This is a genomic window from Serratia sp. szju (genome assembly GCF_044594185.1).
Lineage (GTDB): Bacteria > Pseudomonadota > Gammaproteobacteria > Enterobacterales > Enterobacteriaceae > Serratia > Serratia bockelmannii.
Genome location: NZ_CP172576.1, coordinates 1941574 through 1998512, shown reverse-complemented (window position 1 = coordinate 1998512; position 56939 = coordinate 1941574). Strand labels below are relative to the sequence as shown.

The following is a 56939-nucleotide window of genomic DNA, read 5'->3' as shown; positions in this document are numbered from 1 at the left end:
CGACCAGCCGCGCCGCCGGGCGCGCATGCAGCCCGTGCGGGTTCTGCACCGTCCAGGTTACGCTTTTGCCCTGCGCCAGCGGCAAGGCCACGCTTTTCGCCGTCGGTGAAGCCTCACCCAGCTGTGCCTGCTTGGCCTGCAGCGCCCCCTGCGCCTCCGCCACCACCTGTTCCAGCGAAGCACCGGAGTTGGCGGCCACCACCGCCGCCAGGGTGCCTTCAACCAGCGGCGCCGCGCACAGCCGCACTTTGGCGGCCAGGTCCGGGTCCAGCAGATCGAGCGCGGTTTCGGCACTGAGCAGCGCGCTGCCCAGATCCATCAGCACCAGAACGCCGTCGCCGTCGGCGACCGCTTCGATCGCCTCCATCACTTTGACCGCGTCGGTACCGATCGGGTGCTGCTCGTCATCCACGCCCGCCGCCAGCGCCAGTTTGCAGCCGTCGCCGCGCATCATCTGCCGCGCCAACTGCTCAACGCCGCGCGCCAGCAACGCGCTGTGCGAAACCACCACGATATTAATCATCTCGCCTCCTGCTAACTGCCGGCGACCTCGGCCAGCGTTTTCATCATCAACATCACCGAAGTGGCGCCGGGATCCTGGTGGCCGATGCTACGCTCGCCCAGGTAACTGGCCCGCCCTTTACGCGCCTGCATGGTAATGGTGCTCTCCACCGCCCGCTCGGCGCTGTCGGCGGCGCGCTGCAGCGCCTCCGCCACGCTCAGGTTCTGCTGCGCGGCCTGGCCGAGGCTTTCCACCACCGGCCACCAGACGTCGCACATGGTCTTGTCGCCCGGCTCCGCCTTACCGCGCATCACCACGCCTTCCACCCCTTCCTGCATCACCTGATGCAGCTCCACCAGATCCAGGCTTTGCTTGGCGTTCGCCGCCTGCGCCGCGCGGATGAAGAAGGTGCCGAACAGCGGACCGCTGGCGCCGCCCACGCTCGACAGCAGCGTCATACCGGTGTTTTTCAGGATAAAGCCGATATCCTTGTCCGCCACCGACGGCAGCTTTTCCACCACCTTATTGAAACCGCGATTCATGTTCAGACCGTGGTCGGCATCGCCGATCTCGGTGTCCAGTTGGGTGAGAAAATCGCGTTCCCGGCTGAATACTTCGCCGCAACGCATCAGCCAATCGACGACCTGTTGTTTGGTCAACGCCATAATTCCTCCTCAGCAACCCCAACGCAGCGCAGGCGTTTTCACCGGCGCATCCCACAAGGACAACAGCTCGTCGTCCACGTTCAACAACGTGATGGACACACCCTGCATATCAAGCGAGGTGCAATAAGAACCCACCAGGTTGCGTTCGATAATGATGCCCGCCTCGGCGCAACGCTCCGCCAATCGATGGTAGACGCCATACAGCTCGGACAGCGGCGTGGCACCCAGGTTATTGACCAACGCGATCACCCGATCGCCGCGCGTCAGCGGCTGCTTGGTCTGCATCTCGTCGCGCCACTCGCCCTGCTGACGATCCCAGACGCGGATCGTGCGCTGATAGTGGCCGTGGTCGATCAACGTATGGAACATGTCGTCCACCGCCGCGTTGAGCGTGGTGAACGGGCGGCGCGCAATGCCCGGCTCGCCGTGAATGCCGACGCCGAACTCCATCTCGTTCTCCGCCAGGGTGAACGACGGTTTGCCGGCGGCGGGGACGGTACAGGCACCCAGCGCAATGCCGATCGAATGCCCGTGGTTGTTGATGCGATGCCCCAGCGTCACCACGCTGTCCAGATCGTCGCCGCGCGCCGCGGCGGCGCCCAGCAGTTTCTCCATCAGCACGGTGTTGGCCACCCCGCGTCGCCCGGCGGTGAACAGGCTGTCTTTGACCGCCACGTCGTCATCCACCAGCACCGTCGCCACCGCGACGCCGCTGTCGTGCAGCAGTTCGGTGGCGGTTTCGAAGTTGAGCACGTCGCCGGTGTAGTTCTTAATCAGCAGCAACACGCCGGCGCCGCCGTCGATCGCCTGACCGCACTCGTACATTTTATCCGGCGTCGGCGAGGTGAAAATCTCGCCCGGACAGGCACCGTCGAGCATCCCTTCGCCGACGAAACCGCAGTGCATCGGCTCGTGGCCGCTACCGCCGCCGGACAGGATCGCCACCTTGCCCGCCACCGGCGCGTCGGCGCGAGTCACGAACACCGGATCCGCGTGCACCAGCAGCTCGGGATGGGCCTCCGCCAGCCCCTGCAACTGCTCTTCCAACACCGACTCGACCTGATTAATCAGTTTTTTCACGATGGTTTCCTCTGTAAGCCCAGGGGCGCGGCGCACCGCGCCCCAACGGTATCAATGACGCTGCAGCCAGGCGGCGCCCAGCCTGTCCGCCGTCAGGATCGCCGCCTGCACGCCCGCAGGGGTGACCTTGAACGGCATGTTGTGAATGGTTTCGCCGGCGGCGCAACTGGCCTCGGCCACCGCCATCATCTTCGCCGTCGCGTCGCCGGTGACGCCCATCTGCGCCAGCGTGATCGGCAGGCCGATGTCATGGCAAAACGCCAACACGGTTTCAATCTGCGCCATCGGGCTGTTCTGCAATACCAGCTGCGCCAAGGTGCCGAACGCCACTTTTTCGCCGTGATACAGGTGGTGGCACTCTTCCAGCACGGTGAAACCGTTGTGAATGGCGTGCGCCGCCGCCAGCCCGCTACTCTCGAAGCCGATGCCGCTCAAATACGTATTGGCCTCAATGATGCGTTCCACCGCCTCCGTTACCACGCCGGCCTCGACCGCCAGCTTGGCCTTCACCCCTTCGGCCAGCAGCGTGTCATAGCACAGCCGCGCCAGACTGAGCGCCGCCAGCGTCGATTTGCCGCCGGCCATGCTGGTGGCCTGAGCGTCGAAGCAGGCCTGCGCCTCGAAATAGGTGGAAAGCGCGTCGCCCATGCCGGCCACCAGCAGGCGCACCGGCGCGTTGGCGATGATGGAACTGTCCATCACCACCATATCTGGGTTGCGCGGGTAGATCAGGTATTCGGCGAATTCGCCCTGTTCGGTGTAGAGAACCGACAGCGCGCTGGTCGGCGCATCGGTGGAAGCAATGGTGGGAATGAGCACCACCGGCAGCTGTTGGTAGTGGGCGACGGCCTTGGCGGTGTCGAGCGTCTTACCACCGCCGACGCCGATCACTCCGCGGCAACCGTGGGCCTGCAGCTCGCGGCCGAGCCGGTCTATCTCTTTGCGGCAGCACTCGCCGTTGAAGCGGGCCGCGTGATGTTTCACGCCGTGCTGCTGCAGGCTGCCCATTAGGGTGTCGCCCGCCAGCTGCATCACGAAGTCGTCGGCGATCACCAGGTAATGATCGGCGAGGGATTTGGCGTATTCGCCGACGACGGCTAGCGCATTGGCGCCCTGAATGTATTTACCTGGTGACTGGATGATTCTCAACATAACCGGATCCTTGTAGGGAGTTGGCGATGGTAACGTTCAGATATCAGGTGATGACGCGCCGACTTCGCCGTCGGCTTGTTGTTGTGCTTCGACTATGAGCGCCTGCCACCCGCCTGGCGAGCTTCGCGATTTTTGTTCCATTATGGAACATCATCATAGCGATAACGTTTCATGATGAAACGCCAACGCGCGTTTTTTCGCCGCGAAAGCGAACTGGCGCACACCCCAACGTATAACTGCGTAAAGAGTGGATACTACGGGCGTTTCAGCTTTAATTTTGACCATGTTTCCCCTATCCTTAGCGCCACTACTGGGAAAGGGCGAAAACAGCCCGCATGATGGGATTGATAACGATGAAACGGACAAAAAACATCAACCAAGAGACGTTCCGCAAATCCTGGCGCAGCTACCGTATCGCGCCCGTGGCTTTGGCGATCAGCGCCGTCTTTATGCTGGCCGGCTGCGAGAAGAGCGATGAAACGGTCTCCCTGTATCAGAATGCCGATGACTGTTCGCGCGCCAATCCTTCGATGAGCGAGCAGTGCACCACCTCCTACAACAACGCCCTGCAAGAAGCGGCGAAAACCGCGCCTAAATACGCCACCCGCGAAGACTGCGTCGCCGAGTTCGGCGAAGCGCAGTGCACCCAAGCGCCGGCACAGGCCGGCATGGCGGCGGAATCGCAAAGCAGCGGCAGCTTCTGGATGCCGCTGATGGCGGGCTACATGATGGGCCGCCTGATGGGCGGTTCCGGCTTCGCGCAACAGCCACTGTTCACTTCCAAGAACGCCGCCAGCCCGGCGAACGGCAAGTTTGTCGACGCCAGCGGCAAGAGCTACGGCCCGGCCACCGCCGGCGGCCGCACCATGACGGTGCCGAAAACCGCCATGGCGCCAAAGCCTGCGGTCACCAACACCGTGACCCGCGGTGGTTTCGGCGAGACCGTGGCCAAGCAGACCAGCATGCAGCGCAGCAGCGCCACTTCCAACTCCGGCTCTCGCAGCATGGGCGGTTGATGCATGAAACGTATTGCTATTACCGAGCGCCCGGACTGGCGTGAAAAAGCGACCGAGTTCGGTTTCCGTTTCCACACCATGTACGGCGAGCCGTACTGGTGTGAAGACGCCTATTACCAGTTCACGCTGGCGCAGATTGAAGAGATCGAAAACGCAACCGCCGAGCTGCACCAGATGTGCCTGCAGGTGGTGGAAAAGGTGGTCGGCAGCGATGAGCTGATGGCCAAGTTCTGCATTCCGAAACACACCTGGGAGTTCGTGCGCAGTTCCTGGCGCACCAACCAGCCGTCGCTGTATTCGCGTCTCGATCTGGCCTACGACGGCGTCAACCCGCCGAAGCTGCTGGAGAACAACGCCGATACGCCAACCTCGCTGTATGAGGCGGCCTTCTTCCAGTGGCTGTGGCTGGAAGACCAGATCAACGCCGGCAAGCTGGATCCGGAATCGGATCAGTACAACAGCCTGCAGGAGAAGCTGATCGAGCGTTTCGCCGAGCTGAAAGCGCATCACGGCTTCGGCCTGTTGCACCTGGCCTGCTGCCAGGACAGCGAAGAAGATCGCGGCACGGTGCAATATCTGCAGGACTGCGCGCAGGAAGCCGGTCTGCCGACCGAGTTCCTGTTCATGGAAGAGATTGGTCTTGGCGAGAAAGGTCAGTTCACCGATCTGCAGGATCAGGTGATCGGCAACCTGTTCAAGCTCTACCCGTGGGAATTCATGCTGCGCGAGATGTTCTCCACCAAGCTGGAAGACGCCGGCGTGCGTTGGCTGGAGCCGGCCTGGAAGAGCATCATCTCCAACAAGGCGCTGCTGCCGCTGCTGTGGGAAATGTTCCCTAACCACCCTAACCTGTTGCCGGCTTATTTCGCGCAAGACGATCATCCGCCGATGGATCATTACGTCACCAAACCGCTGTTCTCACGCGAAGGCGCCAATATTCAGATCGTCGAAAACGGTCAGGAAGTGGCGCGCGTCGATGGGCCATACGGCGAAGAAGGCATGATCGTGCAGCAGTTCCATCCGCTGCCGAAGTTCGAAGACAGCTACACGCTGATCGGCAGCTGGCTGGTGAACGATCAACCCTGCGGCATCGGCCTGCGCGAAGATCGCGAACTGATCACGCAGGATCTATCGCGCTTCTATCCGCACACCATCCTCGGCTGATCGCCCTGCTGAAGACAAAAACGCCAGTCTCTGACCGGCGTTTTTTCTTTACCCCACCTGCACCGACAGCATGCTCAGCGCCCCCATTTCGATACCGTCGATCGGCACGCTGATGGCCTCTTTTCCATCCCAGCCGCCGAGCACGTACAGCAACGGCAGATAGTGTTCCGGCGTCGGGTTTGACAACGCCGCGCCCTCATGGCGCATGAAATCCACCAGCGGGTGGTTGTCGCCCCGATAGCGCAGGTTATCCCGGACAAAGTTATTGAACGATTCCGCCCACGGGTAGGCGCTGGTATCGCCCTGCCATTTCACCATGCGCAGGTTGTGCACCACGTTGCCGCTGGCGACGATCATCACGCCCTCATCCCGCAGCGCCGCGAGTTTGCGGCCCAGCTCATAGTGGTAAGCCGCCGGCTGAGTGCCGTCGACGCTGAGCTGCACCACCGGGATATTGGCATTGGGATACATCTTGATCAATACGCCCCAGGTGCCGTGATCCAACCCCCACTCGCCGAGATCCGCCGTTACCGGCACCGGCGCCAGAATGTGCTGCAGCTGCGTGGCCAGCGCGGGAGAGCCCGGCGCCGGATAACGGGTATCAAACAGCGCCTGCGGGAACCCGCCGAAGTCGTGAATGGTTTTGGGTTTTTCCATCGCAGTGACCGCAGTGCCACGGGTATACCAATGCGCAGAAACCGCCACGATCGCCTTCGGCCGCGGCAATGACTCACCCAACGCACGCCATGCCCGGGTGTAACGGTTGTCTTCCAGCACGTTCATAGGGCTACCGTGGCCAAGAAACAGTGCCGGCATACGAGAGGTGTTCATAGTGGGATCCTCAGTTCAAATTGTGCTATGCCGCTACATTACGCGCTTTGACGCAGCAACACAGCCGGATAACCGTGATGAAGATATTCAATAAATTTGAAATAAAAGCCGGAAAAATAGACTGGCAAACAAAAAGTTAAAAAATGCATATTTTTCAAATAATTAATAATCAACGTGAATACCATGGCATTACTGCCACACAGATCTAATTTGTGAACAATTTATGTACTCTTTGTTAACGCGATCTATACACTCCTCCTTCAGTCGACAGGGTGTTGGCAGCCCGTCGGCGCTACGGGAATCACGTCTCACCAAGGAGGAATTCATGTTCAGACTCACACTGGCAACCCGCCTGGCGCTTTCCATGACCTTGTTCGCCACCGGGGCAGTCGCCGCCGGCGCGGTGGACAACGCGCCGCTGACGCAGCGCGAAGACCCTTACTTCCTTCAGGCGCAAGCCCAGCTGCAACAGCGGCTGAAGCAGACGCCAAACACCAACCGCGCCAAAAACGTCATTCTGGTGGTCGGTGACGGTATGGGATTTTCCACCGTGACCGCCGCCCGCATTTTTGAAGGGCAGCAGCGCGGCGTGGATGGCGAGTCCAACGTGCTGGCCTGGGAAGCCTTCCCCTATTTGGCGGCGGCCAAAACCTATTCCGCCGACGCCCAAATCACCGACTCCGCGCCCAGCGCGGTGGCAATGACCACCGGCGTCAAAACCATCAACGATCTGATGGGCCTCAACCATACGGCCACCCTCAACAATTGCGAGGATCAGCAAACCAAGGCCGTCACCACGCTCTGGGAGATGGCCGCAACGCTCGGCATGGCCACCGGCGCCGTGACAACCGCGACCATTACCCACGCCACGCCGGGCGCCACCTATGCCCATATCGCCAACCGCGACTGGGAGTCTGACGCCAAAATGCCGGCGGACGCCCTGGCCGCAGGCTGCCGCGACATCGCGCGCCAGCTGGTGGAAATGAAATACGGCAACGGCCTGAACGTGGCGATGGGCGGTGGGCGCGCCAACTTCCTGCCCGACAGCGTGAGCGATCCGGAATATCCCGGCAAAACAGGCGCCAGAAAGGATGGCCGCGACCTGACGCAGGCCTGGCTGCAGCGCTACGGCGAGCGTGGGCAATACGTATGGAATCAGGCACAGTTCGATAAAATCGAGCCGGGTAAGGTCGACCACCTGTTGGCCCTGTTCGAGCCATCACACATGAACTTCGAGCACGATCGACGGCAAGACGCGGCGGGAGAACCTTCACTGGCAGAGATGACCGGCAAGGCCATCGATATTCTGGCCAAGAACCCCGAAGGCTACCTGCTGCTGGTGGAGGGTGGACGCATCGATCACGGCAGCCACAACGGTAACGCCTACCGTACGCTGAGCGACGCGGTCGCCCTGAACGAGGCGGTGAAAACCATCGTCGGCAAGGTCAACCTGGACGAAACGCTGGTGATCGTGACCGGCGATCACAGCCACACGCTGACCATCGCCGGCTATGCCAAGCGCGGCAATCCTATCCTCGGCATTTCCGTCGGCGTCGACGATAAACCTCGGCTGGGCAGCGACGGCAAGCCCTACACCACCCTCGGTTTCGCCAACGGCCCCGGCGGCGCGATCCCGCTGACCAAGCGCCCGGCATTGACCATGGAGCAAACCACCGCGCCCGACTTTATTCAGCCGGCACTGGTGCCGCTGAAAAGCGAGACGCACGGCGGGGAAGATCTCGGCATCTACGCCATCGGCCCCTGGGCGCATCTGTTCCAGGGTACGGTTGAGGAGAACTACACCTTCCACGTGATGAATTACGCCAGCCGCATCGGCGAACGCCTGTCAAAGCGGTAGCCACAAAAAAAGCCGCGTTACGCGGCTTTTTTATCGTTGAAAGCGGCCGGCTATCAGCTGGCTTTTTTCTCGTGCGCCTGGCGGTAGGCCACCAGATCTTCGATGGTCAGCACTACCATGTCGTGCTGTTTGGCGAAGGTAATCACTTCCGGTGCATGCGCCATGCTGCCATCGTCGTTGGTCAGTTCACACAGCACGCCGGCAGGTTTGAAACCGGCCATGGAGACCAGATCGATGGTCGCTTCGGTGTGGCCGCGACGGCTCAGCACGCCGCCCGGCTGCGCACGCAGCGGGAACACGTGGCCCGGACGGTTCAGGTCGCTCGGCTTGGCGCTGTCTGCCACCGCCGCGCGGATGGTGGTCAGGCGATCGGAAGCGGAAACCCCGGTGGTCACGCCCTGCGCCGCTTCGATGGTCACGGTGAAGGCGGTCTGGAACTGGCTGGAGTTGTTGGTCACCATCATCGGCAGCTCAAGCTGCTGACGGCGTTCTTCGGTGATGCACAGGCACACGATACCGCTGCCGTGGCGAATGGTCAGCGCCATCTGCTCAACGGTCATGGTTTCCGCGGCGAAGATCATGTCACCTTCGTTTTCACGATTTTCATCATCGAGCACCATTACGCCGCGCCCGTTGCGCAGTGCGTCAATCGCGCGTTCAACGCGTTCTGTCGGCGTGCCGAAGTCTGAAAGTAGCGTCTGATTCATGGTAAAAAACCTCATTAAAAATTATGGATTACCAGAACCAGGGCGATCTTGAGGAGTAGCTAGCAATAGCTAAAAAAATAACGCAAGCGGGCGCATGCCCGGCAGATACCGTTACTCTCTCCCATCCGGACTATAACCGTCGGCCCCGGAATTACACCGGATCTGCTGACCTCTAACCGGCCTTTACAGGCTGGCTGAGCGCTCGCGGGCTTTCACCGTAGAAGGTGATTTACCGCCGGTGGGGACTTTCACCCCGCCCTGAGAATAAGCAAGATGACTATAACGCTAATGGATAGACAGGGCAATTGGCAAAAGCACAATTCGGCCACGCGCGGCGAATGCGCTTAATGGTGTTTATCCGGCGGGCAACTCGCATTACACTAAGCGGCAGCTATTAAACTCTGAAAGGGATACGCCATGATTGACCCGAAAAAAATCGAACAAATCGCACGCCAGGTTCATGAGTCCATGCCTAAAGGCGTTCGTGAATTCGGGGAAGACGTTGAGAAAAAAATCCGTCAGGTCCTGCAATCGCAGTTGACCCGCCTGGATTTGGTTAACCGCGAAGAGTTCGACGTGCAGACTCAGGTGCTGTTGCGCACCCGCGAGAAGCTGGCGCTGTTGGAACAGCGCATGGCCGAGCTGGAAAGCAAACTGAGCACGGCGCCGGCAGCCAAGCAGGAAGACGAATAATTTCCGCCAAGGGCGCGCACCTGTATGAACCGCGCGCCCTTGTTCTTTAGATTACCCGGCGTTAGCCGCGCCCGTCTTTAATCGCTTTGATGATGTTGGTGGTCGACAGGCCGTCTTCAAAGTTCAACACTTTGACATCGCCGCCGTTGGCCCACACTTCCGCACTGCCGGCAATCTCTTCCGGTTTGTAATCGCCGCCTTTCACCAGCAGATCCGGCAGAATGTCGGCGATCAAGCGCTGCGGCGTGTCCTCTTCGAACGGCACCACCCAATCCACCGCTTCCAGCGCGCCCAGTACAATCATGCGGTTCTCCAGCGCGTTGACCGGGCGTGTTTCCCCTTTCAGGCGCTTGGTCGACGCATCGCTGTTCACCGCCACGATCAGGCGATCGCCCAGCTTGCGGGCGTTGGCCAGATAAGAGACGTGGCCGGCATGCAAAATGTCGAAGATGCCGTTGGTCATCACCACTTTTTCGCCGCGCTGACGCGCCTGCGCGACGGCATGCTTCAACTGCGCTTCGGTCATCACGCCAAAACCGGTTTCGGCGCGGCCACGCACCGCGTTTTCCAGCTCGATCGGTGACACGGTGGAGGTACCGAGCTTGCCCACCACCACGCCGGCGGCAGCGTTGGCCAGGAAACAGGACTCTTCCAGCGAGTTACCGGCGGCCAGCGAGGCGGCCAGCACACCGATCACGGTGTCGCCGGCGCCGGTCACATCAAACACTTCCTGCGCCTGGGTCGGCAAGTGCAGCGGTTCAACGCCCGGCTGCAACAGCGTCATGCCGTGTTCTGAACGGGTAACCAGCAGCGCCGACAGCTCGAAATCCGCCACCAGCTTCATACCGCGTTCCACCAGTTCCGCTTCATCCTTGCAGTGGCCCACCACCGCTTCGAACTCGGACAGGTTCGGCGTCAGCAGCGTCGCGCCGCGATAGCGCTCGAAATCGGACCCTTTCGGATCGATCAGCACCGGCACCTTGGCGGCGCGCGCCAGTTGGATCATGCCCTGCACCTGGCTGAGCGCGCCCTTGGCGTAATCGGACAGCACCAGCGCGCCGATCTGCGGCAGCGCCTGCTGAATACGCTCCAGCATCGGCTGTGGATCAACGTTGGAGAAGCCTTCTTCGAAGTCGAGACGGATCAGTTGCTGGTTGCGGGACAGCACGCGCAGCTTGGTGATGGTCGGATGGGTCGGCACCGAGACGAAGTCGCAGCGCACGTTGACTTCATTCAGCTTGGCGCTCAGCGCCCGCGCCGCATCGTCGATGCCGGTCAGGCCCACCAGACGGGAAGTGGCGCCCAGCGAAGCGATGTTCATCGCCACGTTAGCCGCGCCGCCGGGACGCTCTTCGATGGTATCGACCTTGACCACCGGCACCGGGGCTTCCGGTGAAATGCGGCTGGTCGGCCCATACCAATAGCGATCCAACATGACGTCACCGACCACCAGCACACCGGCGCGGCGAAAATCAGGCAGCGTAACTTTCATCCGATAACTCCAAAAAAGAACAAAATTTTAGTGGCGCAGATATTACCACAGACCGCCGGAATACCCGCAAAAAGGTATTAATCCAGCCATTTGGCCCAGCTGGCGCGTACCTGTTCGCGCTCGGCGGCAAACAGCCCGCTGCCGACCTTGCCGGAATGTTCCTGCAGCGCCAGGTGGTGGATCTCGTCGCGCATGGTGACATAGGCCTGGGTCAGCGCGCGCGCTTCCTCTTCCGGCATGATGTCGTAATTGGCCATCAGCTCGAAGATGCGCACGTTGTCCGACCAACGCGTCAGGCGCGGTTCACCCGGCGCATAGCGTAAGACCAGATATTGGGCGATAAATTCGATGTCGGTTATGCCGCCCTCATCGGTTTTGATATCAAACAGATCGCGCTGCTTGCTGCCGAGATGGTTGCGCATCTTTTCGCGCATCTCGCGCACTTCGCGCTTCAGGGTCTGCGCATCGCGCGTTTTGCACAGGATCTCGCGCCGGATTGCGTCAAACTGCTGATGCAGCGCCGGATCACCATGCACGATGCGCGCACGCACCAGGGCCTGATGCTCCCAGGTCCAGGCTTCGTTTTGCTGGTAGTCGGCGAACGCTTCGACGGTGCTGACCAGCATCCCCGCCGCACCGGAAGGCCGCAGACGCGCGTCAACCTCATACAGAATGCCGGAGGAGGTGCGGGTGCTGAACAGATGCATCACCCGCTGTGCCAGCCGCAGGTAGAACTGACGGCCGTCGATGCAGCGATCGCCGTCGGTCATCACTTCCGGCGGGCAATCCAACAGGAACACCAGATCGAGGTCGGAACTGTACCCCAGCTCCCAACCGCCCAGCTTGCCGTAGCCGATCACCGCAAAGCCGCGCCCTTCGCGTTCCTGCAGATGGGTCGGCTGGCCGTAACGCGCCACCATGTCGCTCCAGGCCTGTTGCACCACCGCGTCGATGATCGCCTCCGCCAAATAAGTCAGGTGATCGCTCACTTTCATCACCGGCAGCGCGCCGGCGATATCCGCAGCGGCGATGCGCAGCTGCTGCGCCTGCTTGAACTGGCGCAGCGCCTCCAGCTTTTGCTCTTCGTCGTCTTCCGGCACCCGCAGCAGATACTGGCGCAGTTCGCTGCGGTAGGCGTCCAGCGCCACCGGCTGATACAGCGTGGCCGGATCCAGCAGCTCGTCCAGCAGCAGCGGGTAACGCGACAGCTGGTTGGCAACCATCGGCGACGCGGCGCACAGGCGGATCAGATGGCTGAGCGCCGCGTGGTACTCCACCAACAATTCGAGGTAGGTGGTGCGGGTGACGATGCTGAGCAGCAGCTGCGCCAGCCGCACCAGCGCGGTCGGCGCGTCCTGCCGCGGGCATACCTCCGCCAGCAGGCGCGGCATCAGCTGATCGAGCACGTCGCGGCCGCGCGGGCCGATGGTGCGCTTGTCGACGTCGTGACGAAAATCGGCGATGGTGCGCAGCATCTGTCGGCGCCCCTCTTCATCGAGGTGCGGCGTCAGCGGCGCCAGCTCGTTCTCCTCCAGCGCGTCCTGCCACAGGCTGTGGTAGTGCTGGTAATCGGGATCTTCGCCGACATCCGGGCTATCGTCGCCGATCAGGTCGTCGAACACCGCGCGCACCGCCTGCATGTGCGCGTCCAGCGCCGCCATCAGCGCCGGCCAATCCGCCAATCCCATACCGTAGGCCAACCGCGCCTGATCGAGTGCCTCCTGCGGCAGCGTCTGGGTTTGCTGATCGCCGATCGCCTGCAGCAAGTTCTCCAACCGCCGCAGGAACAGGTAGGCGGCGCTCAGCGCCCGTACCTGCTCGGCCTCCAGCAGCCCCAGCTCACCCACCGCCTGCAGCGTCGGCAGCAGCGAACGCCCCTGCAGCGCCGGCTCGCGGCCGCCGCGGATCAGCTGGAATACCTGGGTAATGAATTCGATTTCGCGAATGCCGCCGGCGCCCAGCTTGATGTTGTCCTTCAGGCCGCGACGCCGTACTTCACGGGCGATCATGCCCTTCATGTTGCGCAGCGACTGGATGACGCTGAAATCGATATAGCGGCGGAACACGAACGGCCGCAGGGTTTTGCGCAGCTCCTGGCTGTAGGCGTCTTCCGCCCCGCCCATCAGGCGCGCCTTCACCATCGCATAGCGCTCCCAGTCGCGCCCCTGCTCCTGATAATAATCTTCCAGCGCCGCGAAGCTCATCACCAACGGGCCGCTGTCGCCGAACGGCCGCAGCCGCATGTCGACGCGATAGACGAAGCCGTCGATGGTCTGTTGATCCAGCGCCTTGATCAGCCGCTGGCCGAGGCGGGTGAAGAACTGGGCATTGTCCAACTCGCGCCTTCCGCCCTGGGTCTGGCCGTTTTCCGGGTAGGCGAAGATCAGATCGATATCCGACGAGAAATTCAGCTCGCCGCCGCCCAGCTTGCCCATGCCGAGGATCAGCAGCGGCTGCGGTTCGCCAGCGGCGTTGCACGGCGTGCCCCACTCGCGGCAGCAGGTTTGGTACAGCCAGTCGCGTGCGCTGACGATCAGCGTCTCCGCCAGCCCGCTCAGCTGCAGCAGCGTTTCTTCGGTCGAACACAGCCCCTGCGCCTGCGCCCAGGCGATACGCACCAGCGTCTCGCGGCGAAACAGGCGCAGCGTGCGCATCAGCTGCGCTTCGTCGTGCACCTCTTCCAGCTCGTCCTGCAGCCAGGCGGCATAGTGTTGCCACTCGCCGGGCGCCGGCGGCTGCTCGCGCAGCGTCGCGAGCCAGGCCGGCTGGGCGAGCAGCGCGTCGCTGACGAAGTCGCTCGACGCCAGCACCCACTGCTCCTGCTCGCTAAAGGCGCTGTCCGCGCCGTGAACTTCCTGAAAACGCTGCACAACCTGCTGTGCCTGAGCCTGTAACGCGGCTGAAAGTGGCGACATAGTGTATGACCCGTTCTGCGGCCCACGGCTGGCGGGCCGACTGGATTAACGAAGCGCGCCGTTTAACCAGAATGGCGCATGCGATAAGGCCTGTTTGCGGCTGGCTTCATACCAGCCCTGGCGGCGCTCGCTCAGCGCCGCCTGCAACTCGCGCCAGGCGTCGATATAAGGCCCGGTCTGCTCGTCGGGGTAAGCGCCCGACAGCAGGATCAGCGCCGAAATCTGACGCGTCAGGCGCGGCAATTGTTCCTGATATTCATCTTCGTTCAGCGTACGGCTGAAGGCTTCTTTCAGCTCCGCGCCGCTGCGCCCCAGCATGATGTCGCTAAAGCGTTTGAAAGAACCGTCCAGCTTGGTCTGCCCTTTGGCATCGATAAACGGCCTCCAGGCGCCGCTCACCAGCCATGATGTGAGCGCCAACTTACATTGCAGGTAAGCTGTGCTGTAGCACAGAGTCTCTGGTTGCGCGGCTTTATCCGCCAACAATGGTTCGAGTTCGGTCAGACGGGCGCGCAGATCGGCGCTGGCCTTGCGCGGCACCAGGCCGCCGAAGATCACCAGCGCCTGGCGGATCGTGCCGACCGCTTCGATGACCGCCCCGCGCGCCTGCGCGTCGCCGCGCAGCCACAGCTCTTCATGGTACTGCCAGTGGTTCAGCGCCAGTTCGAAGGCGGCGATCATCCCCTGCTCCACGGTCGCCTTCGCCGCCGGCTTCAGCACCTGCAGCGAGCGCACCTCGCGCGGCGGATTGCCCTGCGCCAGGTGGTAACCACGCGCCGCCTTGCTCAGGCTGCCCTGACGCAGCCCATCGTGCGCCGCCAGCTCACCGGCCAATGCCAGCAGATCGGCGGTGTTGCCTTTCAGCAACTCCAGTTCTATCTCGCTCAGGGCTTCGCTGAGATCACCGGCGCGCACCTCACCCTGATCCAGGCCAATCTCTATCTCACTTTGGCCGTAAGTAACCACCCACTTCTCACGCACAAAATCGGTACGGAACAGCGGTTGCAACGCCTGCTGCAGCGCCGCGATATCGCAATCCTGCGGCCAGATGTCGGCAGGAAACTGCGCCAGCGCCAGCTGCGGTTCGGCGATGGCGACATTGTATTCCGGGCGCTGGTGCAGGCCGGCCACCACTTTACCGGCGGTTTTGATGGTCATCTCATAGCGATCGTCGAAACCGCGAATGCGCAGCCCCATGTCGTGACGGCGCAGGAAGTTGTCGGCCGTTTCGAAGTAAATGTTGGTCAGCTTTTGCGGCGCGGAATGCTGATGCGGCCAGGCGGCGAGCCAGTGTGGCAGAGCGGCCACCGCTTGCGGCGCGGCGATGAATTTCAGTTCAATTTCAACGGTCATAATTCTTTAACACCAATAAGTTACGCATTCGCGTCGGTTTCAGCGCGGCGCGCTCGGCCCGCCGTATGCTGCCCACTGACGCACAGTTGCCGTTATCTTACCGCGATTCCCGGCGCCTTAACCCTGCTAACTGTAGAAAAAACCTGTTACGTTATAAAACGCTGCGCAACTCACAGAATCAGCCACAGTAAGATAGTTCTCATTCCGGTTTTGGCGTTGCGTCGTCAGACTGAACCCTCTACTATCGTTCCATAAATTCACCCAGAAACGATGAACTAATGCAGAAATTACGCCTGATTTTCCTTGCCGCGCTGAGCTTCAGCATCACTTGGGCCGCACATGCCGAAGATAAACGCTATATCTCCGATGAGTTAAGCACTTACGTCCATAGCGGCCCAGGTAATCAGTACCGTATTGTCGGCACTCTGAACGCCGGTGAAGAAGTGACCCTGCTGAGCGTCAACGACAGCACCAATTACGGCCAGATCCGCGATCCCAAAGGCCGCACCACCTGGATCCCGCTCGATCAGCTCAGCCAGACGCCAAGCCTGCGCACCCGCGTGCCCGAGCTGGAACAGCAGGTGAAAACCCTGACCGACAAACTGGCCAACATCGATAACACCTGGAACCAGCGCACCTCGGAAATGCAGGAGAAAGTCGCGGGCAGCGACAGCACCATCAGCAGCCTGCAGAAGGAAAACCAGGATCTGAAAAACCAGCTGGTGGTCGCGCAGAAGAAGGTCAACGCCGTTAACCTGCAGCTCGACGACAAGCAGCGCACCATTATCCTGCAGTGGTTCATGTACGGCGGCGGCGTTGCTGGCGTCGGTTTGCTGTTGGGCCTGCTGTTGCCGCACCTGATCCCGCGCCGCAAGAACAACAATCGCTGGATGAACTGATCTCAGTATCGTTCAGTTTGAGTATGGGCGCCTGCGGGCGCCCTTTTCATTGGTGCCGACATCCCGCGGGCAATTCATGTAATCTGATAGACAGAGCCTTACACGATATTCAGGAGTCAACAGTGCAGATTTATCTGGTCGGCGGCGCCGTTCGCGACAGCCTGCTCAATATTCCGGTGGTCGATCATGATTGGGTGGTAGTGGGCGCCACGCCGGCAGAGCTGCTGGCATTGGGTTACCAACAGGTCGGCAAAGATTTCCCGGTGTTCCTCAACCCCGATTCTCATGAGGAATACGCGCTGGCGCGCACCGAGCGCAAATCCGGCCAAGGGTACACCGGTTTTACCTGCTATGCCGCGCCGGACGTCACGCTGGAGGAAGATCTGCTGCGGCGCGATCTGACCATCAACGCCATCGCCCGTTCCGCCGAAGGGGAGCTGATTGACCCTTACGGCGGCGTGGCCGATCTGCAGGCGCGCGTGCTGCGCCACGTTTCCGACGCGTTCGGCGAAGATCCGCTGCGAGTACTGCGCGTGGCGCGTTTCAATGCCCGCTTCGCCCACCTGGGTTTTCGCATCGCCGACGAAACGCTGGCCCTGATGCGCCAAATGGCGCACGGCGGTGAACTGGCTGCGCTGACCGCCGAACGCGTCTGGAAGGAAACCGAAAAGGCGCTGCAAAGCCAGAGCCCGCAGGTCTATTTTCAGGTGCTGCGCGATTGCGATGCGCTGGCGGTGCTGTTCCCGGAAATCGACGCGCTGTTCGGCGTGCCGGCCCCCGCCAAGTGGCACCCGGAGATCGACACCGGCGTGCACACGCTGATGGCGCTGGCGATTGCCGCCCGCCTCACGCCGGAGGTGGACGTGCGCTTCGCCACCCTGTGCCATGACCTCGGCAAAGGGTTGACGCCAAAAGAGTTCTGGCCGCATCACCACGGCCACGGCCCGGCGGGCGTACGGCTGGTCGAGGCGCTGTGCCAGCGGCTGCGGGTGCCTAACCCGGTGCGCGATCTGAGCAAGCTGGTGGCCGAGTACCATGATCTGATCCACACCGTGAACAAGCTGCGGCCGGAGACCCTATTGAAGCTGTTCGACGCCATCGACGTCTGGCGCAAGCCCCAGAGGCTGGAGCAGATGATCCTGACCAGCGAAGCGGACGCGCGCGGACGCACCGGCTTTGAGAAGAATCCCTATCCGCAGGGCGACTATCTGCGCCAGGCGTATCAGGTGGCGAACGCGGTATCGATTAAAGAGGTGGTAGCCAGCGGGCTGCAGGGCACCGCGATCCGCGACGAGCTCAAACGCCGCCGCCAGCAGGCGCTGGCCGAGTGGAAGCTCTCCCAAACGATTATCAACGATCAGGCATAAAAAAACCCCGCAGAGCGGGGTTTTTTCTTGGTATCGGGCTTACAGGAACACCATGTAAACCACGGCCGCCACGATAAAGCGGTAGATGGCGAACGGCACGAACGAGATGCGTTTGATCAGCGACAGGAAGGTCTTGATCGCAATCAGCGCCACCACGAAGGCAGTAACGAAGCCGACGGCGAACATCGGCAGATCGCCCCAGGTCAGGAAGTGCAGGCTCTTGTACAGATCCAGGCCGCTGGCGCCAATCATCATCGGCACCGCCAAAATGAAGGAGAACTCGGACGCCGCATAGCGGTTCACGCCCACCAGCATACCGCCGGCGATAGTGGAACCCGAACGGGAGAAGCCCGGCCACAGCGCCAGGCACTGGAAGCAGCCGATCATGAACGCCTGGCGGTAGGTGATGTCATCCAGCCCTTCCGCGCTCGGTTTCTTCGGCTTCAGCCATTCCGCCGCCAGCAGCAGCAGACCGCCGACCACCAACGCATACATCACGTTTTTCGGCGCGAACAGCGACTTGATGAAATCATGGAAGGCCAGGCCCAGCACCACCGCCGGGATCATCGCCAGCAGGATGTGCCCCAGCTTCAGCTGACCGCTGGTTTTACCCTCGTGCTCCACCGGCTTGCCGCCGAAATGGATGCCGATCAGGCCGAACAACCTGCGCCAGAACATCACGACGACGGCCAGGATCGACCCCAGCTGGATGATGACTTCAAAGGTTTTGGCTTTGTCGCCGGTAAAGCCCAGCCACTCGCCAACGATAATCATATGCCCGGTGGAAGACACCGGCAGAAATTCGGTTAACCCCTCGACAACCCCAAGAACAAACGCAATAAACAGTGAATGCATGTCAGCCATGTGCTTCGCTCACCCTATAAAATAACGGCTATCACATAAAAAAGCGGCAATGCTTAAAGACAATGCCGCTAAAACAATTCTCAGGATTAAGACCAGCTTAACGGTCTTTCGTTGCAAGCAGATGACATAAAATCATGCGGGACGAGTGCCGCGCTCAATGATCACGCCGACCCGATTGGCATGTGCTACAGCGCCCGGTTTGCTGACCTTAATACGGACCCACGGGGAATTGAAGCGTTGAAGCAAAATTTCAGATATTTCCTCCGCCACGCGTTCCACCAGGGCGAAGCGGTTCGACTCCACGTGTTGGATCACGGCATCGCTGACGTCGGCATAGCTCAGACAGTCAGTTACGTCGTCGCTGGCGGCGGCCGGCCGGTTATCCCAGCCCATTTCGATATCGAACACCAGCTTCTGACGAATGCCCTGTTCCCACTCATAAACGCCAATGGTGGTAATTACGGTAAGCTCTTCAATAAATACGATATCCATCACGTCATTCTCTGTTTTTGGCCTTGCCGGATACCACTTCCAGCGGAATGTGCGTATTATCCATAGATGTTGCGAGTAAAACGACCATTATTAAACGGAACCGCGTTATGAGTGCTACCGCGCTTGGCATGATTATCTTCGCGTATCTGTGCGGCTCGATTTCGAGCGCGATCCTGGTTTGCCGGATCGCCAGGCTGCCGGACCCGCGTGAGCATGGCTCAGGAAATCCCGGGGCGACCAACGTCCTGCGCATCGGCGGCCGGCTGGCGGCAGCGGCGGTGCTGGTGTTCGATATTCTGAAAGGGATGTTGCCGGTCTGGCTGGCCTACAAACTCGATGTACCGCCGCTGTACCTCGGCCTGACGGCGATCGCCGCCTGTCTGGGGCACATCTATCCGGTGTTCTTCCACTTCCGCGGCGGTAAAGGCGTGGCGACGGCGTTTGGCGCCATCGCGCCTATCGGCTGGGATCTGACCGGCCTGATGACCGGCACCTGGCTGTTGACGGTGCTGCTCAGCGGCTACTCTTCGCTCGGCGCCATCGTCAGCGCGCTTATCGCCCCGTTCTACGTCTGGTGGTTCAAACCGCAGTTCACCTTCCCGGTAGCGATGCTCTCCTGCCTGATCCTGATGCGGCATCACGACAATATCCAGCGCCTGTGGCGCGGCCAGGAAGGCAAGATTTGGGGCAAGTTCCGCAAGAAGAAAAACGACGCGGATGAGGATAACGGCGACCAGCCGAAAGACGAATAACAGAAGGGCCGGATTATCCGGCCCTTTGCTTTATACCGCAGGCAGTTCCGCCAGCGGCCAGCGCGGCCGCACCGACACGCTCAGCTCCGGGTTGGCGCCGCTCTTCAGCCGCACCATGCCGGCATAGGCGATCATCGCGCCGTTGTCGGTGCAAAATTCCGGGCGGGCATAGAACACTTCCCCGCCGCGTTTCTGCATCATCTCCGCCAGCTTGGCACGCAATGTGCGGTTGGCGCTCACGCCGCCGGCCATCACCAGGCGTTTGAAGCCGGTTTGCTCGAGGGCACGTTTGCATTTGATCGCCAGCGTATCCACCACCGCATCCTCGAAGGCGCGGGCGATGTCGGCACGCGTCTGATCGTCGTTGCCGTTGGAGCGAATGGTGTTGGCGGCGAAGGTTTTCAGGCCGGAGAAGCTGAAGTCCAGCCCCGGACGATCGGTCATCGGCCGCGGGAAGGTGAAACGCCCCGCCGTGCCCTGCTGCGCCATCTTCGACAGCATCGGCCCGCCGGGATAATCCAGGCCGAGCAGCTTGGCGGTTTTGTCGAACGCTTCGCCGGCGGCATCGTCGATCGACTCGCCCAGCTGTTCATATTCACCGATGCCGGTGACGCTGATCAGCTGAGTGTGGCCGCCGGAGACCAGCAGCGCGACGAACGGGAACGCCGGCGGGTTATCTTCCAGCATCGGCGCCAGCAGGTGGCCTTCCATGTGGTGCACCGGTACCGCCGGCACGTTCCAGGCGAACGCCAGCGCACGCCCGACGGTAGCGCCGACCAGCAGCGCGCCTACCAGGCCCGGCCCGGCGGTATAAGCCACGCCGTCGATATCGGCCGGGGTCAGGTTGGCCTCTTTCAGCGCCGCCTGAATCAGCGGCACGGTTTTGCGCACGTGATCGCGGGAGGCCAGTTCCGGCACCACGCCGCCGTAGTCGGCGTGCAGCTTCACCTGGCTGTATAATTGGTTGGCCAACAAACCGGTTTGATCGTCATACACTGCAATTCCGGTTTCATCGCAGGACGTTTCTATACCCAGTACTCGCATTACATTTCCCATCATTCACGTGCGGCCGCCAGTCTACCACATTCCGCCGCATTTACCGCCGATGCGGCGCATCTTGTCACCGGCTTGCGCCTATGTCGATGATTCATCCAGAAAATGCCCGAGCGATTAAACACGAGCATTTTTTTCTGATTAGTCTATAATCAGCGCCCGGTGCAAAATTGCGCACGTTGCGGCAGAGCGACGCGGGTTTCAATTTGCGGTGATGCTTTACAAAGCAGCATCCATTGGAGTAAAATTCCGCACCATTTTGAAAAGGCTGGCGCTTGGCCAGCAGCAAACCGAATTTTATTGAGGTGAGAGGCACATGCCGGTAATTAAAGTACGTGAAAACGAGCCATTTGACGTTGCTCTGCGTCGTTTCAAACGCTCTTGCGAAAAAGCGGGTGTTTTAGCTGAAGTTCGTCGTCGTGAGTTTTATGAAAAACCAACTACCGAACGTAAACGCGCTAAAGCTTCTGCTGTGAAACGTCACGCGAAGAAACTGGCTCGCGAAAACGCACGCCGCACTCGTCTGTATTAATTCTTCGGGGGCAACCCCACCGCGTGAATTTCTGATTTTCAAAATCGCGCAGACCGAGTAGTTGCATACGAAGGCCGTGCTTTCCGAAAGGAATGCGCGGCTTGTTCTCGTTTATAGGCTAATGAAGTAAGGGCTTATGGCTGGACGAATTCCGCGCGTATTTATCAATGACTTGCTGGCTCGCACCGACATCGTCGATTTGATCGACGCCCGAGTGAAGCTCAAGAAGCAAGGCAAGAACTACCACGCGTGCTGTCCGTTCCACCACGAAAAGACGCCTTCATTTACCGTTAATGGCGAAAAGCAGTTTTATCACTGTTTTGGGTGTGGTGCGCACGGCAACGCCGTCGACTTTTTGATGAATTACGACCGACTCGAGTTTGTCGAAACCATCGAAGAGCTGGCGACCATGCACGGGTTGGAAGTGCCTTACGAAGCGGGCACCGGGCCGACCCAGATCGAACGCCATCAGCGCCAGAGCCTATACCAACTGATGGAACAGCTCAGCGCGTTCTATCAACAGTCACTGCAGCAGTCCTCCGGGGCGCCGGCGCGCAGCTATTTGCAGCAGCGCGGATTAAGTGACGACGTTATTCGCCATTTCGCCATCGGCTTCGCGCCGGCGGGATGGGACAACGCCCTGAAGCGTTTCGGCCGCGACGCCGACTCGCGCCGCGCATTGAACGATGCCGGCATGCTGGTGACTAACGATCAGGGGCGTTCGTACGACCGTTTCCGCGAACGGGTGATGTTCCCCATCCGCGACAAGCGCGGACGCGTCATCGCCTTCGGCGGCCGCGTGCTGGGCGACGGCATGCCCAAGTACCTGAACTCGCCGGAAACCGAAGTTTTCCATAAGGGCCGCCAGCTGTATGGCCTGTATGAAGCACAGCAGAATCACCCTACCCTGCAGCGGCTGCTGGTGGTGGAAGGGTATATGGACGTGGTGGCGTTGGCGCAATTCGGCATCGATTATGCCGTCGCCTCGCTCGGAACCTCGACGACGGCTGAACACATTCAGCTGCTGTTCCGCGCCACCGACAACGTCGTCTGCTGTTACGACGGCGACCGCGCCGGCCGCGAAGCGGCCTGGCGGGCGCTGGAAACCGCGCTGCCGTACCTGAACGACGGGCGCCAGCTGCGGTTCATGTTTTTGCCCGATGGCGAAGACCCGGACACCCTGGTGCGCAAGGAAGGCAAAGAAGCCTTCGAACAGCGAATGGAGCAGGCGCAGCCGCTGTCCACTTTCCTGTTCGAAAGCCTGCTGCCGCAGGTGGATTTGAGCAGCCCGGACGGGCGCGCCAAGCTGAGCACGCTGGCGCTGCCGCTGATTACTCAGGTGCCGGGCGAAACGTTGCGCTTGTACCTGCGTCAGGAGCTCGGCAACAAGCTGGGGCTGCTGGACGACAGCCAGCTCGACAAGCTGATGCCCAAGCAGGCTGAAAATGCGAATCCTTATCAGGCGCCCCAGCTAAAACGCACAACCATGCGTATACTGATAGGGTTACTGGTGCAAAATCCGCAGTTGGCTACACTTATCCCTTCGCTGGAAGGGTTGGAGCAGACCAAACAGGCGGGATTGCCGCTGTTCGTCGAACTGGTGCAGACCTGTTTGGCGCAGCCGGGCCTGACAACCGGGCAATTGCTGGAGCTGTATCGCGACAACAAATTCAGCCAGCAGCTTGAAACCTTGGCGACCTGGAACCATATGATCGTTGAGGACATGGTCGAACAGACCTTTTTGGATACGTTGGCCAGCCTGTACGACTCGGTGCTCGAGCAACGGCTGGAAACGCTGATCGCGCAGGCCAGAACGCGCGGCCTGAGCCCGGAGGAACGTGAAGAAGTCCGTTCCCTCAACCAGGTTTTAGCGAAGAAAAACTGAATACCAAACGGCTTAAGTGCCGATAATTGCGAGGGCAGAGCCCTGCACAGTGCCGCCATAGTGGGCCGCGGCGATAACGAAAACGCCCCAAATGCTATTGTTGGCGGTTTCGCCGACCGACACCAACCTAAATACTCTGAAGTGTGGATACCGTCTTATGGAGCAAAACCCGCAGTCACAGCTGAAGCTACTTGTCACCCGTGGTAAGGAGCAAGGCTATCTGACCTATGCTGAGGTCAATGACCATCTGCCGGAAGATATCGTCGACTCCGATCAGATCGAAGACATCATCCAGATGATTAACGACATGGGCATCCAGGTGATGGAAGAAGCACCGGACGCCGATGACCTGCTGCTCGCCGAAAACTCGAACAGCACGGACGAAGATGCGGAAGAAGCCGCCGCACAGGTTCTGTCCAGCGTGGAATCCGAAATCGGCCGCACCACCGACCCGGTGCGCATGTACATGCGCGAAATGGGTACCGTCGAACTGCTGACGCGCGAAGGCGAAATCGACATCGCCAAGCGCATCGAAGACGGCATCAACCAGGTGCAGTGCTCGGTTGCCGAATACCCGGAAGCCATCACCTACCTGCTTGAGCAGTACGATCGCGTCGAAGCGGGCGAAGCGCGCCTGTCCGATCTGATCACCGGCTTCGTCGATCCTAACGCGGAAGAGGACATCGCCCCAACTGCGACCCACATCGGTTCCGAACTGTCGAGCGAAGAGCAAGACGACGACGAAGAAGATGAGGATGCCGAAGACGACGACACCGAAGACGACAACAGTATCGATCCTGAGCTGGCGCGTCAGAAGTTCGCCGAACTGCGCGATCAGTATGAAGCGACGCGTCTGGTGATCAAAAAGAACGGCCGCAGCCACGCCAGCGCCGCGGACGAGATCCTGAAGCTGTCTGAAGTGTTCAAGCAGTTCCGCCTGGTGCCGAAACAGTTCGACTTCCTGGTCAACAGCATGCGCACCATGATGGACCGCGTTCGCACCCAGGAACGCATCATCATGAAGCTGTGCGTTGAACAGTGCAAAATGCCGAAGAAAAACTTCGTCACCCTGTTCGCCGGCAACGAAACCAGCGACTCCTGGTTCGAAGCCGCACTGGCGATGGCCAAGCCATGGTCGGAAAAGCTGAAAGACGTTGCTGAAGACGTGCAGCGCAGCCTGCAGAAACTGCGTCAGATCGAAGAAGAAACCGGCCTGACCATCGAGCAGGTCAAAGACATCAACCGTCGCATGTCGATCGGTGAAGCGAAAGCCCGCCGCGCGAAGAAAGAGATGGTTGAGGCCAACCTGCGTCTGGTTATTTCTATCGCCAAGAAATACACCAACCGCGGCCTGCAGTTCCTGGATCTGATCCAGGAAGGCAACATCGGCCTGATGAAAGCGGTAGACAAGTTCGAATATCGCCGCGGCTACAAGTTCTCGACGTACGCCACCTGGTGGATCCGTCAGGCTATCACCCGCTCCATCGCCGATCAGGCGCGCACCATCCGTATTCCGGTGCATATGATTGAGACCATCAACAAGCTCAACCGTATTTCGCGCCAGATGCTGCAAGAGATGGGCCGCGAGCCGACGCCGGAAGAGCTGGCCGAGCGCATGCTGATGCCGGAAGACAAGATCCGCAAGGTGCTGAAGATCGCCAAAGAGCCAATCTCGATGGAAACGCCGATCGGCGACGACGAAGATTCGCATCTGGGCGATTTCATCGAGGATACCACCCTCGAGCTGCCGCTGGATTCCGCGACTTCGGAAAGCCTGCGTTCCGCTACCCACGACGTGCTGGCCGGCCTGACCGCGCGCGAAGCGAAAGTGCTGCGCATGCGTTTCGGCATCGACATGAACACCGACCACACGCTGGAAGAGGTAGGCAAGCAGTTTGACGTTACCCGTGAGCGTATTCGTCAGATCGAAGCCAAGGCGCTGCGCAAGCTGCGTCACCCGAGCCGCTCCGAAGTGCTGCGCAGCTTCCTGGACGATTAAGTCCGGCTGCCGCACCAAAAGCAAAAACCCCGGCTTGCCGGGGTTTTTTTATGCCTCAGAACATGCTGTTGCCGCTGGCGGTCTTCTCCGGCACCGGCTGCGTCACGTCCCAGTGTTCGACGATCTTCCCGGCGCTGTCGAGACGGAAGATATCGACGATCGCCGCGGTCTTGCCGGCCTCGCGCCCGCTGACTTCCACATGCAAAATCACGAAGTCGCCGTCGACAAACGCCTGTTTCACCTCACTGTGCGAATTGGGGTAACGCGTTTTCAGCAGCTCGACAAATTGACGAAAACCCGCCACGCCGTCTTTAGCGTTGGGGTTATGCTGCTTGTACTGCTCGCCCAAAAACGGCCGCGCCGCCGCAAAATCCTTGTTGTTCAGCCCCTGCCGATAAAACTCCAGCACGTTCTGCTTGTTGCGCGCCTCCTGTGGCGAATGCCCCGCCTGTGCAGTGCCGGTCACCAATAACAGCGCCATCACACAACCTTTCATCATCGATGTCATCGCAACTCCCATATGTCATTGCAGCGCCAGGAACAGCTCGCGATAGCTGGCGGTCAGCTGCTCCAGCGTGGCGCGGTTCAATCCGCTGGGGTTGGGCAATACCCACACCTCGGTTTGCCCCAGCACCATCGTCTGCTTGCCCCAGGGCGCGTTTTTCACCCCGAAGGCGGTGGTGAACGCCTGCTTGCCCAAAATAGCCAACGCGCGCGGCTGGTAGCGCAGGATCTTCTCTTGCAGCGCCTCGCCGCCGCTGCGCAACTCGTCGCGCGACAGCTCGCTGGCCGCCACCGTCGGGCGCGCCACCAGCGCGGTAATGCCACAGCCGTTATCCTTCAACTGCTGCCACTGCTCCGGCGCCAGCTGGCTCTCGGTAAAGCCGGCCTGATGGATCACCTTCCAGAAGCGGTTGCTGCCGTTGGCGAAAGGGTAGCCCTGGTGGGCGGAAGAAAGGCCGGGGTTGATGCCGCAAAACACCACCCGCAGATTGGGCGCCAGAAGTTCCATGAGTGTCGTGAGTCCATTGCAGGGATTTACTGCGGTTATCGCAAAATCCGCCAGCAATTACAACAGGCTAGAACTGTGCAGAAAAGCAACATACGGGCGGGTAACAGTAGACCGCCGCTTAAGGATTCCCTATAATCTCGCGGCTTGGCCCCTTAGCTCAGTGGTTAGAGCAGGCGACTCATAATCGCTTGGTCGTTGGTTCAAACCCAACAGGGGCCACCAAATTTTCAAGGGGTTACGTCAACAGCGTAGCCCCTTGGCGTTTTCTGCGGCACTGCGTTGTATAATCACTGCCATAAAACTAAAGCCCCCATAACTTCAGAAACAGGGCAAAAATCTCATGCCCCTCTGCCGCCTCTACCGTGAATTAGCATCATGACCGGCCTCGCTATTTTGTGCATCGAATGCTGTCCTGGCCGCATCAATATCGGCAATATGTTCATTCGCCCAGGTTCCCAGCGCGATGACCGGCACCGTTAATGAGCACCCGAGCGGCGTCAATTCATATTCGACATGCGGCGGCATGACGGCAATAACTGTCCGCTTGACCAACCCATCTCGTTCCATATTGCGCAGGCACAACGTCAGCATCCGCTGAGATATTCCATTGATTGTACGCTTTATTTCAGTGAATCGGCGTGGCCCGTTCGCCAAGAACATAATGATCAGGACACTCCACTTCTCACCAACGCGCGCCAATACCTGACTGATCTTTTGGCAGTCGGCATGTCTTAAATCTCGAGGTTGATCAGTCACATTCATGATACCGGGTTCTCCTAATGTGCCTTATTGTCTGCCATTTTAGGGCATGGTTATATTGTTATCCCTGGTTACCATTTTATACCTAAGGATTTCACCATGACACTGCTTCATATCGATTCCAGCATTCTCAACGAACAGTCGGTAAGCCGCCAGCTCACGGCGGCGATCGTCAAACACCTTTCTGCTGCTGAGCCGGACGCCAGGATCATCCACACCGATCTCGCCGCCGACCCGATTAACCACCTTTCGAGCGCCGAATTTTTGGCTCTCCAGGGCGTGGAGCCGCAAGACGAGCACGTCAAACAGGCCGTTGCCCGCAACGCCAAACTCGTCGACGACTTCCTTGCCGCCGATGGCATTATCGTCGGTGCACCTATGTATAACTTTACGTTGCCGACTCAGCTGCGCGCCTGGCTTGACCGACTTGCAGTACCAGGCAGAACTTTCCGCTATACGGAAAACGGCGCTGAAGGCCTCGCCAAGGGGAAACGCGTTATCGTCGCTTCCACCCGCGGTGGCCTGTACGGCGAAGGCACGCCACTGGCCTTCCTGGACCATCAGGAAACCTATCTGCGCAGTTTCTTCGGCTTCCTTGGCATTACGGACATCACCTTCATTCGAGCAGAGGGACTGGCACTCAGCCCGGAAAACCGCACTGTCGCCATCGATGCTGCTGCAGCTCAGATTGACGGCCTGACCGCTTAATCGGGGCCTGTTCGGAACAGCGATAACAGGCTCGCGGCCAGTCCCGTTTTTGGGCTGGCCACCGGCGATGCAATACCGCTCAATCGTATGCCTGTGCCGCGTACCCCGAAATTCGTTTGCGCCGGATGTATAAACTGGAGATTCAATCATGAACACTACGTTGACCTCACCACCCGCGCCCAACCCGCGGCGTATTACACAACGCACCCGAGGGCAAGGCCACGGCCCGATAACCCGGCTGATGAGCCCTTCCGACCTGGGCCAGGTGATTAAACCTTTCGTATTCCTCGATCTGTTCGAGGCGGATCAGCGCACCATGGCAATGCTGGCCAACATGCCGCTGCATCCGCATTCAGGCATAGCCACCGTGACCGTACCGCTCGAAGGCGCTTTTCACTACGAAGATCCTGACAGCGGCGCTGTCGGTACGCTCGGCTATGGCGCGGTGGAATGGGCGCGGGCGGGCGGCGGCATGTGGCACGGCAAGGAATTGTCCGCCACGGATACGCCGCGTATCCAGGGATTCCAGCTCTGGTTGGCCTTGCCCGCCGAACTGGAGAACGGTGAACAGGAAAGCCGTTATATCGAAGCCCAGAACATGCGCCAAATCGGGCCGGCGCATGTCATCATTGGCAACCATGAAGGCGTGCAAAGCCCGGTGCCCGCGCAGAAAGGCATCAATTACTTGCTCGTCACCCTCAACCCCGGCGAACGCTGGACTTACCGGCCGCCAGCGCATCATTCTGTCGGCTGGCTCGCGCTGGCCAAAGGCCGTCTCAGCACCGGCGTTCCTGTCGACGCGGGCGAAATGGTGGTCTTCGAACCGGGGGAAATGCCCATTGCACTTGAAGCATCCGGCAATGAAGATGCCGTATTCGTTCTCGGCTCAGCCGTGCCTCACCCGCATCCGCTGCACCTCGGCGCCTATTCGGTACATACCTCAGCATCCGCGTTGGAAGCCGGTGAACGCCGCATCGCCGAACTGGGGCGCAGACTTAAAGAGGCCGGCGAGCGACGGACGGCATCAGGCACGATCCCCGTCTTTCGATGACGTTGACGGTGTGGTCGCCCTCTGTGGCAATAAATCCAGGATACGCCAATCACACGTGCCGGCATATCCGGCCGCTCACTGACGATGCAACGTGATATTATTCCCCATCACTTCTCTGCCATCAGATAAGGCCCCTGCATGATCGTCAACTGCGACCACGACAACCTCGACGCCTGGCTGGCGCTGCGCTCGGCGCTGTGGCCCACCTGCCCGTTGGAAGAGCACCGCGCGGAAATGCGCGAGATATTGGCTTCGCCGCACCACACCGCGTTTATGGCGCGGGGGCTGGACGGCGCTTTCGTTGGCTTTGCCGAGATCGCGCTGCGCTACGATTACGTCAACGGCTGCGAATCGTCGCCGGTGGCGTTTTTGGAAGGGATTTATACCGTCGAACGCGCCCGCCGCCAGGGTTGGGCGGCACGCCTGATCGCGCAGGTGCAGGAGTGGGCGAAGCAACAGGGGTGCAGCGAGCTGGCGTCGGATACCGACATCGCTAATCTGGATTCCCAACGCCTGCATGCGGCGCTGGGCTTTGCCGAAACGGAGCGGGTGGTGTTTTACCGCAAAACGCTGGGCTGATCAGGCACCTTGCGTTGCCGCTGATGCGTCAACGGCTCGGCGCGCAGCAGTCTCTTCCCCACCAATATTAACCAATCCCCTTCCTCATCCAGCGTTTTCGCCGTGGCACTCTCATCGGCACAGCAATCGTATCGGTCGCCCATCAATATAATGCTATCAAATACAATCACAATGAGCGAAATTGGTTCTATTTTGATTGGATTTGTCGCCTTATTTTATTTTGAAAAACTTATAATGGGGACATCACATACCCGCAGATACCGCTCAATAGAACAGGAGATTGGCATTTATGAAACTGACCAGCCAAAGCTTTAAAGAAGGAGAGTTCATTCCCGGTGAGTTCGCCTTCGCTATCCCCGATGCCGCTAACCATGTCGCTTTATCGAGAAATCGCAACCCCCATCTGGCCTGGAGTGAAGTGCCTGCAGGCACGCAGTCTTTCGTGATCGTCTGCCATGATCCCGACGTGCCAAGCCGTGGTGATGACGTGAATCAAGAGGGTCGGGTTGTGCCCGCATCGTTGCCGCGCGTTGATTTCTTTCACTGGCTGCTGCTGGATATTCCGGCCAGTACCGTGGAAATTGCGGCGGGCTCTCAATCGGACGGCGTAACGCCGCGTGGCAAAGCCGGGCCAAACGCCCCTTCGGCCTATCGCCACGGCATCAATGACTATACCGGTTGGTTTGCCGCCGACGAGCAGATGAAGGGGGAATACTACGGTTACGATGGCCCATGCCCACCGTGGAACGATACGTTAGTTCATCATTATATTTTCACGGTTTATGCGCTTGCTACCCCCGGTTTGGATGTACAAGGGCCTTGGACAGGGGCTAATGTGAATGCTGCCCTGGCGGAAGCGCCGGTGTTAGCCCAGGCGAGCCTGACAGGCCTTTACAGCCTGAACCCTAACGTAGCATCAACGGCGAAATAATCGCATAAAGGAGTCGAATATGAGCCGGACCGGTTCCTTCGGATCAGTGCGAACCAGACGCGAGCCGGGCGCGAAACTTTTGCACTGGCACTCTCCGTCGGGGGCTCCGGTGTTGAGGCGCCGCTTGTGCGGGGTGTGCCAGCCGACATTGAAACGTCAGCTACACACGCCGCAGTTCGTCTTCCATGAAGCGACGGTCTTGCTGATCGTGGCGGGCCAACTCGGTATCACATCGGCTTCACAACATTTGTCTCTGGAGACCCCCGGGGAACTGCTCCTGGTCCCCCCCAACACCCGCGCAGATTTAGTCAAAACGCCGGGCGATATCGATCGGCCTTTTCGCTCGATACTCCTGACGCTGTCGGCAGAACTGCTGGATGTCTTTCACCGAACCCGGCAGGCTTCACCCCCTATTCCCCCTAAAGATGACGCGTGGAAAACGCTGCCTCTGGACGAAGACCTGTCGGCGACGTTTTATCACGTGATTGAAAGCGTGGAAAAACAGGAAATCAGTGATATTCGCCTGCAATACCGCCTTCTGGACTTTTTGACCGCGCTGGCCGAACGAGGACATGTTTTTACGCATTTGCCATTGGATAGCCCATCACAGCGCCTGCGCACCTTGATTTTTGAGGCTCCGGAACAAAACTGGACGGCAGAAACAGCGGGAAAAACGTTAGCGATGAGCCCGGCAACGTTGCGGCGGCGCCTTGCCGCCGAACAGACACGCTTCGAAGACTTGCTGATAGACATCCGTATGCATCACGCCATGATGTTGCTTCAAACCACCCGATGGGATATGACCCGCATTGCAGAGGCCTGCGGTTACAAATCCAGAGCGCGTTTTAGCGAACGCTTTCAAAAGCGTTTTGGTTACGCGCCTTCCGCCATCCGATAAAACGCTGGGCTGATCAGGCGATCTTGCTTTGCCGCTGATGCGCCAACTGCTCGGCGCGCAGCAGGATCTCCTGCAGATCGTCCTCGTCGATATCGAACAGGTCCCCCTCCATCAGCGCCTCGTGCAGATCGGCGCGGGTGATGGAAACGGCATCGATCGGCAGATTGGCCGGTTTGGCCTCCGCCGGCGCCAGCGCGTGCGGGTAGCGTCGCCCGGCCAGGTTGTTGAACAGAATGGCCAGCGCCGCCAGCAGCACCGAGTTCAGCAGCACCGGATACAGTACGAAGTCATAGCCCATCTGGTGAATGCCGGGGCCGCCGAGGATGGCGGTCAGCGCCACCGCGCCGCCGGGTGGATGCAGGCAACGCAGCTTGAACATCAGGCCGATGGCCACCGCCGCCGCCGCGCCGCAAGCCAGGCCCGGATCGGGGATCAGCAGACCGGCGCTGACGCCCACCGTTGCCGCCAGCGCATTGCCGCCGACGATCGACCAGGGCTGCGCCAGCGGGCTGTTGGGCACGCCGAACAGCAGAACCGCCGAAGCGCCCATCGGCGCGATAAACCACAGGTTCACCTCGCCCAAAATAAAGTGGCTGATCCAACCGGCGAGCATCAGCCCCAAACCGGCGCCGACGCTGGAAATCAGCATCTCTCGCTTGCCCACCGCCAGCGGGTGCGGCCACAGGCGCGCAACTCCCACTTTTACCCGTTCAATCCACTGCGTCTTCATGTTACCCGATACGGCTCAATTCACTTGTTGGCAACAAATATATCACATCATCCTGAAGGAACTCACGGCGCCGTAAACCGCGCCGCCCAAGAACTTTTAGCTAACAGATTGATTTTTAGCCTCCCCTCGACAATGATGAATGTTCCCCCTTTAACCCCGAGGAACCGCCGATGTCTCAACCGATCACCGAGCTTTATACCGACAGTGAATTTTTCAGCCCGTACGCCATGTCCGCCTTTGTCGTGCTGACGGAAAAAGGCATTCCGTTCACCGTGAAGCCGGTGGATCTGGCGAAGGAAGAGAACAAAGAGGCGGCCTACGCGGCGCTGTCGCTCACCCGCCGGGTGCCGACGCTGGCGATCGGCGAATTCCAGCTCTCGGAGTCTTCGGCGATCGCCGAATACCTGGAAGACATCCACCCGGCCCACGCCGTATACCCGCGCGACGTGAAGCTGCGCGCCAAGGCGCGCGAGATCCAGGCCTGGCTGCGCAGCGATCTGCTGCCGATCCGCGCCGAGCGCTCGACCGAGGTGGTGTTCAACAACGGCAAGTTCCCGCCGCTGTCCGAAGCCGCGCAGGAGGCCGCACGCAAGCTGATCGCCGCCGTGGAAAAACTGCTGAGCCACGGGCAGGACAATCTGTTCAGGGAGTGGTGCATCGCCGACACCGATCTGGCGCTGATGCTCAACCGGCTGGTGATGCACGGCGATCCGGTGCCGGAGCGCGTGCGCCACTATGCGCACAAGCAGTGGCAGCGCCCGTCGGTGCAGGCCTGGCTGGCGTTGTCGGAAAAACGGCGCGCCTGAGAAAAAAATCGGCGGCCACGACGCCGCCGTTCTCAATGCCGAGAAACAACATCACTGCTTGAGGGAAGGCAAATCACCATCCAGAGGGCAGATAGCCTAACAATGAAGCGATGGCGTACACCGCACTGGCCAGATACAGCAACACAATGCTGACCTGCAGCAGCGGGTGCGTGATCCAGTTGCACTGCCAGCGCGGGGTCTGGTCGCCATGTTTGCGCGCGCCGCGCAGGATCAGCATCGGCATGATCGACAGGATCACCCCGCTGAACACCCCGGCGAAGTAGAGCGCGTTGACGAACGACACCAGCCCGCTGTAGGCCAGCACGAACGGCGGCACCACCACCAACAGCAGCACGCCGAAGCGGCGCAGCGGCAGCTCGTCGTTGCCCAACCGGAACTTGTCGAAAATATTGGTCAGGAAGCTGCCGCCCAATCCCCAGTACGAGGTCAGCATCGCACACAGCGCGAAGATGTTGGCGGAGAAGAACGCCCACTGCCCCAGCGCCTGGCCCCAGGAAATGGTGGCCACGTCGGAGATGTCATCCAGCCCGCTGAGCGCGATCACCGACATCGGCACCGCCGCCAGCAAAATGAAGGTCACCACCATGCCGACGATGATCGCCTTCGGCAACTGCTCCGGCTTGTCGGCGAAGCCGCGCGCCATTTCCGGCACGATGTACTGCGCCGAGAAGCAGAACACCACCACGTTGAACACCGGCACCATATAGCGCCAGTCGCCGTCCAGCAGGTTGCGCATCTGGGTGGTGTCTTTCAGCAGCGTCGCCGCCACCAGCGCGGTCAACATCACCACCATGCCGATGCTGATGAACTTCTCGCCGCGGCCGATCGCTTTCAACCCCAGGTACAGCACGCCGGCGGCGGGCACGAAGAACAGCAGGCTGCCCAGCGCCGGCGAGATACCGAACAGCGATTGCAGCAGCTTGCCGCTGCCGGTCATATAGGCGGTGAGCGCCCCAACGCTGTTGACGCACACCGAAGCGAACATCAGCCAGGCGCCCAGGCCGCCGACGTAGCGCTTCGCCAGTCCGCTCAGCTGCAGATGCGCGCGGGTGCGCAACGTAGATTCGGCAACGTACAGCATGGTGATGGTGGTCAGGCTCCCCACCAGCACCAGCCAAAACAGCAGCGGCAGGAAACCGGCCTTGCTGGAGGCGTAGGCGATGGAGAGTACGCCGGCGCCGATGTTGGTGCCGACGATCATCGCCACCCCTTCGAGGAAACTTAACGATTTGGCGGGTGCAGGTGCTCGCACCCCGGCGGCAAGCGCCGGAGAAACAGAGATATTATCAGACATGCATCATCCTTTATCGCCCGGCGACGCTGGCCGCCGGGATGGGTTAACGTCCTGACACTCAACAACTCACATCGATACACAGGTATTTCAGCTCCAGATATTCTTCTATCCCGTAGCGCGATCCTTCACGCCCGAGCCCTGACTGTTTCACGCCGCCGAACGGCGCCACTTCGTTGGAAATCAGCCCGGTGTTGATGCCGACCATGCCGTACTCCAGCGCCTCCGGCACGCGCCACTGGCGCGCGGCGTTCTGCGTGAACAGGTAGGCGGCCAGGCCGAACTCGGTGTCGTTGGCCATGGCGATGGCTTCCGCCTCGTCATGGAAGCGGAACAGCGGCGCCACCGGCCCGAAGGTTTCTTCTTTGGCGAAGCGCATCTTCTGCGTCACGCCGGTCACCACCGTCGGCTGGAAGAAAGTGCCGCCGAGCGCGTGCGGCTGGCCGCCGGTGGCGATCTGTGCCCCTTTGATCAGCGCGTCGTCGATATGGCTCTGCACCTTCGCCACCGCATCGCTGTCGATCAGCGGCCCCTGGGTGGTGCCTTCCTGGCTGCCGTCGCCGACGTTCAACTGCTCGACCGCCGCCACCAGTTTCTCCGCCAGCCGCTCGTAGATGCCGTCCTGCACGTAGATACGGTTGGCGCACACGCAGGTCTGGCCGCTGTTGCGGAACTTGGAGGCCATGATGCCCGCCACCGCCGCATCCAGATTGGCGTCGTCGAACACGATGACCGGCGCATTGCCGCCCAGCTCCAGCGACAGTTTCTTGATGCTCGGTGCGCACTGCGCCATCAGGATGCGGCCGACCTCGGTCGAACCGGTAAAGCTCAGCTTGCGCACCACCGGGCTGTCGCACAGCACCTTGCCCACCTGCGCCGCTTCGCCGGTCACCACCTGCAAAACGCCGGCGGGAATGCCGGCGTCCTGCGCCAGCTTGGCCAGCGCCAGCGCGGTCAGCGGCGTTTGCTCGGCCGGTTTGACGATGATGGCGCAGCCTGCCGCCAGCGCCGGCGCCACCTTGCGGGTGATCATCGCCGCCGGGAAATTCCACGGTGTGATGGCCGCGCACACGCCGATCGGCTGCTTCACCACCACCAGGCGCTGCGAAGCCTGCGGCGCCTGCAATACCGTGCCGTCCACCCGCTTGGCCTCTTCGGCAAACCAGGTGATGAACGACGCGGCGTACGCCACTTCGCCGCGCGCTTCCGCCAGCGATTTGCCCTGCTCGGCGGTCATCAGCTGCGCCAGATCTTCCTGCGCGGCCAACACCTTGTCGGCCCAGGCCAACAGCAGCGCAGAACGCTGCTTGGCGGTCAGCTGTTTCCAGTCATTTTGCGCCCGCTGCGCCGCCGCGATCGCCTGCTGGGTTTCCTCTTCGCTGACCAGCGGAATGCTGGCCAGTTCGGCGCCGGTGGCCGGGTTGATCACCGCTTCGCGTTTGCCACTCAGGGCATCGCACCATTCGCCGTTGATCAGACACTGGCTGCGCAACAGCTCGGGATTATTCAATTTCATGCCGATAGCTCCTTAGTGGGCCAGCGCGCGGGACAGAATGCCCATCGCCTTGGTGAACTGATCGTCCGGGATGGTCAGCGGGTAGAGGAAGCGGATCACGTTGCCGTTCACGCCGCAGCTCAACAGCAGCAGCCCTTCCGCCATCGCCTTCTGCTGCACCTGACGGGTGATCTCCGCCGAAGGCTTGCCGGTAACCGGATCGTTGAACTCCACCGCCACCATCGATCCCTGCGCGCGCACATCGGCGATCGCCGGGCTGGTTTTGCGCGCCTGCTGGAGCACTTCCACCAGGTGCTGCCCCAAGCGCTGGGCGCGCTGGCACAGCTGCTCTTCGTCTATCACGTCCAGCACCGCGTGCGCGGCGGCCACCGCCAGCGGGTTACCGGCGTAGGTGCCGCCCAGCCCGCCCGGCGCCGGCGCGTCCATCACCTCGGCGCGGCCCGCCACCGCCGACAGCGGCATGCCGCCCGCCAGGCTTTTCGCCATGGTGATCAAATCGGGCTTAACGCTGTAGTGCTCCATGGCGAACAGCTTGCCGGTACGGGCGAAGCCGGTCTGCACCTCGTCGGCGATCAGCAGAATGCCGTGCTGGTCACACAGCGCACGCAGCGCCTGCATGAACTCGGCCGGCGCCACGTTGAAGCCGCCCTCGCCCTGCACCGGCTCCAGCACGATCGCCGCCACCTGCTTGGGATCGATATCCGCTTTAAACAGGCGATCCAGGCTGTTCATCGCGTCTTCGGTGGTCACGCCGTACAGCGCGTTCGGGTACTGGCCGTGGAACACCGAGCCGGGGAATGGGCCAAAGCCCAGTTTGTAAGGCGCCACTTTGCCGGTCAGCGCCATGGTCATATAGGTGCGGCCGTGGAAGCCGCCGCCGAAGGTGATCAAGCCCGGACGGCCGGTGTAAGCGCGGGCGATCTTCACCGCGTTTTCCACCGCTTCCGCGCCGGTGGTGAAGAAAGCGGTTTTACACGGGCCGGCGATCGGCGCGCGCTGGTTGATGCGCTCCGCCAACGAGACATAGCTTTCGTAAGGAACGATCTGATAGGCGGTGTGGGTGAAGGCCTGCAGCTGCTTTTCAATTGCGGCGATCACTTTCGGGTGGCGGTGGCCGGTGTTCAGCACGGCGATCCCCGAGGCAAAGTCGATCACTTCTTTGCCTTCCACATCCCACAGCGTGGCGTTCTCTGCGCGCTCGGCGTAAAAACCACACATCACGCCCACTCCGCGCGGGGTGGCGTCCTGACGGCGTTGGTTCAATTCTGCGTTTTTCATGCTGTTCTCTCCGGTCGGTGCCAGTTACACGTTTTGTTCACATTCGTGAAACAATGCCGTTTATTTACACAGGATGTGGCCCTATAATCGAGTGCCAGTTACGAATAATTGAGGGATCCAATTGCGCTCATTGAGTGGTGATCTGTTGCTGCAACGCCTCGGCGAACAGCCCGATGACAAGCTGCACAAGCGGCTTTACAACGCGATCCGCACCAGCATTCTCGACGGCAGCCTGCCGCCCTCCAGCCGCCTACCCGCCTCGCGCGATCTGGCGCAGGAGCTCAGCCTGTCCCGCAACACCGTATTAACCGTTTATGAACAACTGCTGGCGGAAGGCTACGTATCGGCGCGCGCCGGCAGCGGCACCTTCGTCGCCGACACGGTGCCGGACAGCTGCCTATCCACCGGCGGCGCTCCGGCGGACGGCAGCGGGCAACCGCGGCGCGTCGAACTGTCGGAGCGCGGCGCCACGCTGCTGCACCACGCCAGCGCCAGCCCCAAACAGTGGGGGGCATTCATTCCCGGCGTCCCCGACGTCAACGCCTTTCCCCATCAGCTGTTCAGCAAGATCCAGGCGCGCCTCAGCCGCCGCCCGGCGCCGCAGCGGCTGACCTACAGCAATCAGGGCGGCAGCCCGGAGCTGCAGCATGCGTTGGTGGAGTATTTACGGGTGGCGCGCTCGGTGCGCTGCTCGCCGGAACAGATCCTGATCACTGAAGGCATCCATCAGGCGATCGATCTGGTGACGCGCATGTTGTGCAATCCGGGGGATGACGCCTGGATCGAAGAACCGGGCTATTGGGGGATCCGCAATATCCTGCGCATCAATGCGTTGAACATCTGCCCGCTGGCGGTGGACGAGGCCGGGCTGGTGCCGCCGGAGCAGCCAACGACGCCACCCCGCCTGATTTTCGTCACCCCGTCGCACCAGTATCCGCTCGGCTCGGTGATGAGCCTGGCGCGCCGCCAACGGCTGCTGGCGCTGGCGCGCAACGCCGGCGGCTGGATCGTCGAGGACGACTACGACAGCGAATTCCGCTTTTCCGGCCAACCGATCCCGGCGCTGCAAGGGCTGGAGGCCGACGCGCCGGTGATCTACATCGGCACCTTCAGCAAAACGCTCTACCCGGCGCTGCGCCTCGGCTATGTGGTATTGCCGCCGCCGCTGGTGCAGCCGCTGAAAACCGCCCACGCCGAGCTGTATCGCGGCGGGCACCTGCTGATCCAGAGCGCGCTGGCGGAATTCATCCAAGAGGGGCACTACACCGCGCACATCCGTCGCATGCGGCTGCTGTACGCCCGGCGGCGCGCCTTCCTGACCGGCCTGATCGAACAGCACCTCGGCAAACAGGCGCTCAGCGAATTCAACAGCAACGCCGGATTGCACCTGATCCTCAACCTGCCGGACGAGGCCGACGACGTGGCGATCGCCGCCGCCGCCGGCGCGCAGGGGGTGCTGGTGCGGCCGCTGTCGCGCTACTACATGCTGCCCAACCGCCGGCGCGGCCTGCTGATGGGGTTTGCCTGCGTGCCGGAAGAACAGATGGCCGCGGCCTTCACCCAGTTGCTGGCGTGCATCAACGTACCTGCAATAAAAAAGGCGGCTCCTTAAGGTCGCCTACGCATTACCAGGCCTGAAGCCGCCAGCCATCCGCCTGCCGGTGCAGGCGGTGCGTCGGCCGCAGCGCCTGCAGGAAGTCTTCGTCGTGCGACACCACCAGCATCGCGCCGGGGAAATCCGCCAGCGCAGTTTCGATCGCCAGCGACGACGCCAGATCCAGGTGGTTGGTCGGCTCGTCGAGCAACAGCAGCTGCGCCGGTTGCTGTCGCCACAGCGCGCAGGCCAACGCCGCCTTGAGCCGTTCACCGCCGCTCAGCGAGCCCAGCGGCAGCGCGATGCGATCTGCGCCAAGCTGTAACTGCGCCAACCGGGTGCGCAACGCGCCTTCCGCCAACGGTGAATCCTGCAGCCCCAGATGCTCCATCACCGACAGATTCGGGTCGAGCTGTGACAGGGTTTGATCGAGGTAGGCCGTCGGCAGCGGGCAATGACAATGGCCGGAAAGCGCCGTCAGCTGACCGAGAACGGTCTTCAGTAAGGTGGACTTGCCACAGCCGTTGGGGCCGGTCAACGCCACGCGCATCGGGCCGTCGATACGCAGATCCAGCGGCGGCGCGCTGACGAACGGCAGCTGCAGCTGCTCGAGCACCAGCACCTGCTTGTTCGCGCTCACTTCGCTGCCCGGCAGCGCCAGCAACACCGGCTGCTCCTCTTCCACCCGCTGATAGGCTTCGCGCACCGCCGCATCGAGGCTGTCGCGCTGATCCTGATGCTGTTTGCGCAGCGTGCCAAGGCTCTCCTTCGCCGCCGACTTGTAGGCCACCCGCTCAAAAGAGGCGATATTCAGCGTATCGACGACGCGCAGCGTTTGCGCCGAGCGCCGCTGGCTCATGTCGTGCTCTTTTTGCTGGCGGGCGCGGGTGCGGCGGCGCTCCTCGCGCGCATGCTCCAGATCGGCGCGCGCCGCCTGCTGTTCCGTGTCGCGCTGGCGCCGGTAGTCATCGTAGTTGCCGCCGTAGCTGCGCAGCGCGCCGGGCGTCAGTTCGACGATGCGCGCCATGCGCGCCAGCAGCTGCCGGTCATGGCTGGCGATCAGCAACCCGCCCCGCCACTGATCCAGCTGCTGATACAGCCAGGCGCGCCCGACGCTGTCGAGGTGGTTGGTCGGTTCGTCCAGCAGCAGAAAATCCCCCTCGCCGATCAAGGCGCCGCACAGCGCCGCGCGCATTCGCTCGCCGCCGCTCAGAGAACTTGCGGATCGCAACGGATCGAAGGCCGGCAGCCCGGCGGCGGCGAAGGCGTTTTGCAGGCGATCGTTGAGATCCCAGCGCCCTTCCAGACGATCGATATCGTCCGCCAGCGGCCGCCCCTGCTCGAGACGCGCCAGCGCGGCAAACACCTCGCCATAGCCCAACAGCTGGGCCAGCGTGGTGTCCGCGGCGATCTCCGGCTGCTGCGCAACGTAAGCCAATGCGGCATGGGATTCGACGTGACCGTTACCCGGCCGATCCAACCCGGCGATCAGGCGCAGCAGCTGGGTTTTGCCGACGCCGTTGCGCCCCACCAGGCCACAGCGCTGCCGATCGAAAGCGAGATCCAGCGGGCCGAACAGCGTTTCGCCGTCAGCAAATTGGCAGGTCAGTTGATGTAAAACGAAATAAGGGGACTGCGCAAAATGAGCCATAAGCACTCCTGAATGAGATCAAAACATCCCCACAGGGCGCAAGAGCGCACAGCGTGGGACCAGATATCAACAGGTGTGGGTGTTCATTTTCGGTTATGGCTCCGCAGAGAGAAGGAATTTACAACGCGCAAAGGTTAACCGATCTTTTGTTCGTTATGCAAACAGAGTCTGAGATTCATGACGTCTATCACATTCGGCGCAACGCAGATTCCCAAGCGGCATGACAACGGCTAGATTTATCTCATCCGACCACTTGTGTTCACATAATTATAACAACGGGCCCCGATTTCACCCGATGGAGAGTGCAATGAGCAATTACCCTCACCTGCTGGCGCCGCTGGATCTCGGCTTCACCACCCTGAAAAACCGGGTGCTGATGGGATCGATGCATACCGGCCTGGAAGAGCTGCCCGACGGCCCGCAGCGCCTGGCCGCGTTCTATGCCGAGCGCGCCGCCGCCGGCGTGGCGCTGATCGTCACCGGCGGCATTGCCCCGAACGAACAGGGCGTGGTGTTTCGCGGCGGTTCGATCCTCAACAGCGAGGCGCAATTGCCTCACCACCGCCCGGTAACCGAGGCCGTCCACCGGGCGGGCGGCAAAATTGCGCTGCAGATCCTGCACACCGGCCGTTACAGCTATCAACCTAAGCTGGTGGCCCCTTCCGCGCTGCAGGCGCCGATCAACCCGTTTACGCCGAGCGCGCTCAACGCAGCGGAGATCGAGCAGACTATCGCCGACTTCGCCCGCTGCGCGGCGCTGGCGCAGCAGGCCGGCTATGACGGCGTTGAGGTGATGGGATCCGAGGGCTATCTGATCAACCAATTCTTGACGACGCGCACCAATCAGCGCGACGACCAATGGGGCGGCAGCTTCACCAACCGCATGCGCTTCGCCGTCGAAACCGTCAGGGCGGTGCGCCAGGCCGTGGGCCCGGCATTCATTCTGATCTACCGGCTGTCGATGCTCGATCTGGTGGAGGACGGCTCCAGCTGGCAGGAGATCGAACAGCTGGCGCTGGCGGTCGAACAGGCGGGCGCCACGATCATCAATACCGGCATCGGCTGGCACGAAGCGCGTATCCCGACCATCGCCACCATGGTGCCGCGCGCCGGATTCAGCTGGGTAACCCGCAAGCTGATGGGCAAGGTCAGCATCCCGTTGATCACCACCAATCGCATCAACGATCCGGCGGTGGCCGAGCAGGTGCTGGCGGACGGCTGTGCCGACATGGTGTCGATGGCGCGTCCGTTCCTTGCCGACGCCGCCTTTGTGCAGAAAGCCGCCGAGGGGCGCGCCGACGAGATCAATACCTGCATCGGCTGCAACCAGGCCTGCCTCGACCAGATATTTGAAGGCAAGCTGACCTCCTGCCTGGTCAACCCGCGCGCCTGCCGCGAAACCGAAATGCCGCTGACGATGGCGGAGAAACCGAAAAAGCTGGCGGTGATCGGCGCCGGCCCCGCCGGGCTGGCGTTTGCCACCACCGCCGCCAGCCGTGGCCATCAGGTGATGCTGTTCGACGCCGCCGAGCAGATCGGCGGCCAGTTCAACATCGCCAAACAAATCCCCGGCAAGGAAGAATTCCATGAAACCCTGCGTTACTTCCGCCGCCAGCTGGCGCTGCGCGAAGTGACGGTCAGGTTGGGCGTCAAGGTCGAGGCGGCGGATTTAAGCGAATTCGACGAAGTGATCCTCGCCTGCGGCATCGTGCCGCGCACCCCGGACATCCCCGGCATCGGGCACGCCAAGGTGCTGAGCTATCTGGACGTGCTGCGCGATAAAAAACCGGTCGGCCAGCGGGTGGCGATCATCGGCGCCGGCGGCATCGGCTTCGACACCGCCGAGTACCTTAGCCAGCACGGCGTGTCCAGCAGCCTGGATCAGACGGAATTCAACCGCGAATGGGGCATCGATGGTCGCCTTGAGCAACGCGGCGGGCTTGCAGCGCAAGGCCCTCAGGCGCCACGCGCCGCGCGGCAGATCTACCTGTTGCAACGTAAAACCAGCAAGGTAGGCGAAGGCCTGGGGAAAACCACCGGTTGGATCCACCGCGCCAGCCTGGCGATGCGCGGCGTGAAGATGCTCAATAGCGTCAGCTATCGGCTGATCGACGATGAAGGGCTGCACATCACCCGCGCCGAGCAGGAAAGTTGCCTGCCGGTGGACACGGTGATCGTCTGCGCCGGGCAGGAACCGCGCCGCGAGCTGCAGCAGCCGCTGCTGGCGATGGGGAAAATCGTGCACCTGATCGGCGGCGCCGACGTGGCTGCCGAGCTGGACGCCCGCCGTGCGATCGATCAGGGCACGCGGCTGGCGATGTCACTGTAAAAAAGGGGCGCCCGACGCCCCTGATATTGATGACAAACCTCATCCCCATGCCGGGTAGGCAGAGACCAGCGAAAAGAAAACAAGGAAAATCAATTTATTGATTTTCGGCTGATAACCACAAAGGGGGAAAAACCACGCTTTTTCCCCCTTTGTCTACAGACTGGGGGGCGCCCGGCGCCCCTGGTTATTCACTCAGCGACGCGCGCCGGATTTCACCGCTTTCAGGATCACGAACTTCTTGTTCGAGGCCACCAGCGTGCAGTTGCCGAACAGGCGCTTGAGTTTCTGATGGTAGTCGAGGTGACGGTTGCCGACGATGCGCAATTCGCCACCCACCTGCAGGCAGCGCTTGGCGTCGCAGAACATCTGCCAGGCGGTGTGATCGGTAATGGCGTGTTGCTGGTGGAACGGTGGGTTGCACAGCACCGCCTGCACGCTTTCACGCTCGATGCCCGCCAGCGCGTTGTTCACCTCAAACTGACAGCGATCCAGCTCTTGTGGCAGATTGTGCTCCACATTCAGCTCGCTGGAGGCCACCGCCATGTAAGATTCATCGACGAAGGTCACCTGCGCTTCCGGGTTTTGCGTCAGCGCCGCCAGGCCAATCACGCCGTTGCCGCAGCCCAGATCGACGATATGGCCGTTCAGGCCACGCGGCAGGTGATCCAGGAACAGGCGCGCGCCGATATCCAGGCTGCCGCGCGAGAAGACGTTGGCGTGGTTGTGGATCAGCCAATCGGTGCCGTCCAGCGTCCAGTTGGTGGTTTCCGCCGCCGCCGGCGGGACGATGTCCGCCGCCTGACAGAAGATCAGGCGCGCCTTCTTCCACGCCAGGCTGGTGCGCGTCGGGCCCAGCACCTTTTCAAACAGCTGCATCGTCGAGGTATGCACGTCGCGCGCCTTGGCGCCGGCGACGATCAGCGTGTCTTCGGTCACGACGTGGCGCAGCGCGCGCAGCTGCTGTTCCAGCAACGCCAGCGCTTTCGGCACGCGAATCAGCACCACCGCCGGCGCTGCCGGCAGCTCGGCCAGGCTGTCCAACAGCGTGACCTGCTCAGGATCCAATCCGTTGAGCTTCAGGTTGTGACGCGTCGCCAGCTGGCTCATGTACGAGTCGCTGACGCTGTAAGGGCGATGCGCGTGCAGCGCACAGGCCAGGGTGCCGAAGTTATCGTTGAAAATCAGCACCGGGCGGCCACCGATATCTACGTTTTCAAGCTGTTGCAGCAGATATTCGTCCGCCGCTTCCCACGCCTGCAGCTGGGTGGATTCTTCCTGTTGGGGATAACGCTCCAGCTCAAGTTGCTGTGTTCCCAGATCGAGTTGGCTCATTGCCCCTCCTGACTGATAAAATTTGGGCTGTTTATCCCCTAAAAACGCCCGTCAGTAAAATGTTTTTTCGGATAAATTGCGTATGTCAGGATTTGAGCGAAAAAACAGCATAGAATGACCGGCTGAATGGCCGTTGATACGGAACAAGAATGTCTGAATTGACCTACCTGCAAGGCTACCCAACGCATCTGCAAAGCCAGGTGCAGCAACTGATCCATCAGAATCGGCTGGGGGACGTGCTGCTGCAGCGCTATCCGCAGGTGCACGACTGCACGACCGACAAATCGCTGTATCAGTTTACCGTCGATCTGAAAAACCAGTATCTGCGCAACGCCCAGCCGCTGAGCAAGGTGGCCTACGACAGCAAGATCCACGTCATGAAGCACGCGCTCGGCCTGCATACCGCTATCTCGCGCGTGCAGGGCGGCAAGCTGAAGGCCAAGGCGGAAATCCGCGTGGCGACGGTGTTCAAGGTCGCGCCCGAACCGTTCCTGCGCATGATCGTGGTGCATGAGCTGGCGCACCTGAAAGAGAAAGATCACAACAAGGCATTCTACAGTCTGTGCTGCCATATGGAGCCGGATTACCACCAGTTGGAATTCGATACCCGGCTGTATCTGACGCACCTTTCGCTGTTCGGCGAGCTGTATGCATAGCGAGTGAGGGCGTGATAATCTGCGGTTTTAAGCCTGGACCGGAGCTCGCCATGATTCACTTTGCCGTCGTCGGCACCAACTGGATTACGGAACGTTTTATCGATGCCGCCCATGAAAGCGGCAAACTCAAGTTGAGCGCCGTGTATTCACGCTCGCTGGAACAGGCGCAGGCGTTTGGCGCCAACTATCAGGTCACGCAGTTTTTCGACTCTCTCGAGGCGATGGCCCAGTCCGACGCCATAGACGCGGTGTATATCGCCAGCCCCAATTCCCTGCACTGCCCGCAATCGCTGCTGTTCCTGCGCCATAAAAAGCACGTGATCTGCGAAAAACCGCTGGCCTCCAACCAGCGCGAAGCGGAACAGCTGGTAGCCTGCGCGCGGGAAAATCAGGTGGTGCTGTTCGAGGCGTTCAAAAGCGCCTATCTGCCGAATTTTCTGGCGCTGCAACAGGCATTGCCGAAAATCGGCCGGCTGCGCAAAGCCTTCATCAACTACTGCCAATACTCTTCGCGCTACCCGCGCTACCTGGCCGGCGAGAACCCCAATACGTTTAATCCACAGTTCTCCAACGGCTCCATCATGGACATCGGCTACTACTGCCTGGCCAGCGCGGTGGCGCTGTTCGGCGCGCCGCAGTCGGTGCTCGCCAGCGCCACGCTGCTCGATACCGGCGTGGACGCCCACGGCACCGTCTGCCTGAACTACGGCGATTTCGACGTCACGCTTTCCCATTCCAAGGTCAGCGACTCGGCGATCCCCAGCGAGATCCAGGGGGAGGAAGGCACGCTGATTATCGACAAGATTTCCGAGTGCCAGGGCGTGGCGCTGACGCCGCGCGGCGGCAACCGCCAGGATCTGAGCCAGCCGCAGCACATCAACACCATGCTGTATGAGGCGCTGGCCTTCGCCGAGTTGGTTGAGAAGCGTCAGGTGGAACATCCAGGGCTGGAGAATTCGCTGATCGTCGCCCGCCTGCTGACCGACATCCGCCGCCAGACCGGCGTCGTTTTCCCCGCCGACGGAGAATGAGATGAAACCGCTGCTCGTGATGCAAACCGGCGACGCGCCGCAGGCCATTCGTCAGGAATTGGCCAACTTTGATGGCATGTTCCTGCAACAGGGCAATATCGACGCCGAACGCGCGCACATCGTACACTTGCCCGCCGGCGAGCGGCCGTTGCCGCCGGCCGCCTATTGCGGCGTGGTCATCACCGGCTCGCCGGCGATGGTGACCGAACGGCTGCCGTGGAGCGAGGCGGCGGCCGAGTGGCTGCGCCAGGCGATGGCGATCAAACTGCCGCTGTTTGGCGTCTGCTACGGCCACCAGCTGTTGGCCTACGCGCTCGGTGGCGAAGTGGGTTACCACCCGCAGGGCATGGAGGTCGGCACGCTGGAGATCGAACTGCTGCCCGCCGCGGCCGAAGACCGGCGGTTCACCCTGCTACCGCCGCGCTTCAAAGCCAACCTGATCCACTCGCAGAGCGTGCTGACGCCGCCCGCCGGCGCGCAGACGCTGGCGCGTTCGCAGCAGGATGCGCACCAGATCCTGCGCTATGGCGATCATGCCCTGACCACCCAGTTCCACCCGGAATTCAACGGCGCGGTGATGAGCCAGTACCTGCAGTGGCTCGGCGAGTTGCATCCCGAGCAGCAGGCCCGCTATCAGCAGCAACAACAACAGGTTAGCGACACACCGTTCAGCCGCCTGCTGCTGCAGGGATTCGTCGTCAGCCTGGGCGCGCAAAAAGCACTGGCCGGCTAGCGCGATTCACGTTGACCGCCGACACATTTTGCATTACTTTCTGCTCTGCAAAGGGGAGTAACTTCATTGCCGGTCAATCGTCATTACGATGCGCAAGCATCCGGTTACCGGGCAACCTGATGTCAAAGGTGTAACCACCTTCATCAACGTTGTAAGTGAGACCTTGCCGGAAGGCGAGGTTTGCTTGCAGCGTTCACAGAGCGGCTGGCGTCTTCCGACGTTGGCCGTTTTTGTTTTTGAAGGATACCTCTGATGATGAATTCCGTTGGCACACCGTGGTTATGGGGCAGCTTCGCCGCCGTCATAGTCGTGATGCTCGCAATCGATCTCCTGTTGCAGGGCCGTAAAGGCGCGCACACCATGACCCTGAAGCAGGCCGCCAGCTGGTCGCTGGTGTGGGTCAGCCTCTCTCTGCTGTTCAATTTCGGTTTCTGGTACTACCTGAATGAAACCGCCGGGCGCGCCGTCGCCGATACCCAGGCGCTGGCCTTCCTGACCGGCTACCTGATCGAAAAAGCGCTGGCGGTGGATAACGTGTTCGTCTGGCTGATGCTGTTCAGCTACTTCGCCGTGCCGGCCAACCTGCAACGGCGGGTGCTGATCTACGGCGTGCTGGGCGCGATCGTGCTACGCACCATCATGATCTTCGCCGGCAGCTGGCTGGTCAGCCAGTTCCAGTGGCTGCTGTATCTGTTCGGCGCTTTCCTGCTGTTCACCGGTATCAAGATGGCGCTGGCGAAGGAAGATGATTCGGCGATCGGCGACAAGCCGCTGGTGAAATGGCTGCGCAGCCGCCTGCGCATGACCGACAGCATGGAAGGCGAGCGTTTCTTCGTGCGCCGCAACGGCATCCTGTTCGCCACCCCGCTGGTGCTGGTGCTGATCCTGGTGGAACTGAGCGACGTGATTTTCGCGGTGGACAGCATTCCGGCGATCTTCGCCGTGACCACCGACCCGTTCATCGTGCTGACCTCTAACCTGTTCGCCATCATGGGCCTGCGCGCCATGTACTTCCTGCTGGCCAACGTGGCGGAACGTTTCTCGATGCTGAAATACGGCCTGTCGGTGATCCTGGTGTTTATCGGTATCAAGATGCTGATTATCGACTTCTTCCACATCCCGATCGGCATCTCGCTCGGCGTGGTGGCGGGCATCCTGACGCTCACTTTGCTGATCAACGCCTGGGTCAATCGCCGCAACGATCGCCTGGCGAAGAAATAACCACAATCTGTTATCCGGGGCGCTAGTCGCCCCGCGATTGTTTGGCAATTCCCCCAAAACGCCAAACGTTATTGCGATCACACAAATGTAACCAGTATGTTATCAAGTGTTGATCCGCGCTCAGAATTTCACCCTCGCCTCTTTCCAACCTCATTCGATTGCTGAATACTAATTCGGCAAACACACTTAGTTACAGAATCATATAAAGCTGCCCGACGTCGTTCCCGCCGTGGCGGCCAGATAACATCAGGAAGAAAGCACTATGCAAAAACTATTACAAAGGATCACGCAGGGTAGCCTGGTCAAACAAATCATGGTCGGCCTGGTGGCCGGCATTCTGGTGGCGCTGGTTTCGCCGGCGGCCGCTGCGGCCGTCGGCCTGCTCGGTTCCCTGTTCGTCGGCGCGCTGAAAGCGGTGGCGCCGGTGCTGGTGCTGATTCTGGTGATGGCCTCGATCGCCAACCATAAACAGGGGCAGAAGACCAACATTCGCCCGATCCTGTTCCTCTACCTGCTGGGCACCTTTGCCGCCGCGCTGGTGGCGGTCGTCGTCAGCTTTATCTTCCCTTCTACGCTGGCGCTGACCACCGGCGCGACGGACATTACCCCGCCGGGCGGCATTGTGGAGGTGATGAAGGGTCTGTTGATGAGCGTGGTGGCCAACCCGTTCCATGCGCTGATTAACGCCAACTACATCGGTATTCTGGCGTGGGCCGTCGGGCTGGGGCTGGCGCTGCGCCACGCTTCCGAAACCACTAAGGGGCTGATCAACGACATGTCCCATGCGGTTACGCTGGTGGTGCGCGCGGTGATCCGCTGTGCGCCGCTTGGCATCTTCGGCCTGGTGGCCTCCACGCTGGCGGAAACCGGCTTCGGTGTGCTGTGGGGCTACGCCCAGCTGCTGATGGTGCTGCTCGGCTGCATGTTGCTGGTGGCGCTGGTACTCAACCCGCTGATCGTTTACTGGAAAATCCGCCGCAATCCGTATCCGCTGGTGTTCGCCTGCCTGCGCGAGAGCGGCGTGACCGCCTTCTTCACCCGCAGCTCAGCCGCCAACATTCCGGTGAACATGGAGCTGTGCAAGAAGCTGAACCTGAATGAGGACACCTACTCGGTTTCCATCCCGCTGGGCGCCACCATCAACATGGCTGGCGCGGCGATCACCATCACCGTGCTGACGCTGGCGGCGGTGAACACGCTGGGCATCGCGGTGGACGTCCCGACCGCTCTGCTGCTGAGCGTGGTGGCCGCCCTGTGCGCCTGTGGTGCCTCCGGCGTGGCCGGCGGCTCGCTGTTGCTGATCCCGCTGGCGTGCAACATGTTCGGCATTCCGAACGACGTGGCGATGCAGGTGGTGGCGGTCGGCTTTATTATCGGCGTGCTGCAGGATTCGGCGGAAACCGCCCTCAACTCCTCCACCGACGTGCTGTTCACCGCCGCGGCCTGCCAGGCGGAAGATCAACGGCTGGCGAACGAGGACCCGCTGAAGGTGCGTTAATCGCGCGTTGCTTCATAAAAAGGCGCTCCCTCGAGCGCCTTTTTTGTCAGCTTTACAGCGTCACCCCGCTCTTAAAGATCGCCAGCTCGCGGAAATCGTTGGTTTCATTACGCGCCGGGCGACCGCTGGCGATCTCGACAATCAGATCGATGAAGCGGCTGAGCAGCGTCTCCATCGCCACGCCGTGAACCAGGCCGCCGGCGTCGAAATCGATCCAGTGCGGTTTCTTCGCCGCCAGCTCGCTGTTGGTCGCCAGCTTCACCGTCGGCACAAAGCCGCCGTACGGCGTGCCGCGCCCGGTGCTGAACAGCACCATATGGCAGCCGGCACCGGCCAGCGCGCTGGTCGCCACCGCATCGTTGCCCGGCGCGCTGAGCAGATTCAGCCCCGGCACACGCAGCCGCTCGCCGTATTTCAGCACGTCTACCACCTGGCTTAGCCCCGCTTTTTGGGTGCAGCCGAGCGATTTCTCCTCCAGCGTAGTGATGCCGCCGGCCTTGTTGCCCGGCGACGGATTCTCATAAATTGGCTGTTGATGGGCGATGAAATAGCGTTTGAAATCGTTGATCATATCGACGGTTTTTTCGAAGGTCTCCCCATCGCGGCAGCGGCTCATCAGAATGCGCTCGGCACCGAACATCTCCGGCACTTCGGTCAGCACCGTGGTGCCGCCGTTGGCTATCACATAGTCGGAGAACCGCCCCAGCAGCGGGTTGGCGGTGATACCCGACAATCCGTCCGAACCGCCGCACTCCAGGCCGAACTTCAACTCGCTCAGGCGGCCCGGCTCGCGGCGATCGTAGCGCATCTCCCGGTACAGCTCGTGCAACAGCGCCAGCCCGGCTTCCACCTCGTCGTCCTGTTGTTGGCACACCATAAAGCGCAGCCGCCGCTCGTCCGCCATCCCCAGCGTGGCGCGAAAAGCATCTACCTGATTGTTCTCGCACCCCAACCCGATCACCAGCACCGCGCCGGCATTGGGATGGCGCGCCATGTTCTGCAGCATGATGCGGGTGTTGGCATGATCCTGCCCCAGCTGCGAGCAGCCGAACGGATGGCTGAACAGATGCACGCCGTCGATCCCCTCCGCCTGCGTTTGCTGCAAAAAGCGCTGCTGGATCTGGCGGGCGATGCCGTTGACGCAGCCGACGGTCGGCACGATCCACAGCTCGTTGCGGATCCCCACGTCGCCGCCGGCCCGGCGGTACAGCTGCACCTCGCGATCCGCCGCCTGCGGCGGCAACGCCGGGAACTGCGGCTGGTAACGGTAGCTGTCCAGATCGCTCAGGTTGGTTTTGGCGTTTTGCGAATGAATGTGCTCCCCAGGCGCAATGGCCGCGAGCGCATGGCCGATCGGCTGGCCGTATTTGATGATGTCTTCGCCCTCGGCGATCGGGCCGAGCGCAAACTTGTGCCCGCGCGCCACCGGCTGCGCCAGCTGAATACGCTCCCCGCCCAACTCAAGCATTTCTCCGGCGGCCAGATCGCGCAGCGCCACCGCCACGTTATCCTGCTCGTGAATCTTTATCGTACTTTGCATAAACCAGTCCCGGATAACGGCTACGCCAGTTCGATGGCGAAATAGTTTTTGGCGTTGTCGAAGCAGATGTTTTTCACCATCTCGCCCAGCAGCGCGATATCCGCCGGCGCTTCGCCGTCCGCCACCCAGCGGCCGATCATCTGGCAAAGGATGCGGCGGAAGTATTCATGCCGCGTATACGACAGGAAGCTGCGACTGTCGGTCAGCATGCCGACGAAGCGGCTCAGCAACCCGAGCTGGGCCAGCTGCGTCATTTGGCGCTGCATGCCGTCCTTCTGATCGTTGAACCACCAACCGGAGCCGAACTGCATCTTGCCCGGCGTACCTTCCCCCTGAAAATTGCCGATCATGGTGCCGATCACTTCGTTATCGCGCGGATTGAGGCAATAAAGAATGGTTTTTGGCAGACCGCCCTGCCGCGCCTGAGCATCCAGCAGCCGCGACAGCGGTTCCGCCAGCGGCCGGTCGTTGATCGAGTCGAAGCCGATATCCGGCCCGACGGCGGCCAACATGCGGCTGTTGTTATTGCGCAGCGCGCCAATGTGATACTGCTGCACCCAGCCTCGGCGCCGGTATTCGCCAGCCAAAAACAGCAGCACAGCGCTTTTGAACTGGGCGCTCTGTTCCGGCGTCGGCAGCTCGCCGTTCAGGCGGCGCAGCAGTATCGCATCCAGCGCCGCTTCATCGGCCTCGCCGAACACCACCACGTCCAGCGCATGATCGGCCACTTTGCAACCGTGAGTGGCGAAGTGATCCATGCGCTTGTACAGGGCGTCGCACAGCGCGCTGAAGCGGCCGATGGCGGTGTCCGCCGCCGCCTCCAGCTGCCGCAGATAGTCGTTGAAGCCGGACGCATCGATAGTGAAAGCTTTGTCCGGCCGCCAGCTCGGCAGCACCTTGATATCGAAGCTATGATCGTCGGCGATCGCCCGATGATGGCGCAGATCGTCGATCGGATCGTCGGTGGTGCCGACCATTTTCACATTCATCTGCTGCATGATGCCACGTGCGCGAAACTCATCCTGCGCCAGCAGCGCATTGCCGCGCTGCCAGATTTCATCCGCCGTGGCCGGCGACAACAGCGTATCCGTGATGCCGAACGGCCGGCGCAGCTCCAGATGCGTCCAGTGATAGAGCGGGTTGCCGATGGTGTGCGGCACCGTGGCGGCCCAGGCGTCGAATTTCTCGCGATCGCCCGCATCGCCGGTGCACAACCGCTCCGCCACGCCGTTGGTGCGCATCGCCCGCCATTTGTAGTGATCGCCCCGCAGCCAGATATCGTACAGGTTGCTGAAGCGGGTATTCTCCGCGATCTGCTGCGGCGGCAAATGACAGTGATAATCAAAAATCGGCTGCTGCGCCGCGTAATCGTGATACAAGCGCCGGGCAAATTCGCTGTCCAGCAGGAAATCTTCGCTCAAAAACGTCGCCATCTCGGGCTCCTTACTTGCCGTGCGGCACGGGGTTCGAATCACAAAAGTTATCACACCAATTTTTACTAACGTCCAGCAGATTTTTCCCGAGGTCTGCCGTTCATCCTCTCTCTACGCCCTTTTTCGCTCAATTTACCGGCAAAAATGCCCTGTTTCACCGGCCACAGTATTGCTCAGGCGAATAATTCCTTTTGTGATATCACTCAACTTTTAAACCTGTATGACAGGTTATTGTCTCGCCAGCCGCATCGACGGCCACACCTTCAAACGGGGAGACACTTCGGATGCGTAAAATTAAAGGGTTACGCTGGTACATGATCGGACTGGTGACCATCGGCACCGTGCTGGGTTACCTGACCCGCAACGCCATTGCCGTGGCGGCGCCGACGCTGGAAGATACGCTGCACATCACCACCCAACAGTATTCCTATATCGTCGCCGCCTACTCCGCGTGCTACACCGTGATGCAACCGGTGGCGGGCTACGTGCTGGACGTGCTGGGCACCAAGGTCGGCTACGCCATGTTCGCCATTCTGTGGGCGCTGTTCTGCATGGGCACCGCACTGGCCAACAGTTGGGGCGGGCTGGCGTTGGCGCGCGGCGCGGTCGGCATGGCGGAAGCGGCAATGATCCCCGCCGGGCTGAAGGCCAGCAGCGAATGGTTTCCGGCCAAAGAGCGTTCGATCGCCGTCGGCTATTTCAACGTGGGCTCGTCGATCGGCGGCATGATCGCCCCGCCGCTGGTGGTATGGGCCATCGTCGCGCACAGCTGGGAGATGGCGTTCATTATCACCGGCGTGCTGAGCCTGATCTGGGCCATCTGCTGGCTGCTGTTCTACAAACACCCGAAAGATCAGAAGAAACTGAGCCAGGAAGAACGCCGTTACATCCTCGAAGGCCAGGAAGCGCAGCACCAGACCTCTAACGCCAAAAAGATGTCCGCCTGGCAGATCGTGCGCAATCGCCAGTTCTGGGGCATCGCGTTGCCGCGCTTTCTCGCGGAGCCGGCGTGGGGCACCTTCAACGCCTGGATCCCGCTGTTCATGTTCAAGGCCTACGGCTTTAACCTGAAAGAGATCGCCATGTTCGCCTGGATGCCGATGCTGTTTGCCGATCTCGGCTGCATCGTCGGCGGTTATCTGCCACCGCTGTTCCAGAAGTATTTCAAGGTCAACCTGATCGTCTCACGCAAGCTGGTGGTGACGATGGGGGCGGTGTTGATGATCGGCCCCGGCATGATCGGCCTGTTCACCAGCCCTTACGCGGCTATCGCGCTGCTGTGCGTCGGGGGCTTCGCCCATCAGGCACTGTCCGGCGCGTTGATCACCCTCTCTTCCGACGTGTTCGGCCGCAATGAGGTGGCGACCGCCAACGGGCTGACCGGCATGGCAGCCTGGACCGCCAGCACGCTGTTCGCCCTGGTGGTCGGCGCCCTGGCGGACACCCTCGGCTTCAGCCCACTGTTCGCCGCGCTGTCGGTCTTCGACATTCTCGGCGCCATCGTCATCTGGACGGTGTTGCAAAACCGCCCGGCCGCCGAACCGCAACCCGCCGCGCTGCAGCCCACCCCGGCGCGCAGCTGATCCCCCGCCCGGCCGCTGCGCCGGGCCCCTTGCTCCTCTGGCAGCGGTGCCGAATAAGTGGTATAACAAATCCGATGGCCACGCGCCCCTTCCCACCGCACCGTATAGAGCATTCACTATGGAATTCACTGAAACCAGACGCCTGTATCAGCAACTGGCCGCCGAGCTGAAGCAACGCATCGAAAGCGGCCGTTATCCGGTAGGCGACAAGCTGCCGGCCGAGCGATACATCGCCGAAGAGATGAATGTCAGCCGCACCGTGGTGCGCGAGGCGATCATCATGCTGGAAGTCGAAGGCTATGTGGACGTGCGCAAGGGATCCGGGATCCACGTGGTGTCCAACCAGCAAAAACACCTGGTGGTGCCGGGCGACAGCATCGAGTTCGCCACCGCCGGCCCGTTTGAGCTGCTGCAGGCGCGCCAACTGATAGAAAGCAACATCGCCGAATTTGCCGCCACCCAGGTGACCAAGCAGGATATCGTGCAACTGATGGAGATCCAGGAGCATGCCCGCAAAGAGGATCGTTTCCGCGACTCGCAGTGGGATCTGAAGTTCCACGTGCAGGTGGCGCTGGCCACCCAGAACACCGCCATGGCCACCATCGTGGAAAAAATGTGGGTGCAGCGGGTCAACAACCCTTACTGGAAGAAACTGCACGAGCATATCGACGAACGTTCGATCGCCAGCTGGTGCGACGATCACGATCAGATCCTCAAGGCGCTGATGCGCAAAGATCCTTACGCCGCCAAACTGGCGATGTGGCAGCACCTGGAAAACACCAAGCAGATGCTGTTCAACGCCACCAGCGACGACTTCGAATACAACGCCGATCGCTATCTGTTCGCCGAGAATCCGGTGGTGCATCTGGATGGCGTGAGCCACGAGCCGAAATAGCCACGGCGGTCAAAAACCGTCGGCTTATGTCAGGTAATGTAAAATCCGCTGAATCGATGCCGGAACCGCCGTTTGCCGTGTACTATTTCACCGTCGGCAACGTAGATTTCCCTGTTGCCAATCGTGCTATTTTGGTAGAGTTAGCCCACTTTTTTACCCATTGCTGCGGGGGCGGGACGCGAATAAATGCGCTGGTTGTTTGCCATGCTGATTGCTGTTTTCTGCTGGACCGGTTCGGTCTCCGGCCCACAGCTATGCGTGGCGTCACCCAAGCCCACCCCCAGCGCGCTGAGCAGCCTGCCGCTGTTGGCGGAGCCGGCGCTTTCCCCCTATGATCAGGTGTATCGGGCGCCGGCCGAAGCGCGCCGCAAAGCCCCCGGCAAGTTGCCGCTGCTGCTGCCCAGAGCGCACTCTTTCTCCGGCTCGCTGCTCGCCTCCTCCCTGCCGGTGCCGGTCTATACCCTGGCCGCAGAGCCGGGCTACCGAATTCGCTTCCCCCGCCAGGACACGCCGGCTCCCAACCGGCTTGCCCAGGTCGACGGGATGCTGGATGCCTCCAGGCAACAGAGTCGGCAGGCCGGCTGGAAAGAAAGTAACATGCAGTACCGTGGCACGCTGACTTACCACCTATGACCGGTGTCGCACCGCTTAGAAACCTTAAAGCAACGCCGTTTCATCGTTATCAGCATTCAGGATCGCCGCGCGTTTTCAGCCCACGCCCGTTCCACCGCTGAGATAAAAATAAACAATGACGTTTTAGGAACACCGGATGGACATCATTAAAGAACTGATACATGCCTTGTGGCAGCAGGATTTTGAGACGCTGGCGAACCCTTCGCTGGTGTGGACCCTCTACATCCTGCTGTTCATGATCCTGTTTTTGGAAAACGGCCTGCTGCCGGCCGCTTTCCTGCCGGGCGACAGCCTGCTGATCCTGGTCGGCGTGCTGATCGCCAAAGGCACCATGGGCTTCCCATTGACCATCGTTATCCTGACCGTCGCCGCCAGCCTGGGGTGCTGGGTCAGTTATATACAGGGCCGGTGGCTCGGCAATACGCGAACGGTGCAAGGCTGGCTTTCGCATCTGCCGGCTCACTACCATCAGCGTGCGCATAACCTGTTCCACCGCCACGGCCTTTCCGCCCTGCTGGTCGGCCGCTTCCTGGCCTTCGTGCGCACCCTGCTGCCAACCATCGCCGGCCTGTCCGGCCTGAACAACGCGCGCTTCCAGTTCTTCAACTGGATGAGCGGCCTGCTGTGGGTCTTGATCCTGACGACGCTGGGCTTCGCCCTCGGGAAAACCCCGGTGTTCCGCAAGTATGAAGATCAGCTGATGTTCTGCCTGATGATGTTGCCGCTGGTATTGCTGGTGGTTGGGCTGGTCGGCTCGCTGATCGTGCTGTGGCGCAAGAAACGCGCCAGCGGCCAGAACCCGGGGAAAGGGGCGTGACAGCAAAGCGCCCGCGCTGGCAATACGTCTTGATGATCGCGCTCGCCCTACTGGCGTTGGCGACGCTGCTGGTGCCCTGTATGGTGCGCACCGAGAGCGAGCTGCGCATTCGCGCCAGCCAGCAAGGGCTGTCGCTGCCCGACGGCTTTTACGTCTACCAGCGCCTGGATGAGCGCGGCATCCGCATCAAAAGCATCACGCCGGAAGGTGATGGCCTGGTCATCCGTTTGGATTCGCCGGAGCAGCAGTTGCTGGCGCGCGAAGCGCTGCAAACCATCCTGCCGCCCGGTTACCACATCGCGTTGAGCGAATCCCCCGTGCCATCGCATTGGGTGCGCGAATTTGCGCGTTCCCCACTCAATCTGGGATAATCCCCCTTCAGATGAAGGGGTTTCCTTTCACTGCCATTATCTTCATTTTCATTCGCACCGATTAGCTCAAGAATTAATCAGTCAGCACTGAGTCACGGCTGATTCTTTGGGGGCACGCCGGTTTCATGACTATGCTGAAGGATAACTTCAGCCGGCGATGAACGCCCTCCTCTCGCGCTGCCGCCTTCGGCAGCCAGGAAAGCGGGTGCCTGTTCAGGTACCCCATGAAAAGGAACTGAAAGATGAAATTACGCCACTCCCTGTTACTGCTGTTGCCTCTCTGCACACTGCCGGCCCTCGCTGCGGCCGCTGAGGGCGGTTGTGCCGCCAAAGCGCAAAACATCCAACAGCAAATCGACTACGCCACCCAGCACGGTAACACCCACCGCGTGGACGGGCTAAAAAAAGCGCTGAGCGAAGTGCAGACTCACTGCACCGAAGCCGGCCTGCAAGCCGAACGCCAAAAAAACATCGCAGAGAAACAGCGCAAGGTCGACGAGCGCCGGCAGGAACTGAAAGAAACGCAGCAAACCGGCAAGCTGGACAAGGTCGCCAAGAAGCAGCAAAAGCTGGCGGAAGCGCAAGCTGAGTTGAAACGCGCCCAGGCGGAATAATTTTTTCACACCAGCGGATTTATCGATGAGAGCCCCATCACACGGGATTTCTTAAGCATATGAAATTGATGTCTGGTGTTATCTGCTGGCCATCACCCCTTTGCTCCGGCGAAAAAATCCGCTATGTTAAAAGTCTGTCGAAATAAACGTTAAGGAA

At 61.0% G+C, this 56939-nt stretch carries 52 protein-coding genes, 1 tRNA gene and 1 riboswitch (1 of these 54 running past the window's edge); of the genes, 30 read left to right on the top strand and 23 right to left on the bottom strand.

Annotated elements, in window-relative coordinates; genetic code table 11:
* The 4 genes in view from dhaM to RE418_RS09405 are tightly spaced (at most 51 nt apart) and all read right to left on the bottom strand, a layout consistent with a single transcriptional unit that may run on beyond the window.
* On the bottom strand, nt 1-523 hold the beginning of the coding sequence (gene dhaM, locus RE418_RS09420) for a dihydroxyacetone kinase phosphoryl donor subunit DhaM (RefSeq protein ID WP_043142081.1). Its footprint begins 908 nt before the window's first position; only the first 523 of its 1431 coding nucleotides appear in the window; the start codon lies at nt 521-523; the stop codon falls past the left edge of the window.
* An 11-nt stretch (nt 524-534) separates the two neighbouring features.
* A complete protein-coding gene (gene dhaL / locus RE418_RS09415; protein ID WP_060448049.1) occupies nt 535-1167 on the bottom strand; it encodes a dihydroxyacetone kinase subunit DhaL in 633 nt (210 codons plus the stop codon).
* 9 nt (nt 1168-1176) lie between these two features.
* Nucleotides 1177-2247 carry a dihydroxyacetone kinase subunit DhaK gene (dhaK, locus tag RE418_RS09410; protein ID WP_043142075.1) on the bottom strand — a complete coding sequence of 357 codons (1071 nt, stop codon included), beginning with the start codon at nt 2245-2247 and terminating at the stop codon, nt 1177-1179.
* Nucleotides 2248-2298: 51 nt separating this feature from the next.
* Nucleotides 2299-3399 (bottom strand): glycerol dehydrogenase, encoded by a 1101-nt coding sequence (locus tag RE418_RS09405; RefSeq protein WP_049296259.1) that lies wholly within the window; start codon nt 3397-3399, stop codon nt 2299-2301.
* A gap of 353 nt (nt 3400-3752) precedes the next feature.
* Between RE418_RS09405 and RE418_RS09400 the strand changes: the two genes are divergently transcribed.
* Nucleotides 3753-4415 carry a DUF1190 family protein gene (locus tag RE418_RS09400; protein ID WP_164097514.1) on the top strand — a complete coding sequence of 221 codons (663 nt, stop codon included), beginning with the start codon at nt 3753-3755 and terminating at the stop codon, nt 4413-4415.
* A 3-nt stretch (nt 4416-4418) separates the two neighbouring features.
* On the top strand, nt 4419-5579 hold the full coding sequence (locus tag RE418_RS09395; protein WP_025304316.1) for a glutathionylspermidine synthase family protein: 1161 nt from the start codon (nt 4419-4421) through the stop codon (nt 5577-5579).
* Between the two features lie 48 nt (nt 5580-5627).
* On the opposite strand, the gene ygiD is transcribed toward RE418_RS09395, so the two are convergent.
* Nucleotides 5628-6410, bottom strand: a complete 783-nt coding sequence (gene ygiD / locus RE418_RS09390) for a 4,5-DOPA dioxygenase extradiol (RefSeq protein WP_260515681.1) — start codon at nt 6408-6410, stop codon at nt 5628-5630.
* A gap of 325 nt (nt 6411-6735) precedes the next feature.
* Between ygiD and RE418_RS09385 the strand changes: the two genes are divergently transcribed.
* Nucleotides 6736-8268, top strand: coding sequence for an alkaline phosphatase (locus tag RE418_RS09385; protein ID WP_399676108.1), 1533 nt, complete (start codon nt 6736-6738; stop codon nt 8266-8268).
* Between the two features lie 53 nt (nt 8269-8321).
* Here the strand turns inward: RE418_RS09385 and ribB are convergent, their stop codons facing one another.
* The gene (ribB, locus tag RE418_RS09380) at nt 8322-8975 is read right to left on the bottom strand and encodes a 3,4-dihydroxy-2-butanone-4-phosphate synthase (RefSeq protein ID WP_004937218.1); all 654 of its coding nucleotides are present in this window, start codon (nt 8973-8975) and stop codon (nt 8322-8324) included.
* Nucleotides 8976-9084: 109 nt separating this feature from the next.
* Nucleotides 9085-9245, bottom strand: a riboswitch (FMN riboswitch).
* Between the two features lie 147 nt (nt 9246-9392).
* On the opposite strand from ribB, the gene RE418_RS09375 reads away from it, so the two are divergent.
* Nucleotides 9393-9668, top strand: a complete 276-nt coding sequence (locus tag RE418_RS09375) for an accessory factor UbiK family protein (RefSeq protein WP_025304319.1) — start codon at nt 9393-9395, stop codon at nt 9666-9668.
* 61 nt (nt 9669-9729) lie between these two features.
* Here RE418_RS09375 and hldE read toward each other — a convergent pair whose 3' ends face one another.
* From hldE to RE418_RS09360, 3 genes are all read right to left on the bottom strand, one after another.
* The gene (gene hldE / locus RE418_RS09370) at nt 9730-11160 is read right to left on the bottom strand and encodes a bifunctional D-glycero-beta-D-manno-heptose-7-phosphate kinase/D-glycero-beta-D-manno-heptose 1-phosphate adenylyltransferase HldE (protein WP_019453075.1); all 1431 of its coding nucleotides are present in this window, start codon (nt 11158-11160) and stop codon (nt 9730-9732) included.
* A 77-nt stretch (nt 11161-11237) separates the two neighbouring features.
* Nucleotides 11238-14075: a bifunctional [glutamate--ammonia ligase]-adenylyl-L-tyrosine phosphorylase/[glutamate--ammonia-ligase] adenylyltransferase gene (gene glnE / locus RE418_RS09365; RefSeq protein WP_025304320.1), complete on the bottom strand. Its 2838-nt coding sequence runs from the start codon at nt 14073-14075 to the stop codon at nt 11238-11240.
* A 45-nt stretch (nt 14076-14120) separates the two neighbouring features.
* Nucleotides 14121-15428, bottom strand: a complete 1308-nt coding sequence (locus tag RE418_RS09360) for an inorganic triphosphatase (RefSeq protein ID WP_025304321.1) — start codon at nt 15426-15428, stop codon at nt 14121-14123.
* A gap of 278 nt (nt 15429-15706) precedes the next feature.
* Between RE418_RS09360 and RE418_RS09355 the strand changes: the two genes are divergently transcribed.
* Nucleotides 15707-16327, top strand: a complete 621-nt coding sequence (locus RE418_RS09355) for a TIGR04211 family SH3 domain-containing protein (RefSeq protein ID WP_016930153.1) — start codon at nt 15707-15709, stop codon at nt 16325-16327.
* Between the two features lie 122 nt (nt 16328-16449).
* Nucleotides 16450-17694, top strand: coding sequence for a multifunctional CCA addition/repair protein (locus RE418_RS09350; protein ID WP_025304322.1), 1245 nt, complete (start codon nt 16450-16452; stop codon nt 17692-17694).
* A 39-nt stretch (nt 17695-17733) separates the two neighbouring features.
* Here RE418_RS09350 and bacA read toward each other — a convergent pair whose 3' ends face one another.
* A complete protein-coding gene (gene bacA, locus RE418_RS09345; protein WP_004937204.1) occupies nt 17734-18558 on the bottom strand; it encodes an undecaprenyl-diphosphate phosphatase in 825 nt (274 codons plus the stop codon).
* A 132-nt stretch (nt 18559-18690) separates the two neighbouring features.
* Complete coding sequence (gene folB, locus RE418_RS09340) at nt 18691-19050, bottom strand: bifunctional dihydroneopterin aldolase/7,8-dihydroneopterin epimerase (protein WP_004937203.1); 360 nt, start codon at nt 19048-19050, stop codon at nt 18691-18693.
* Between the two features lie 107 nt (nt 19051-19157).
* Here folB and plsY point away from each other — a divergent pair, with 107 nt between their 5' ends.
* Entirely contained in the window at nt 19158-19802 is a 645-nt protein-coding gene (gene plsY / locus RE418_RS09335; RefSeq protein WP_025304323.1) for a glycerol-3-phosphate 1-O-acyltransferase PlsY, read from the top strand.
* A gap of 30 nt (nt 19803-19832) precedes the next feature.
* Here the strand turns inward: plsY and tsaD are convergent, their stop codons facing one another.
* Nucleotides 19833-20846, bottom strand: a complete 1014-nt coding sequence (tsaD, locus tag RE418_RS09330; protein ID WP_089181361.1) for a tRNA (adenosine(37)-N6)-threonylcarbamoyltransferase complex transferase subunit TsaD — start codon at nt 20844-20846, stop codon at nt 19833-19835.
* A 325-nt stretch (nt 20847-21171) separates the two neighbouring features.
* On the opposite strand from tsaD, the gene rpsU reads away from it, so the two are divergent.
* The 3 genes from rpsU (at nt 21172) to rpoD (ending at nt 25271) form a co-directional block, all read left to right on the top strand.
* Complete coding sequence (rpsU, locus tag RE418_RS09325; protein ID WP_001144069.1) at nt 21172-21387, top strand: 30S ribosomal protein S21; 216 nt, start codon at nt 21172-21174, stop codon at nt 21385-21387.
* A 136-nt stretch (nt 21388-21523) separates the two neighbouring features.
* Entirely contained in the window at nt 21524-23272 is a 1749-nt protein-coding gene (dnaG, locus tag RE418_RS09320) for a DNA primase (RefSeq protein ID WP_025304325.1), read from the top strand.
* 157 nt (nt 23273-23429) lie between these two features.
* On the top strand, nt 23430-25271 hold the full coding sequence (gene rpoD / locus RE418_RS09315; protein WP_025304326.1) for an RNA polymerase sigma factor RpoD: 1842 nt from the start codon (nt 23430-23432) through the stop codon (nt 25269-25271).
* Between the two features lie 55 nt (nt 25272-25326).
* On the opposite strand, the gene RE418_RS09310 is transcribed toward rpoD, so the two are convergent.
* On the bottom strand, nt 25327-25770 hold the full coding sequence (locus RE418_RS09310) for an ester cyclase (RefSeq protein WP_049204445.1): 444 nt from the start codon (nt 25768-25770) through the stop codon (nt 25327-25329).
* A 24-nt stretch (nt 25771-25794) separates the two neighbouring features.
* On the bottom strand, nt 25795-26283 hold the full coding sequence (gene mug / locus RE418_RS09305) for a G/U mismatch-specific DNA glycosylase (protein ID WP_049208359.1): 489 nt from the start codon (nt 26281-26283) through the stop codon (nt 25795-25797).
* 146 nt (nt 26284-26429) lie between these two features.
* Here mug and RE418_RS09300 point away from each other — a divergent pair.
* Nucleotides 26430-26505: transfer RNA gene (locus RE418_RS09300), tRNA-Ile, on the top strand.
* 135 nt (nt 26506-26640) lie between these two features.
* Here the strand turns inward: RE418_RS09300 and RE418_RS09295 are convergent.
* The gene (locus RE418_RS09295) at nt 26641-27045 is read right to left on the bottom strand and encodes a helix-turn-helix domain-containing protein (protein ID WP_025304329.1); all 405 of its coding nucleotides are present in this window, start codon (nt 27043-27045) and stop codon (nt 26641-26643) included.
* A 96-nt stretch (nt 27046-27141) separates the two neighbouring features.
* Here RE418_RS09295 and RE418_RS09290 point away from each other — a divergent pair, with 96 nt between their 5' ends.
* The 5 genes from RE418_RS09290 to RE418_RS09270 all read left to right on the top strand — a co-directional run bounded on the left by RE418_RS09290 (nt 27142) and on the right by RE418_RS09270 (nt 31209).
* Nucleotides 27142-27750 (top strand): FMN-dependent NADH-azoreductase, encoded by a 609-nt coding sequence (locus RE418_RS09290; RefSeq protein ID WP_049204404.1) that lies wholly within the window; start codon nt 27142-27144, stop codon nt 27748-27750.
* Between the two features lie 148 nt (nt 27751-27898).
* Nucleotides 27899-28801: a pirin family protein gene (locus tag RE418_RS09285; protein WP_049296266.1), complete on the top strand. Its 903-nt coding sequence runs from the start codon at nt 27899-27901 to the stop codon at nt 28799-28801.
* 138 nt (nt 28802-28939) lie between these two features.
* Complete coding sequence (gene aac(6') / locus RE418_RS09280; RefSeq protein ID WP_025304332.1) at nt 28940-29380, top strand: aminoglycoside 6'-N-acetyltransferase; 441 nt, start codon at nt 28940-28942, stop codon at nt 29378-29380.
* A gap of 289 nt (nt 29381-29669) precedes the next feature.
* A complete protein-coding gene (locus tag RE418_RS09275) occupies nt 29670-30311 on the top strand; it encodes a YbhB/YbcL family Raf kinase inhibitor-like protein (protein ID WP_025304333.1) in 642 nt (213 codons plus the stop codon).
* 148 nt (nt 30312-30459) lie between these two features.
* Entirely contained in the window at nt 30460-31209 is a 750-nt protein-coding gene (locus RE418_RS09270) for a helix-turn-helix transcriptional regulator (RefSeq protein WP_197813187.1), read from the top strand.
* A gap of 13 nt (nt 31210-31222) precedes the next feature.
* Here the strand turns inward: RE418_RS09270 and RE418_RS09265 are convergent, their stop codons facing one another.
* Nucleotides 31223-31939 carry an HPP family protein gene (locus tag RE418_RS09265; RefSeq protein ID WP_025304335.1) on the bottom strand — a complete coding sequence of 239 codons (717 nt, stop codon included), beginning with the start codon at nt 31937-31939 and terminating at the stop codon, nt 31223-31225.
* A gap of 170 nt (nt 31940-32109) precedes the next feature.
* Between RE418_RS09265 and yfcF the strand changes: the two genes are divergently transcribed.
* Nucleotides 32110-32745 (top strand): glutathione transferase, encoded by a 636-nt coding sequence (gene yfcF / locus RE418_RS09260; protein ID WP_004937171.1) that lies wholly within the window; start codon nt 32110-32112, stop codon nt 32743-32745.
* A 73-nt stretch (nt 32746-32818) separates the two neighbouring features.
* Here yfcF and RE418_RS09255 read toward each other — a convergent pair whose 3' ends face one another.
* From RE418_RS09255 to RE418_RS09245, 3 genes are read right to left on the bottom strand one after another with little or no spacing between them, the layout of a single operon-like run.
* Nucleotides 32819-34060, bottom strand: a complete 1242-nt coding sequence (locus RE418_RS09255; protein WP_033639324.1) for an amino acid permease — start codon at nt 34058-34060, stop codon at nt 32819-32821.
* Between the two features lie 58 nt (nt 34061-34118).
* Entirely contained in the window at nt 34119-35573 is a 1455-nt protein-coding gene (locus RE418_RS09250) for an NAD-dependent succinate-semialdehyde dehydrogenase (RefSeq protein WP_089181363.1), read from the bottom strand.
* 12 nt (nt 35574-35585) lie between these two features.
* Nucleotides 35586-36851 carry a 4-aminobutyrate--2-oxoglutarate transaminase gene (locus RE418_RS09245; RefSeq protein ID WP_025304338.1) on the bottom strand — a complete coding sequence of 422 codons (1266 nt, stop codon included), beginning with the start codon at nt 36849-36851 and terminating at the stop codon, nt 35586-35588.
* A gap of 121 nt (nt 36852-36972) precedes the next feature.
* Between RE418_RS09245 and RE418_RS09240 the strand changes: the two genes are divergently transcribed.
* On the top strand, nt 36973-38463 hold the full coding sequence (locus RE418_RS09240; protein ID WP_049204393.1) for a PLP-dependent aminotransferase family protein: 1491 nt from the start codon (nt 36973-36975) through the stop codon (nt 38461-38463).
* A 13-nt stretch (nt 38464-38476) separates the two neighbouring features.
* Here the strand turns inward: RE418_RS09240 and RE418_RS09235 are convergent, their stop codons facing one another.
* Entirely contained in the window at nt 38477-40096 is a 1620-nt protein-coding gene (locus RE418_RS09235; RefSeq protein ID WP_089181364.1) for an ABC-F family ATP-binding cassette domain-containing protein, read from the bottom strand.
* A gap of 307 nt (nt 40097-40403) precedes the next feature.
* Here RE418_RS09235 and RE418_RS09230 point away from each other — a divergent pair, with 307 nt between their 5' ends.
* The gene (locus RE418_RS09230; protein ID WP_089181365.1) at nt 40404-42425 is read left to right on the top strand and encodes an FAD-dependent oxidoreductase; all 2022 of its coding nucleotides are present in this window, start codon (nt 40404-40406) and stop codon (nt 42423-42425) included.
* 192 nt (nt 42426-42617) lie between these two features.
* On the opposite strand, the gene rlmG is transcribed toward RE418_RS09230, so the two are convergent.
* Complete coding sequence (rlmG, locus tag RE418_RS09225) at nt 42618-43757, bottom strand: 23S rRNA (guanine(1835)-N(2))-methyltransferase RlmG (RefSeq protein WP_089181366.1); 1140 nt, start codon at nt 43755-43757, stop codon at nt 42618-42620.
* A gap of 149 nt (nt 43758-43906) precedes the next feature.
* On the opposite strand from rlmG, the gene RE418_RS09220 reads away from it, so the two are divergent.
* The 5 genes from RE418_RS09220 (at nt 43907) to sstT (ending at nt 48896) form a co-directional block, all read left to right on the top strand.
* The gene (locus tag RE418_RS09220; RefSeq protein WP_004937154.1) at nt 43907-44413 is read left to right on the top strand and encodes a M48 family metallopeptidase; all 507 of its coding nucleotides are present in this window, start codon (nt 43907-43909) and stop codon (nt 44411-44413) included.
* 50 nt (nt 44414-44463) lie between these two features.
* A complete protein-coding gene (locus tag RE418_RS09215) occupies nt 44464-45444 on the top strand; it encodes a Gfo/Idh/MocA family protein (RefSeq protein ID WP_060448039.1) in 981 nt (326 codons plus the stop codon).
* A 1-nt stretch (nt 45445) separates the two neighbouring features.
* Nucleotides 45446-46177, top strand: coding sequence for a glutamine amidotransferase (locus RE418_RS09210; protein WP_025304344.1), 732 nt, complete (start codon nt 45446-45448; stop codon nt 46175-46177).
* A 252-nt stretch (nt 46178-46429) separates the two neighbouring features.
* Nucleotides 46430-47398 (top strand): TerC family protein, encoded by a 969-nt coding sequence (locus tag RE418_RS09205; RefSeq protein ID WP_399676095.1) that lies wholly within the window; start codon nt 46430-46432, stop codon nt 47396-47398.
* Nucleotides 47399-47660: 262 nt separating this feature from the next.
* On the top strand, nt 47661-48896 hold the full coding sequence (sstT, locus tag RE418_RS09200) for a serine/threonine transporter SstT (protein WP_025304346.1): 1236 nt from the start codon (nt 47661-47663) through the stop codon (nt 48894-48896).
* Between the two features lie 52 nt (nt 48897-48948).
* Here sstT and RE418_RS09195 read toward each other — a convergent pair whose 3' ends face one another.
* Both RE418_RS09195 and uxaC read right to left on the bottom strand, forming a co-directional pair.
* Complete coding sequence (locus RE418_RS09195; RefSeq protein ID WP_025304347.1) at nt 48949-50436, bottom strand: UxaA family hydrolase; 1488 nt, start codon at nt 50434-50436, stop codon at nt 48949-48951.
* Nucleotides 50437-50456: 20 nt separating this feature from the next.
* Entirely contained in the window at nt 50457-51869 is a 1413-nt protein-coding gene (gene uxaC, locus RE418_RS09190) for a glucuronate isomerase (RefSeq protein WP_089181367.1), read from the bottom strand.
* A gap of 284 nt (nt 51870-52153) precedes the next feature.
* Here uxaC and RE418_RS09185 point away from each other — a divergent pair, with 284 nt between their 5' ends.
* From RE418_RS09185 to RE418_RS09160, 6 genes are all read left to right on the top strand, one after another.
* The gene (locus RE418_RS09185) at nt 52154-53452 is read left to right on the top strand and encodes an MFS transporter (protein ID WP_025304349.1); all 1299 of its coding nucleotides are present in this window, start codon (nt 52154-52156) and stop codon (nt 53450-53452) included.
* Nucleotides 53453-53570: 118 nt separating this feature from the next.
* A complete protein-coding gene (exuR, locus tag RE418_RS09180) occupies nt 53571-54347 on the top strand; it encodes a transcriptional regulator ExuR (RefSeq protein WP_033636102.1) in 777 nt (258 codons plus the stop codon).
* A gap of 186 nt (nt 54348-54533) precedes the next feature.
* Entirely contained in the window at nt 54534-54980 is a 447-nt protein-coding gene (locus tag RE418_RS09175; protein ID WP_025304351.1) for a hypothetical protein, read from the top strand.
* Between the two features lie 136 nt (nt 54981-55116).
* Nucleotides 55117-55797 (top strand): DedA family protein, encoded by a 681-nt coding sequence (locus RE418_RS09170; RefSeq protein WP_025304352.1) that lies wholly within the window; start codon nt 55117-55119, stop codon nt 55795-55797.
* Between the two features lie 32 nt (nt 55798-55829).
* Nucleotides 55830-56168, top strand: coding sequence for an EnvZ/OmpR regulon moderator MzrA (mzrA, locus tag RE418_RS09165; RefSeq protein WP_016930183.1), 339 nt, complete (start codon nt 55830-55832; stop codon nt 56166-56168).
* Between the two features lie 242 nt (nt 56169-56410).
* On the top strand, nt 56411-56782 hold the full coding sequence (locus RE418_RS09160) for a DUF1090 domain-containing protein (protein WP_025304353.1): 372 nt from the start codon (nt 56411-56413) through the stop codon (nt 56780-56782).
* The last annotated feature ends 157 nt before the right edge of the window (nt 56783-56939 follow it).

What these genes read in the sequence shown, in the direction of transcription:
- dhaL (WP_060448049.1), bottom strand. Translation starts at nt 1,167, where the DNA reads ATGGCGTTGACCAAACAACAGGTCGTCGATTGGCTGATGCGTTGCGGC.
- RE418_RS09405 (WP_049296259.1), bottom strand. Translation starts at nt 3,399, where the DNA reads ATGTTGAGAATCATCCAGTCACCAGGTAAATACATTCAGGGCGCCAAT.
- RE418_RS09400 (WP_164097514.1), top strand. Translation starts at nt 3,753, where the DNA reads ATGAAACGGACAAAAAACATCAACCAAGAGACGTTCCGCAAATCCTGG.
- RE418_RS09395 (WP_025304316.1), top strand. Translation starts at nt 4,419, where the DNA reads ATGAAACGTATTGCTATTACCGAGCGCCCGGACTGGCGTGAAAAAGCG.
- ygiD (WP_260515681.1), bottom strand. Translation starts at nt 6,410, where the DNA reads ATGAACACCTCTCGTATGCCGGCACTGTTTCTTGGCCACGGTAGCCCT.
- RE418_RS09385 (WP_399676108.1), top strand. Translation starts at nt 6,736, where the DNA reads ATGTTCAGACTCACACTGGCAACCCGCCTGGCGCTTTCCATGACCTTG.
- ribB (WP_004937218.1), bottom strand. Translation starts at nt 8,975, where the DNA reads ATGAATCAGACGCTACTTTCAGACTTCGGCACGCCGACAGAACGCGTT.
- RE418_RS09375 (WP_025304319.1), top strand. Translation starts at nt 9,393, where the DNA reads ATGATTGACCCGAAAAAAATCGAACAAATCGCACGCCAGGTTCATGAG.
- hldE (WP_019453075.1), bottom strand. Translation starts at nt 11,160, where the DNA reads ATGAAAGTTACGCTGCCTGATTTTCGCCGCGCCGGTGTGCTGGTGGTC.
- glnE (WP_025304320.1), bottom strand. Translation starts at nt 14,075, where the DNA reads ATGTCGCCACTTTCAGCCGCGTTACAGGCTCAGGCACAGCAGGTTGTG.
- RE418_RS09360 (WP_025304321.1), bottom strand. Translation starts at nt 15,428, where the DNA reads ATGACCGTTGAAATTGAACTGAAATTCATCGCCGCGCCGCAAGCGGTG.
- RE418_RS09355 (WP_016930153.1), top strand. Translation starts at nt 15,707, where the DNA reads ATGCAGAAATTACGCCTGATTTTCCTTGCCGCGCTGAGCTTCAGCATC.
- bacA (WP_004937204.1), bottom strand. Translation starts at nt 18,558, where the DNA reads ATGGCTGACATGCATTCACTGTTTATTGCGTTTGTTCTTGGGGTTGTC.
- folB (WP_004937203.1), bottom strand. Translation starts at nt 19,050, where the DNA reads ATGGATATCGTATTTATTGAAGAGCTTACCGTAATTACCACCATTGGC.
- plsY (WP_025304323.1), top strand. Translation starts at nt 19,158, where the DNA reads ATGAGTGCTACCGCGCTTGGCATGATTATCTTCGCGTATCTGTGCGGC.
- tsaD (WP_089181361.1), bottom strand. Translation starts at nt 20,846, where the DNA reads ATGCGAGTACTGGGTATAGAAACGTCCTGCGATGAAACCGGAATTGCA.
- rpsU (WP_001144069.1), top strand. Translation starts at nt 21,172, where the DNA reads ATGCCGGTAATTAAAGTACGTGAAAACGAGCCATTTGACGTTGCTCTG.
- dnaG (WP_025304325.1), top strand. Translation starts at nt 21,524, where the DNA reads ATGGCTGGACGAATTCCGCGCGTATTTATCAATGACTTGCTGGCTCGC.
- rpoD (WP_025304326.1), top strand. Translation starts at nt 23,430, where the DNA reads ATGGAGCAAAACCCGCAGTCACAGCTGAAGCTACTTGTCACCCGTGGT.
- RE418_RS09310 (WP_049204445.1), bottom strand. Translation starts at nt 25,770, where the DNA reads ATGATGAAAGGTTGTGTGATGGCGCTGTTATTGGTGACCGGCACTGCA.
- mug (WP_049208359.1), bottom strand. Translation starts at nt 26,283, where the DNA reads ATGGAACTTCTGGCGCCCAATCTGCGGGTGGTGTTTTGCGGCATCAAC.
- RE418_RS09295 (WP_025304329.1), bottom strand. Translation starts at nt 27,045, where the DNA reads ATGAATGTGACTGATCAACCTCGAGATTTAAGACATGCCGACTGCCAA.
- RE418_RS09290 (WP_049204404.1), top strand. Translation starts at nt 27,142, where the DNA reads ATGACACTGCTTCATATCGATTCCAGCATTCTCAACGAACAGTCGGTA.
- RE418_RS09285 (WP_049296266.1), top strand. Translation starts at nt 27,899, where the DNA reads ATGAACACTACGTTGACCTCACCACCCGCGCCCAACCCGCGGCGTATT.
- RE418_RS09275 (WP_025304333.1), top strand. Translation starts at nt 29,670, where the DNA reads ATGAAACTGACCAGCCAAAGCTTTAAAGAAGGAGAGTTCATTCCCGGT.
- RE418_RS09265 (WP_025304335.1), bottom strand. Translation starts at nt 31,939, where the DNA reads ATGAAGACGCAGTGGATTGAACGGGTAAAAGTGGGAGTTGCGCGCCTG.
- yfcF (WP_004937171.1), top strand. Translation starts at nt 32,110, where the DNA reads ATGTCTCAACCGATCACCGAGCTTTATACCGACAGTGAATTTTTCAGC.
- RE418_RS09255 (WP_033639324.1), bottom strand. Translation starts at nt 34,060, where the DNA reads ATGTCTGATAATATCTCTGTTTCTCCGGCGCTTGCCGCCGGGGTGCGA.
- RE418_RS09250 (WP_089181363.1), bottom strand. Translation starts at nt 35,573, where the DNA reads ATGAAATTGAATAATCCCGAGCTGTTGCGCAGCCAGTGTCTGATCAAC.
- RE418_RS09245 (WP_025304338.1), bottom strand. Translation starts at nt 36,851, where the DNA reads ATGAAAAACGCAGAATTGAACCAACGCCGTCAGGACGCCACCCCGCGC.
- RE418_RS09235 (WP_089181364.1), bottom strand. Translation starts at nt 40,096, where the DNA reads ATGGCTCATTTTGCGCAGTCCCCTTATTTCGTTTTACATCAACTGACC.
- RE418_RS09230 (WP_089181365.1), top strand. Translation starts at nt 40,404, where the DNA reads ATGAGCAATTACCCTCACCTGCTGGCGCCGCTGGATCTCGGCTTCACC.
- rlmG (WP_089181366.1), bottom strand. Translation starts at nt 43,757, where the DNA reads ATGAGCCAACTCGATCTGGGAACACAGCAACTTGAGCTGGAGCGTTAT.
- RE418_RS09220 (WP_004937154.1), top strand. Translation starts at nt 43,907, where the DNA reads ATGTCTGAATTGACCTACCTGCAAGGCTACCCAACGCATCTGCAAAGC.
- RE418_RS09215 (WP_060448039.1), top strand. Translation starts at nt 44,464, where the DNA reads ATGATTCACTTTGCCGTCGTCGGCACCAACTGGATTACGGAACGTTTT.
- RE418_RS09210 (WP_025304344.1), top strand. Translation starts at nt 45,446, where the DNA reads ATGAAACCGCTGCTCGTGATGCAAACCGGCGACGCGCCGCAGGCCATT.
- RE418_RS09205 (WP_399676095.1), top strand. Translation starts at nt 46,430, where the DNA reads ATGATGAATTCCGTTGGCACACCGTGGTTATGGGGCAGCTTCGCCGCC.
- sstT (WP_025304346.1), top strand. Translation starts at nt 47,661, where the DNA reads ATGCAAAAACTATTACAAAGGATCACGCAGGGTAGCCTGGTCAAACAA.
- RE418_RS09195 (WP_025304347.1), bottom strand. Translation starts at nt 50,436, where the DNA reads ATGCAAAGTACGATAAAGATTCACGAGCAGGATAACGTGGCGGTGGCG.
- uxaC (WP_089181367.1), bottom strand. Translation starts at nt 51,869, where the DNA reads ATGGCGACGTTTTTGAGCGAAGATTTCCTGCTGGACAGCGAATTTGCC.
- RE418_RS09185 (WP_025304349.1), top strand. Translation starts at nt 52,154, where the DNA reads ATGCGTAAAATTAAAGGGTTACGCTGGTACATGATCGGACTGGTGACC.
- exuR (WP_033636102.1), top strand. Translation starts at nt 53,571, where the DNA reads ATGGAATTCACTGAAACCAGACGCCTGTATCAGCAACTGGCCGCCGAG.
- RE418_RS09175 (WP_025304351.1), top strand. Translation starts at nt 54,534, where the DNA reads ATGCGCTGGTTGTTTGCCATGCTGATTGCTGTTTTCTGCTGGACCGGT.
- RE418_RS09170 (WP_025304352.1), top strand. Translation starts at nt 55,117, where the DNA reads ATGGACATCATTAAAGAACTGATACATGCCTTGTGGCAGCAGGATTTT.
- mzrA (WP_016930183.1), top strand. Translation starts at nt 55,830, where the DNA reads ATGATCGCGCTCGCCCTACTGGCGTTGGCGACGCTGCTGGTGCCCTGT.
- RE418_RS09160 (WP_025304353.1), top strand. Translation starts at nt 56,411, where the DNA reads ATGAAATTACGCCACTCCCTGTTACTGCTGTTGCCTCTCTGCACACTG.